Genomic DNA, 50,315 nt, shown 5'->3' with positions numbered 1-50,315 from the left:
TCAGTGCCGGTATATGTGGCAGTTACTGGAACAGGTAAAGCGATTTATGAATGCCGCTTCGCCGTTCCCCGGAAATCAACATGGTTTGGCTAAAGTGGAGCGGTAATATGCAAAGCTATTTAGAAGATAGCTCAATTATCCATTACCAATTAATTCAATAAATCACTAATTGCTAGCAATAGAAGACCCTTCATACTATAGGAGGCGGCCTCAAACCACACCATGCAAGAATGCTCTCGGAGGCCGCAACTAAGAAGAGTGTTATTCGTCGAAGAACCAATATCCTTGATTAACCAACCCGGTTAATTCAGCCACAAATGCCGGATTTTTCAGCGCCGCACCCAGCTCTTTTTTACCAAGAACGGTGTAACGACACAGCGCATCCGCCGCTTTCGGATCGACCGTGTCCAATCGTTCGCTGTTGATGAAGTAGCTACCGCCGACTTCAAGAACGCGCAGGCCGCTCAAACGCGTCAACACACCACCGTCCATCAACGCCCGCACAACCTCATCCGGCTTGTAGGGCGGTTCTGCCGGTGCGATATCCAGCTCGTGGCGCGGCGTCGTCACAAAGCGACCGAACCACTGCTTCAACGCTTCTGGCTGATTGATCACGTCGATCATCATCTCGCGCAGACGGTCAAACTCATAGTCCTCAACCCGCCCCGGATGTTCCCGACAGGTCAAATCAGGGTCGCTGTAGTGCTCACCGCCGAGATCGTTCTCCAGCACATAGTCAGCAAAGCTGCTGATTAAGTCTCTGCCGTTCGGCCCACGGAACCCCACGGAGTAGTTAAGTGCGGTTTCATGCGTGAAGCCATCGTGCGGGAAGCCTGGTGGAATATAGAGAATATCGCCCGGCTCAAGATCCTCATCAATGATCGGCGGGAAAGGATCGACATGCAGCAACGCAGGATGCGAGCAAAACTGACGCATCGGCAGCTTGTCACCCACGCGCCAACGGCGGCTACCCATCCCCTGAATGATGAAGACATCGTACTGATCGATATGCGGACCCACGCCGCCGCCCGGTACGGAAAAGGAGATCATCAGGTCATCTAAACGCCAGTCCGGCAACACGCGGAACGGGCTCACGAGTTCAGCAGACGGCGCATGCCAGTGATTCACCGCCTGAGCCAGCAGCGACCAGCCGGTTTCACCCAGATTATCAAAATGCTCAAACGGCCCGTTGCTGGCCTGCCACTGACCATTGTTATGGCTGACCAAACGGCTATCGACCTCCGGCTCCATCGCCAGACCCGCCAGCTCATCCGGCGTAATCGGATCGACGAAATTCGGGAAAGCATTTTTCAATACAACAGGTTGTTTTTGCCAGTATTTTTCTAAGAATTCGGGCCAGTTAAGGTTAAGTTGGTAAGCCATGCGTCCACACCAGTGAGAAGAGAAACGGGCCTGATTATAAAGAAGGGGCTACCAGCGCTACCTTGTCATTGGTCAATGGGCGGATAACTATCATGCAGACTGCATATTTTGCTTTATTAGATAGTGCCTAAACATGCCTTCTTCAGGAAAATCGGGTAAAGACATTTGCAGTTGATAACCTTGCTTTTCATAGAAAGGAAGTGCCTGAAAACTAAAGGTATCCACAAGAGCATGACGGCACCCAAGACGTATCGCCTCCTGCTCTGCTTCTTTCATCAACGCGCTGCCGAGCTTCAGACCTCTGGATTCCTCGCTCACCCACAAATAATCAATACACAGCCATAATCCTTTACGCATGGCGATCAACCCGCCCGTCATCACTCCGGCGCTATTTCGGTGAAAAATACCGATTTGCCCAAAAGAAGCAGGATTAATAAACCGATGGTTGTAACTCCTCAGGCCAGCAAAAAGTGCTTCCCGATCGTTATCAGCGATTTCGTGCGTCACGATTAACTCCATTCGTCCTCCTCGGTTCCTGTTTATTAAAAATGCATGACTTGTATAAATAACGCTTAGAAGAAATCTGGTTTCAGCGATTCCCGAGCTTCCATACACTCGCCCGTTCAGCATAAGCACAATCCGCCTTTCGGTACACGACTCTCTGCATGGCGATTGTGATTATCTGTGTGGTTACAGCTGTATCGTGGGGATGCCACATCGCCACTGGCAAACCATGGCAGGCAAGCTGGTGACACAGGGTGTGGTGATTTATGTTGTCGGCGAAGGCTGCACCCGTTCATTAGTGCGGGATGATATGCGGGCAATGGGCTTTGATGTGAACAAGAAGTTCACCCGCTGGCTGGACAAACTGGAAAAGGATGGCCTGATCGCCTTTGAGGGGGAACGGATCACGCCACTCTCGCAACGGAATAAGGCGGGGGATTAAATGGGGGAAAGTGGGGGCGAACGGATAAGAAGTCCTTCTATCCGGCATTTTCCCCCACTTTCCACGCATATATAGGTGCGAAGTGGGGGAATGACTTAACTCAATAATAAATAAACATTTTTAACAAAGTGGTGAAAATCAGGTGGGGGAAGCCGTGATCCCTGAGTAAGTGGGGGAAAGGTGGGGGATGCCTGCTAATCGCTTACTCTGCCGACACACGTCAAATATAACATTTGAGTTATTATAACTTATGGGTTATATTCCCCGTTAATAAGGGGACTGACATGTATGAATTGATTTTTCACCCCGAAGCTGCAAGCGAAATTTATGACCTCGAACCTATTATGCAGGCAAAAGCGCTTAAAGGGCTTGAAAAACTTGAAGCTAAAGGGCCCGAGCTAAGATATCCAGACACGGACATCATCGAAGGTGGATTATTTGAGCTACGGGTTGGTAGAAAAGACATAAGCAGAACGTTTTTTGCTTACGCAAAAGGACGTAAGATCTATATTTTAAGGACATTCGTAAAGAAAACCCCTAAGACCCCGAAAGCTGAAATAGCGCTGGCAAAGTCAAGATGGGAGGAATTGAAAGATGGCAGTTAAAGGTATCAACTTCTCTGAAGTTAAAGCGAAAGCGCTTTCTAATCCTGAAGTTAAAAAAGCGTATGAGGACGAAACTCAAGAAGAAGAGCTTCGCGCTGTTCTGATCGAAATGAAGTCCAAGTCAGGTCTGACAAGTACAGAAATTGCCGCTCGCATGGGTGTAAGCCAACCTGCGGTGAGCCGCCTTGAGAGAAATGTTTCCAGTGCGAGTATCTCAACCTTACAACGGTATGCCGCTGCTTGTGGGATGCAGCTTAAACTGTCACTGGGTTAAGATTCGCGCGGTATTCATAAGCCGGATTTTGCACTGGCCTGCCGCTTAGCATCAGTGCTGCACGTCCCGGCTTGCTATTTCTATACGGTGGAAGACGATCTGGCAGAAATGATACTTGGGTATTATGAACAGCAGGAAAAATCATCTACATAAGAAAAATGAGCGCCAGCCCCTCCCAAAAAAGGGGCTGGTGCGGAGCTTAATGCATGGGCTTTAGATACAGGATACGCCCCGTATTTCTATCGATTATGCTTTTTTCAGTCTGGCGATAAACGCCTGCATATCAACGTGATTAACAACACGCCCTGCATCAACATCGGCAAGTCCTTGTAAGACCCTCTGATGACGCTGTTCTGCCTCCTCAATCAGAGAAGTGAGCGCTACCGCTGGTTTTTTCGTTTCTTTCATCGCCAGATCTCTAATGAATCAAATATTTTTAAACTCATACGGCACCACATACTCTTTCCGGTTCGCATCCAGATAATCCGCCCACCATTGCAGCATCAGTCTACGCTCATCCAGATGCTCCGCTTTGTGGATATAGGCAGCACGGACGCCGTTGCGTTCCTGATGACTCATCTGGCGCTCTACCGCATCCCGCGACCACTGGCCGGACTCCACCAGTGCGCTACAGGCCATGGTGCGAAAGCCATGTCCGCAAATCTCTGTAGTGGTGTCATATCCCATGGTTCGTAATGCGTTGTTGACGGTGTTTTCGCTCATCGGTTTGGTTGGTCGATGATCGCCGGGGAAAATCAGTTCATGAGCACCGCTGATGGCCTTAATCTCTTCCAGCAGCGCTAAAGCCTGTCGGGATAACGGCACCAGATGTTCAGAGCGCATCTTTGCGCCGCGCTGCGAATGCTTCACGCCGGGAATGGCTTCACGTTCAGCCGGTATCGTCCACATGGCACGTTTAAAATCGATTTCCGGCCAGCGGGCAAAACGTAGCTCACTGGAGCGGATAAAAACGCACAGCGTGAGTTTTAAGGCCAGTCTGGTTAACGCCCGCCCTTTGTGGCGTTCTATCCGTGCCAGAAAATCCGGCAGTTTATTCAGTTTCAGGGCAGGTCGGTGAGTGGCCTTGGGCGCAGCTATCGCGCCAGAGAGGTCTTGCGCGGGGTTACGCTCTATCAGATCGTTCTGCACCGCATAACGCATAATATCGGTGACGCGCTGGCGCAGCCGTGACGCCAAATCAAGATGGCCGTTCTGTTCGACGACTTTCAGCGGCTCCAGCAGGTCTTTAGTTTTCAGGTCGGCAATATGGCGATGCCCGATAGCAGGCAGTAGATTTCGTTCCATATCGCGCCATACCCGTCCGGCGTGTGTTTCTGACCACCGATTTTGGCTAATGTTTCGGTGCCAGTCCTGCGCGACCTTCGCAAAAGTATTCAACGCCTCTTGCGCCTGCTCTTTTTCTTCTTCGCGCTTTTCCGTTGGGTGAATGCCCTCCAACAGCAGCAATCGTATCTCATCACGCTTCTCTCTGGCCTTTGCCAGCGAGACTAGCGGATAGGCACCGAACGCAATCCGGCTTTCCTTACCTTCAAAGCGATATTTGAGATACCAGCGCTTAGAGCCGTTAGGACTCACCAAAAGATACAGGCCGTGCGCGTCCGCGAGCTTATAGGCTTTCTCGCGGGGCTTGGCGGTACGGGCAACAACGTCGGTCAGTGCCATAATTTGGGGGTCAACTCATAATCGAAGTGAATTGACCCTTATCTTGACCCCCAAATCCTCTGGATGTCAATGGATGAAAAAAGACCATCGTGGATAAAACAGACAAAAACCCATAGATGGAAATGAAATTAAAATTGTTATTTTACAGATAGATATGGACGTTACTGGACGATTTTGGACATAAAAAAAGCCACCCTGAGGTGACTTGATTTTCATACGATGGTGCCGAAGGCCGGACTCGAACCGGCACACCTTGCGGCGGTTGATTTTGAATCAACTGCGTCTACCGATTTCGCCACTTCGGCACAGAAGTAGTATGCGGAAAACGGGTGCATTATACCGTTTGACGGCCCACGCGCAACGTTAATCCACTCTGCATTCGCTTAAGTGCTGAAAAAATCATCTCTAGCAACGTGTTATGCCCGCTTCACCTTAATATAAAGTGGTAATGAACGTTGCCGAGGGCAATTTGTCACGACCAATAAAAAAGCGCCAAGGGGCTATCCGCTCGGCGCTTTTTTGGAATGACTGGGTCCTATCGGCGTTTTAGCAGCAGCGCTACGCTGATGAACAGAAACACCGAGCTCGGCAAGATCGCGCCCAGGATCGGCGGGATGCCATAGACCAGACTGAGTGGGCGGAATATCTCATTCAGCAGGTAGAAGAGGAAGCCGAAGCTGATACCGATCACGATGCGTGAACCCGCCGACACGCTGCGCAGCGGGCCGAAGATGAAAGAGACCGCCATGAGCATCATCACCGCCACTGAGACCGGGGCAAAGATTTTGCTCCACATGTTCAGCTGGTAGCGGTTCGACTCTTGCCCGCTTTGTTTCAGGTATTTGGCATAATTGTGTAGCCCACGGATCGACAGCGCATCCGGCTCCAGCGCCACCACGCCGAGCTTATCCGGCGTCAGGTTGGTTTTCCATTCTCCGCTGAACGTCTGGCTGCCACCAATCTGTTTACCGTCGCTCAAATCAGATTCATCAACCTGCGAGAGCTTCCAGACATTCCTGTCATCTTCAAACTCGGCAGAGGCCGCATAGCGCACAGATAGCAGCTTGTTCTTATCGTCGAAGTGGTAGATGTTGACGCCAGACAGTTCTTTATCGCCCGTCACTCGTTCGATATAGATAAAGTCATTGCCGTCTTTTGCCCACAGTCCGCCCTGCGTAGAGATCATCGACCCACCGGAAATCATCTGAGAGCGGTAGTTGCGTGCCATCTGTTCCCCTTGCGGAGACACCCACTCGCCAATCGCCATCGTCAGCAGCACCAGCGGGATCGCAGTTTTCATCACGGCCGTCGCAATCTGCAAGCGGGTAAAGCCAGAAGCCTGCATCACCACTAGTTCGCTGCGGGTTGCAAGCTGGCCCAGCCCGAGCAACGCGCCCAGCAGCGCCGCCATCGGGAAGAAGATCTCAATATCTTTGGGTACGCTGAGCAGCGTGTACAACCCTGCGCCCAGCGCCGAATACTCGCCCTGCCCGACTTTACGCAACTGGTCGACAAACTTGATGATGCCGGAGAGCGACACCAGCATGAACAACGTCGTCATGATGGTGGTAAAAATCGTTTTGCCGATATAGCGGTCTAATACACCAAACATCAGGCCGCTCCTTGTGTTTTAAGGGTACGAGGCTTAAAGCGGGCGCGCACTTTGCGCATCGGCACGGTATCCCAGAGGTTAAGCATGACCGCGATACCGAAGTACATCAGGTTGGTCAGCCAGACCCATACCATCGGATCGATTTTTCCTTTGCTGGCGTTAGAACGCAGCGAGCTTTGCAGCAAGAAGAAAATCAGGTACAGCAGCATCGCAGGCAGCATGCTCAGTACCCTGCCCTGACGTGGATTCACCACACTCAGCGGCACCACCATCAGCGCCATGATCAGTACCGAAAGAATCAACGTCAGCCGCCAGTGGAACTCCGCACGCGCATCATGTGCATCCGAATGCCACAGGGTCTTCATATCCATTTGTTGCACGTCGCTATTATTTAGCGTCACGCTCTGGTGACCAATCACGGCCTGATAGTTGGTGAAATCGGTGATACGAAAATCACGCAGCAGCGCCGTGCCTTCGTAACGCGAACCGTTATCCAACGTCACAACCTGCGCACCATCTTCGTTTTGCTTGATATGGCCGCGATCGGCGACGACGACAGAAGGCCGTGCGTTACCGCTGGGGCGCAGCTGTGCCAGAAAGACGTGCTCAAACTCTGCCCCTTTGACATTGCCGACAAACAGCACCGCGTTGCCACCCTGTGCGGACTGGAACTGCCCTTCAACCAATGCTGCCATACCAGGGTTCGCCTTCGCTTCCGCCAACACTTCTTCCTGATGCCGTGACGACCATGGGCTGAGCCACATGACGTTAATCGTTGCGACGATGGCAGTGAACACGGCCAGGACCAGTGCAGCTTTCAGCAGCACGCGTTTGCCCAACCCGCAGGCGTGCATGACGGTGATCTCGCTTTCCGCATAGAGGCGGCCAAACGTCATCAATACGCCAAGAAATAGACTTAATGGCAGGATGAGCTGCACCATTTCTGGCACGCCCAATCCCAACAGAGAGATAACCAAATTTGTCGGGATTTCACCATCAACAGCGGCGCCCAGTATCCGCACTAATTTCTGGCAAAAGAAAATCAGTAACAGAATGAAAAGGATGGCCAGTTGACTCTTAAAGGTTTCCCGTACCAGATATCGAATGATGATCACGCTTAATTACGCCTGTGAAAACTTGTCTTTTTGCAGGAAAATCGATAGTTTCTTCGCTAACGCGCCATTTATACTCATTTTTGGCTGCCCTCTTAGCTAAAACTGTATTACAACACACTGCGTTTGAGCTGTTGTATCAGAACCTGCTTATTAGTCACTAAAACAGGTTCGTTACGTCGTTAAGATTAACACAGGTTATGTTAACGCAACGGCGGGAAGTATTACGGAGTGTCACATTCTAGCCGTTGCCCCCGCTGTTGTCTTTAAGATTCAGGAGAGTACATGGAGTTCAGCGTAAAAAGCGGTAGCCCGGAAAAACAACGCAGTGCCTGCATTGTCGTCGGCGTGTTTGAACCGCGTCGTCTGTCCCCTATTGCCGAACAACTCGATAAAATCAGCGACGGCTACATCAGCGCGTTGCTTCGCCGTGGTGAATTAGAAGGCAAAGTGGGGCAATCACTGCTTTTGCACCATGTACCTAACATTCTTTCCGAGCGCATTCTGCTGATTGGTTGCGGTAAAGAGCGCGAACTTGATGAACGCCAGTACAAACAGGTGATTCAGAAAACGATCAACGCCCTGAACGAAACCGGTTCAATGGAAGCGGTCTGCTTCCTGACCGAGCTGCACGTGAAAGGCCGTAACACGTACTGGAAAGTGCGTCAGGCAGTCGAAACCGCAAAAGAGACGCTGTACACCTTCGATCAGCTTAAGAGCAACAAGGTCGAGCTGCGCCGTCCGCTGCGCAAAATGGTCTTCAACGTGCCGACACGCCGTGAGCTGACCAGCGGCGAGCGTGCCATTCAGCACGGTCTGGCGATTGCTGCGGGTATCAAAGCCGCGAAAGATCTCGGCAACATGCCGCCGAATATCTGTAATGCCGCGTATCTGGCTTCGCAAGCGCGTCAACTGGCCGATACCTATAGCCAGAACATCATCACGCGCGTGATTGGCGAGCAGCAGATGAAAGAGCTGGGCATGAATGCCTATCTGGCCGTGGGTCAGGGCTCGCAGAATGAATCGCTGATGTCCGTGATCGAATATAAAGGCGACCCAAACCCGGAAACCCGCCCGATTGTGCTGGTCGGTAAAGGGCTGACGTTCGATTCCGGCGGCATCTCCATCAAACCTGCCGACAGCATGGACGAAATGAAATACGACATGTGCGGCGCGGCCACGGTCTACGGCGTGATGCGCATGGCGGCCGAACTGGCGCTGCCGTTGAATATCATCGGCGTGCTGGCGGGTTGTGAAAACATGGTCGATGGGCGCGCATACCGTCCGGGCGACGTACTGACCACGATGTCCGGCCAAACGGTTGAAGTGCTGAACACCGATGCGGAGGGCCGTCTGGTCTTGTGTGATACGCTGACCTACGTGGAGCGCTATGAGCCGGACGTCGTCATTGACGTCGCAACGCTGACCGGCGCGTGCGTGATTGCGCTGGGGCACCACATCACTGGGCTGATGGCGAACCACAATCCGCTGGCGCACGAGCTGTTGAGCGCGTCCGAGCAGTCTGGCGACCGCGCATGGCGTCTGCCGCTGACCGACGAATTCCAGGAACAGCTGGAATCCAATTTTGCCGATATGGCGAATATTGGCGGTCGTCCAGGCGGTGCGATTACCGCAGGCTGCTTCCTGTCGCGCTTTACGCGTAAGTACAGCTGGGCGCATCTGGATATCGCAGGTACCGCCTGGCGCTCTGGTAAAGCCAAAGGCGCAACGGGTCGCCCGGTCGCGCTGTTATCACAGTTCCTGCTTAACCGCGCCGGACAGAACGACGTAGAATAAGACTTTCACGTCAACGGCGATGACCAAAGCCAGCGATTGCCTTATCCTTATAAGGTAATTGTCTATCGGGCCGGACTTCCGGCCCTTATCACTTTCTGGCTCTTAGCAATCAATAGTGTAAACAATGAAAAACGCAACGTTCTATCTTCTCGAACACGACAGCAAAAGCGGTGAGCTCAGCGCCCATGAGGCACTGGCATGCGATCTGGCGGCAGAACGTTGGCGAGCAGGAAAGCGCGTGCTGATTGCCTGTGAAGACGAGCAGCAGGCCATCAGACTGGACGAAGCATTGTGGCAGCGCGATCCCAACGCATTCGTGCCGCACAATCTGGCAGGCGAAGGGCCGCGTCACGGTGCGCCGGTCGAACTGGCCTGGCCGCAACGGCGTGGCAACGCGCCACGGGATCTGCTGATCAGCCTATTGCCGCAGTTCGCAGATTTTGCCACCGCTTTCCATGAAGTGATAGACTTTGTCCCTTACGAAGAATCCTTGAAACAGTTGGCGCGCGACCGCTATAAAACCTATCGCAGCGTCGGCTTCCAATTGACCACGGCTACGCCGCCAACTCACTGAATTTTGAGCATAATGGAAACGAAATATAACCCGCAAGATATCGAGCAGCCGCTCTACGAACACTGGGAAAAGCAAGGCTACTTCAAGCCGCACGGCGACACGAGTAAAGACAGCTTCAGCATCATGATCCCGCCGCCCAACGTCACCGGCAGCTTGCATATGGGTCACGCTTTCCAGCAAACCATTATGGATACGTTGATTCGCTATCAGCGTATGCAGGGTAAAAATACCCTGTGGCAGGCAGGCACCGACCACGCCGGTATCGCCACGCAGATGGTCGTTGAGCGCAAGATCGCCGCAGAAGAAGGCAAAACTCGCCACGATTACGGCCGCGAAGCGTTCATCGACAAAATCTGGCAGTGGAAAGGCGAATCCGGTGGCAACATCACCAATCAGATGCGCCGTCTGGGCAACTCCGTTGACTGGGAGCGCGAGCGCTTCACCATGGATGAAGGCCTGTCCAACGCGGTGAAAGAAGTTTTCGTCCGTCTGTATAAAGAAGACCTGATTTACCGTGGCAAGCGTCTGGTGAACTGGGATCCAAAACTGCGTACTGCAATTTCCGATCTGGAAGTCGAAAACCGCGAAGTGAAAGGGTCGATGTGGCACCTGCGCTATCCGCTGGCCGATGGCGTGAAAACCGCTGACGGGAAAGACTATCTGGTCGTCGCGACTACCCGCCCGGAAACCGTGCTGGGTGATACTGGCGTCGCCGTTAACCCGGAAGATCCGCGTTATAAAGATCTGATCGGCAAAGAGGTGATCCTGCCACTGATTGGCCGTCGTATTCCGATCGTTGGCGACGAACATGCCGATATGGAAAAAGGCACCGGCTGTGTGAAGATCACGCCAGCGCACGACTTCAACGACTACGAAGTCGGTAAACGCCACCAGTTGCCGATGGTCAATATCCTGACGTTCGACGGCGATATCCGTCAGAGCGCTGAAGTTTTTGATACCAATGGCGAAGCCAGCACCGCTTGCAGCAGCGACATTCCAGAAGCCTTCCAGGGTCTGGAGCGTTTTGCCGCGCGTAAAGCGCTCGTCGCCGCATTCGATGAGCTTGGTCTTCTGGAAGAGATCAAAGCGCACGATCTGACCGTTCCTTACGGCGACCGTGGCGGCGTTGTCATTGAGCCGATGCTGACCGACCAGTGGTATGTACGGGCTGCCGTGTTAGCTAAACCGGCGGTGGAAGCGGTAGAAGATGGCCGCATCCAGTTCGTACCAAAACAGTACGAAAACATGTACTTCAGCTGGATGCGCGACATTCAGGACTGGTGTATCTCCCGTCAGCTGTGGTGGGGTCACCGCATTCCGGCCTGGTACGATGCTAACGGCAACGTCTATGTAGGCCGTACCGAAGCGGAAGTACGCAGTGAAAACAACCTCGCTGACGATGTCGTTCTGAATCAGGACGAAGACGTACTGGATACCTGGTTCTCATCTGGGCTGTGGACGTTCTCTACGCTGGGTTGGCCAGAGCAAACGCCCGATCTGAAAGCATTCCACCCAAGCAGCGTGATGGTCAGCGGCTTCGACATCATCTTCTTCTGGATTGCCCGCATGATCATGCTGACCATGCACTTCATCAAAGATAAAGACGGCAAACCCCAAGTGCCATTCCATACCGTCTACATGACCGGCCTGATCCGTGATGATGAAGGTCAGAAGATGTCCAAATCCAAAGGGAACGTGATCGACCCGCTGGATATGGTCGACGGCATTTCGCTGGAAGCGCTGCTGGAAAAACGTACCGGCAATATGATGCAGCCGCAGCTAGCGGAAAAAATCCGCAAGCGCACCGAGAAACAGTTCCCGAACGGCATCGAGCCGCACGGTACGGATGCTCTGCGCTTCACGCTGGCGGCGCTGGCCTCTACCGGCCGCGACATCAACTGGGACATGAAACGTCTGGAAGGTTACCGCAACTTCTGTAACAAGCTGTGGAACGCCAGCCGTTTTGTGCTGATGAACACTGAAGATCAGGATTGCGGTTTTGGCGCAGGCGAGAAAGTGCTGTCACTGGCTGACCGCTGGGTTCTGGCAGAATTCAACCGCACGGTGAAAGCCTACCGTGAGGCATTGGATGGTTACCGCTTTGATATCGCGGCCAACATTCTGTACGAGTTCACCTGGAACCAGTTCTGCGACTGGTATCTGGAGCTGACGAAGCCTGTGATGAATGGCGGTTCAGAAGCGGAATTGCGCGGTACGCGTCACACGTTAGTTACCGTACTGGAAGCATTGCTGCGTCTGGCACATCCAATTATTCCGTTCATTACCGAAACCATCTGGCTACGCGTTAAAGCGCTGAAAGGCATTAACGCCGACACGATCATGTTGCAGCCGTTCCCTGAATTTGATGCCGCGCAGGAAGATACGCTGGCGCTGAACGATCTGGAATGGATTAAGCAGGCGATTATCGCTGTACGTAACATTCGTGCGGAAATGAACATCGCGCCGGGCAAACCGCTGGAAGTCTTACTGCGTGATGTCACTGGTGAAGCACAGCGTCGCGTGGAAGAGAACCGCAGCTTTATCCAAACGCTGGCGCGTCTGGAAAGCATTACGCTGCTGCCTGCGGGCGATAAAGGTCCGGTTTCCGTCACTAAACTCATTGATGGTGCCGAGCTGTTAATTCCGATGGCAGGCCTGATCGATAAAGCGGCAGAGCTGGATCGTCTGACGAAAGAAGTAGCGAAAATCGAAGCAGAGATTGAGCGCATCGAAAGCAAGCTGTCCAACGAAGGCTTTGTGGCACGCGCACCGGAAGCGGTCGTCACCAAAGAGCGTGAGAAGCTGGACGGTTACGCCGTAGCGAAAGCCAAACTGCTGGAGCAGCACGCAGTCATCGCTGCGCTGTAACGCTCACCGATTTTCTAGCGGTAGTACGGTAAGTACGAAAGCCTCGTTGAAAAACGAGGCTTTTTACTTTATCAGGCGGATAACGGCGTATGGTTAACGTTGACGGTTCCCGTGCCGTTTATCCATACCACACCATTTATGGATTGATGAGTGCGTACATGAATCACCTGTCTTCGCTCTCCACATAACATTAGCGAAAACAGGTGATAAGGTCATTTAACGATTAGCGGGCATCGGCCAGCGCGATGTTCTGACGCAAGCCGGGCAGCACGTTGTCCAACTCCATGTTTTCCCTTGCGATCTGGAAACGGGAAACGGACTGTTGCAGATTAACAACCTGCTCCTGAAGTGAATTCGCAGAGGTCGCCACTTCTGATACCAAGGACGCATTCTGCTGGGTCACACCATCCATCTGATTGATGGCAATATTGATCTGCGAAATGCCGCGGCTCTGCTCGCTGGAAGCCAACGTGATCTCATCCATGATATCGACCACTTTTTTCACATCCATCAGCACTTCGTCCATGGTGTTACCGGCGACTTCAACCAGCCCAGCGCCCTTCTCAATGCGGCTGAGAGAATCATCGATCATGGTGCCAATTTCTTTCGCTGCCGTCGCACTGCGCGCAGCCAGCATCCGCACTTCGGAAGCCACCACCGCAAAGCCTTTACCGTACTGGCCCGCACGCGCAGATTCTACCGCAGCGTTCAGCGCCAGCAGGTTAGTCTGGAAGGCAATGCCATCGATCACGCCAACAATGTCGGAGATCTTGGCAGAACTCTGCTTGATGGAACGCATGGTATCCACCACTTCGGAGACAACATTCCCACCGCGAGACGCGGAATTAGAGGCTTTCAGCGCCAGATCGTTGGCTTTACGCGTGTTGTCTTCGTTGTTTTTCACCGTCGACATGATCTGTTCCATGCTTGAAGCGGTTTCATCCAGCGAGGCCGCCTGCTGTTCAGTACGGCTGGAAAGATCGATGTTGCCGGAGGCAATTTCCTCAACACCGACGCTGATCGCATCGGTTCCGTTACGCACCACGCGCACCATATTTTCCAGCCCGTCGCGCATACGTTGAACCGCAGCAAACAGGTGCGCGATCTCATTTTTTCCGCTGCTATCAATCTGCGCCCGCAGGTCGCCTTCGGCGATGCGGTCAAAGACGGAAATCGCCTGATTCAGCGGTTTCACGATCATGTTGGTCATCACAGACCAGGCCAGTGCCGCCAGCAGCAGCGCACAGGCGATCGCGCCGTACAGGATAGTTTCCATCAGTTGCACACGCCCATTTGAATCCGCGTAGGCCTCATCAATGCTCTTCAGCTTGAAGGCAACCAACGCTTTAGAGGATTTATCAAACGCGGCATACAGCACTGTCGATTTCCCGGCGCGCTGGCGATATTCATCCAGATTCCCTGCGTTAAGCGCCGCAAATGCCGGATCGATAAACTCCTGCATCAACGTATTGCGTTTCTCGGCCATGTCCGAAGAAATGGTTTTTTCCGCTTCGGACTGTGGGTATTTCAGGTATTCCTGCCACTTTTCACTGGCACCGTCGACCTTGCCTCTGGCGCGCCCCAGCGCGACTTTAGCTGCTTCGACATCCCCCTTCCCCATTAATGATTCGTACAGACGCAAATCCAACCGACCACGCAACAGCAATTCTGAGCTGTCATTCAGCGCAACCAGCCCTGGCAGCACTTCCATATCGACGCGAGCAAATGACTTATTCCCTGACTGAACGGCAACCAACCCTAACACGCCGACGAAAAGCAGTAACGCCGCTAACGAAAACACCATCATGCTGAGTGCAGTACGGATCTTTATCTTACGAAACATAAATTATCCCTGTGGCCTAAAATAAGAAAGGATGAGCGCCAGCTCCAGAGCAGAGCCGTTCCGTTATTTACGTAATAGTCGTTATTCATTTTCCAGACGTGTGAATTCCCACGAACTGAAATAAATTCGTTATAAAACCGTAATAAAATAAAGAAAGGTAACAAGCAAGCGATGACCGACAGAAAGAGATTTTCTGCCGGTCATGAGTATTTATTTTTTATTATTTTTCTGAGACGGATTCTTTTCTAAGAAACGTTGTAGCTCATCTTTATAAAACTTCGCCGACATCATAGTGCCATGCCCACTGGTATCTTTGCTGGCGGGAATAAGGAACAACGTCGCCTGCTTAATTTTCTTCAGCTCATTATCCAGGATGCCTGTTTCAATAGGATTACGCTCATCATCCGCAGAGTTAATCACTAGCACAGGTGCCTTAATTTTATTCAGTTCCGGTGCCGCATTATAATTTGCAGACGAGCCCCAGATATAAATAAAGTCATTCGCATCGCTGGTCGACGGAGCCGCAAGGCGATCTTCTACCAGTTTGTCCGCCTGCGCGCGCGTCGGCGCTTTGCTCTGATACGCGAGCGTGCCGCCAGTGGTGGCGATACTGAACATAATGCTGGCCGTTTTCAGCGTTGGCGGCTGCTGTGTGTAATCGCCGTTATTCCACGTTGGATCGTTCTTGATGGATTCAATCAAGATGCGGCGCATCATCCAGTTACGACCAGACAGCTCGTTTGGCAGCGACGCCATTGGCACCAGCGCATCCATCATGTCTGGGTATTTTTCACCCCAGAGCCAGGTTTGCATGCCGCCCATGGAATATCCCATCACCAGACGCAGGTGGTTAATGCCCAGCCCTTCTTTGATTAAGCGATATTGTGCCTGCACCATATCGTTATAATCGTACTGCGGGAATTTCATCCGTAAGCCGTCTGACGGTTTGGACGATTTTCCAGAACCGATGCTCTCCGGCATGATAATAAAGTATTTGCTGCTATCCAGCGCCTGACCCGGCCCGAACAGCTCCCCGCCAAAGCCATTTGCTAGCAGTGATTTAATCGGCTGGTTCGTTCCATGTAGCAGTAAGACAGCGGGCTTGGTTTTATCACCGATCGTGTAGTAGTGAATACGCAGATCTTTTAATTTTTCGCCGCTGTTGAAGGTAAATTCTGGCGCAATCCAGTCGCCTTCTTTAGGCTCTGGGAAATTGGTCTGTGCATGCGTTAATGGTGACAGCATTAACAGAAATGCGCCCACCACCCCTGATAGAATTCGATTAATCATAAATAACTCTTCGGTAATCATGAAGTCGTGAAGCCGCGATTTTAATGTCTATTAGGAAAAATCCCAATAAACATAAGCGAACTAATAATAAAAAGAGATTATTGTCTGGTTTTTTTATTTATCGCGAGAGATTCTACAGATAGTTTTTAATAGGATGATATTTAACGTATTCCTGTTAATCGTCCGGCTACGCAGTTCATGCTTTTCACTCGACATGCGCGTTTATAAAAACAACAAAGCGCGCTTTTTTTGCTCAAATATCTAATCATACTCTAAATAATTCGAGTTTCAGGAAGGCGGCAAGCGAAGGAATCCCGATGAGCTTACTCAGGTAAGTGATTCGGGTGACTGAACGTAGCCAACGCACATGTAACTTGAAGTATGACGAGTATAGAAGGAGATCGTGTGCGGTGACACCGCACACGATTGACATAAGGCAGTGTTAGATCGGAGGTGAGAATCGAGAACTGAGGATTAGTGCTTATTCATCTCGCTTTCAATGGCTTTCAGCCGCTCATCCATATCCGGGTGCGTACTTAGCCAGTCCGGTAAATCCAGCGAATCAATTTCATCCTGACTGCGGTCGTTAGCGATCAAGGCCCGATACATTGCCTGCATCGACTGAAGCGAACGCCCTTGCTGCTGCATTTCGGCTATTGCCCATGCGTCGGCTTCCCGTTCCATATCGCGAGAAAACTGCATCTCGTTGATAAAAGCGGCAGACTGCAACAGGGTATCCCCGACGCCGCTGACATCTCCCGTCATCCACATGAACGTCAGCGATACCAGCGATGAACGCACCACCATGCGCATTGGGTGGCGATAGGCGTGGTGCCCCATTTCATGCAGCATCACCGCGGCCAGCTCGTTGTCATTTTTCGCCAGCTTCACCAGATCGTCACTGATAATCAGCGTGCCATCTGCCAGCATAAAAGCATTCGGCCCGATAGGCGCAGACATAATCTCCAGACGCAGTGGCGTTTTGTCTTCCCGCATGTCAGCGGGCATAACCTGTTGAAACAGTGTTTGCATCGCCTGCTGTCGCTCAACAGGCAGTTCAGAAGGCTTAAAATCACTGTGCCGTAACAGCTTTAGCGTATTTTGCCCCAGTTGCTGTTCGATAACGCTAGGCATCCGTAGCGCCAGCGCGGAGCTTGCCCACGGCAGTACCACGTAAACGTAGTTTATGACGAGCAAGATTGTGGCGAGTAGTGTGAGAATGACGCCACGCTTATGGCGTTCCAGACGATGGACAAGTCCTGGGCGACGTCGTGCAGAATACCACGAGCGAAAAGTGGGATCGTCGGCAGGAACAAAGCGACCACCGTCAGGAAAGGTGAGCGTTAGAGGAATCGAGCCCAGCGCATCGGAAACCGTGACCTGCTCTAATGCAAATGTCGTATTCGATGACCCGGTGTTCAACACCATCATCGAACCGTTGTCCGTTAAATGAAGAGAAGCGGCCACGCGGGCCGCCAATCCGGGGTATTGATAATGCCCCTCAATATTCATATTCCTGCCTTAGAGACCGACACCCAAATCGAGCGCCTGCACGGCTTCTTCGGCCAGTGCGCTGTTTGCTGTGTCCTGATGAGCCTGAACATGCAGCAGTGCCAGATCGCCTTCAACCGCTGTCGCATTCGCAATATAGCGTGCGTGACGAATCTCTGCCACCGGTGCAGCCCAACCCAAAGAGAAAATAGTGATCAGGCTATTGGTTATCAGCAGCCCCATGTAAGACATGGTTTGCATGGAAGAGTGCAATTTCACACCGCCATTCAGCGACGTCTGATTAAACAGATAATTACGCTGTGCGACCACCAGATAACTGCTGGAAACCAGCACACCCAGCAGCGCCACAACGAACATCATGACCATATTGAAGACGTTGCTCAGCAGCATCATGGCAATGGTGTCCGAATCTGCGCCCATCATAATAATCTGATACAGCGTAAAAATGAACGACCCCATGAATGACAGCGCGGCGATTAAGAAAGGAACAAAAATCAGCAGGCTAATCAGGGCGAATTTAATAAATGCCGCTTTCGTCAACTCCGCTTTAAACGCCGTTTTGCCGAAGAACAGGTTATTAACATAGAAATCAAGCTGCATCATTTTCATGATGCCATTGACCGCAGCAAACCCAGGAACCACCAGCGCCAGCACGATGAGTGTAATGATAATCGGGCTATCGCTCTGCATACCAATGAACATCGCAACCGCTAAAACAGCATAAAACGCCAGCAGCAGCAGGATAGGACAAAGCAACAGCACCCAATACGCGCGGCCCGTCTGGCAGTGATAGTTAAAACGGACGCCACGGTAACTGGACATAATAGCGTCATAACGCCAGTTGCGGATCACGATAATCGGAATCAATGCCGCAAATGCCAATGCGAGAATAGTTCCTAACGTCGGTGACATTGCTAATACGATATAAAACAGAACAATACCGGCTATAACCAGCAAACGTCCTTTGAGGATCTGAATGGGCTGTGCGTGGTAATCAAAACGGTCACCGTTAATTTCCGTGTTGCCGTAAAAATAACGGCGGCGGCGCACTGTCGCCCAGGCAGAATAAATACCTAAGGTGATTATTGTTAATAATCCATTCACCAGCCAAATTGCAAAATATTCCCCAGCCTTACCATGAAACTGCACGCGATGCTGCGCGCTATTTTCTGAAGTATTGATAGTCATAGACCTTTCATCCTAAAAGAAATAAGCCTCATAAACGTTTCATTAGACACGTTATTGGCATACAAAAAGCGGCTTATTTAAGCATGTCTTGTTAACGACAACAATAAAAGTTAACAGTAATTAAACAACTGAGTAGTCTTATAAACCGTAAGGAATAGCGCGACCTAAATATTTATATCTTAAGAGATTGCAGGAAATTTTACTTATATCTTAGATAATTCAATCTCCAGAGTGTCATATTATGGCTTTAACAGTAGAAAATGCTGGCGCGTTAGTGTGGATATGGCATAAAAATCACCGCAGATACCACGCGAAGAACAGCAGGAAGAAAGGGCATAGACGTTGCATCAATGTGGTCTGAAATGGTATTACAATCGGCCAGGATCATTCCCCTCGTAAACCGTAAGAGCAAGAGTACGTATTATGACAACCGCGACCTCCGCCAATCTTCAGGTACGCCCAATCACTGCGAGAGACGATGCCGCTATCGCTCAGGTCATCCGCCAGGTTTCTGCTGAATTTGGTTTGACGGCTGATAAAGGCTACACCGTTTCCGATCCTAATTTGGACGCGCTGTTTGCCCTCTACAGTCAGCCGAAAAGCGCCTACTGGGTGGTTGAATATGAAGGCCGCGTGGTTGGCGGTGGCGGCATTGCTCCGCTGGTCGCAGGTGAAGAAGATGTGTGTGAATTACAGAAAATGTATTTCCTCCCCATCGTTCGGGGAAAAGGGCTGGCACGTCAGTTGGCGATACAGGCGCTTGATTTTGCACGTCAGCACGGCTTTCGCCGCTGCTATCTGGAAACAACCGGCCACCTGACCAGCGCGATCCGACTGTATGAGTCACTGGGCTTCGAGCTGATTCCCCACTCAATGGGTAACACGGGCCACACCGACTGTGAAGTGACGATGTTGAAGGTACTGTAATAGGCTGAAAGTACGACAATCACGCGCTGTCATACCGAATAAAAAACGCCGCAGGGATTCCGGCGGCGTTTTCAGTGAGGCGTATTCTTTCGAGTTAATGACTCAATAATTAGTGGCGCTTGCCGTCATCATCTTCATCATAAAAATCTTCATCATCCCCGTCTTCTTCGCCTTCACCATCTGGATCTTCGAAGTAGGTGCCCCAACCGTCGTAATTCACGCCGTGGCGTTCTGCCAGCGCCAGCAGTTGTTCTACCTGCGCGTCGATTATCTCCGCCTTTAGCGCAACTTCACTGATAGCATCGCAGCACATCAGCAACACGCCATCTTCCACTTCCAGTTCTTCCGCATCCGTCACTTCATAACCCAGCTTGAAGGCTTCTACAGCGACTTTTTCCAACACTTCAAACTTCTCAGCAGAGAAATGGTGTTCAATGGTATAGAGCGCGTCAGGATCGCTGCCATCATCCAGCAGTTCTTCAATGATCAGGCGTGTCTCTTCCCGTTGCTCTTCCAGTAATTCGCGGTTTGCCATGCCTCAGTCCTCATTAAACGACGTAATATTACTTATTGTCCCACAGCCCTGCGGCTTGCTCCACCACAAAGTTTGATATCACCACTTGAATTTGAATAATTACACATATAAAGTGAATTTTAATTCAACCAATGGTGTTGAGCCACATGGAGAGGTACATCATGCAACCGTTCTATAAGCGTCACTTTTTAAGGTTAATGGATTTTACACCCGCAGAAATTGCCAATCTTTTAGCCCTGTCAACGAAACTGAAAGCCGACAAAAAAAACGGGACAGAAGCCCGCCGCCTGCAAGGTAAAAACATCGCACTCATCTTCGAAAAAGATTCGACTCGTACTCGCTGCTCTTTCGAAGTTGCTGCATACGATCAGGGCGCGCAAGTGACCTACCTCGGCCCAAGCGGCAGCCAAATCGGCCATAAAGAATCCATCAAGGATACTGCACGCGTACTGGGAAGAATGTACGACGGCATTCAATATCGCGGCTACGGCCAGCAAATTGTCGAAACGCTGGCGCAATACGCGGGCGTTCCGGTCTGGAACGGGCTGACGAATGAATTCCACCCTACGCAGTTGCTGGCGGATCTGCTGACGATGCAGGAACATTTGCCGGGTAAACCGCTGTCAGAGATGACGCTCGTCTATGTTGGCGATGCGCGCAACAATATGGGCAACACCATGCTGGAAGCGGCAGCGCTGACCGGGCTGGATTTACGCCTCGTTGCGCCAAAAGCCTGCTGGCCGGATGACGGTCTGGTGGCTGAGTGTCAGGCGGCGGCAGAACAAACCGGTGGCAGCATTACGCTGACGGAAGATATCGCCGCGGGCGTCGCGGGCGCAGATTTCATTTATACCGACGTCTGGGTTTCTATGGGGGAACCGAAAGAGACCTGGAAAGAGCGCATCGCGCTGCTGAAACCCTATCAGGTGAACATGGCAATGATCGCCGCAACGGGTAATCCGCAGGTGAAGTTCCTGCACTGTCTGCCTGCGTTCCACGACGATCAGACGACGATGGGCCAACAAATGGCGGAGCAATATGGTCTGCACGGTGGAATGGAAGTCACGGATGAGGTCTTTGAATCCGCGCACAGCATCGTGTTCGATCAGGCGGAAAACCGCATGCACACCATCAAAGCGGTGATGGTCGCTACGCTAGTACAGGATTAAAGTTTACTTCCCTCCCCAGTGCGGGGAGGGATAGGCTTTCCAGCGGTTTACACCACCAGTGACGCGTCGATTTTCACCACGGCTTTGCGCACGTGCGCAGGTTCGCCAACGGCACACAGCGGTTTATGCACTTCGCCCGGGAAGAAGACGACAAAATCCCCTTCCTGCATCACAAACTGTTTTTCCTGCTCGCCCGCAGGCAGGAAAGCAATGTCTTTATCCGCAAGCCAGTCGGTATCCGGCTTGCCCGCAGGCAGGTTACTGAACGTCATCCCTTCCACACCAGACAGCACGATCTGAATGTCCAGATATTTGGCGTGATACTCAGCGCGGCGTTTTTCCAGCAGATCGGTGCTGTCGTTGGAGATCAGCACAAACACGCTGTTGCCTTCGATATCATGCTTGCCCAGCGGCGTGTCTGCCGTAATGTTTTGCTTCACGTATTCAATTGCTTCGAGCAGTTTTGCAGGCAGATAAGGAACCAGTTCAAGGTGGTGGACGTTGCCAGTAATCATAAAAACCCTCATTGATATAAAAATGAAACCCTGTTTTATAATCCTTATACTCTCCAAATGTGACGCCCGCCAGCGTGTTAATACGAAAAAGTGAACTGCCCACCACTCTTCCCCATTGGCCTTCTCCCACGCACGCACGTTATGCATACAGCACACGACCCGCAACCGATTGCGATGCGTAAAAAACCACGTTTTCTGCTTGAAATAGCCTAGTCGGCGCGTATAATTCCCGACAGTTTGCTGGGAGGGGTCATGCACCGTTACACCAAAAAATCCGCTGCTTATGTTGGTTCTCAACCACAACTGCCATCCGGCAGCCAGCTAGCGTTTTCCTTTCCGTTGCTCAATTATTCAATGAAGAAAGCCCCTCAATGAGGGGCTTTTTTTTGGCCCACAATCTGGGCAACCCGATACGACATTTCCTGTGTACACGTTAGGAGAAAGACAACATGGTCAATCCGCTCTATCAAAAACATATTATTTCAATTAACGACCTCAGTCGGGAAGATTTGGAACTGGCGTTGCGTGTCGCCGCCAGCCTGAAAGCCAAACCTCAGCCTGAGTTGTTGAAACATAAAGTGATTGCCAGTTGCTTCTTCGAGGCCTCCACCCGGACGCGTTTATCCTTTGAAACCGCGATGCATCGTCTGGGCGCATCCGTCGTCGGTTTCGCTGACAGCAACAACACGTCGTTGGGGAAAAAGGGCGAAACGCTGGCCGACACCATTTCCGTCATCAGCCAATACGTGGATGCCATCGTGATGCGTCACCCGCAGGAAGGCGCTTCCCGCCTTGCGACCGAGTTCTCCGGCGGTATTCCGATTCTGAACGCTGGCGACGGCGCGAACCAACACCCGACGCAGACGCTGCTCGATTTGTTCACCATTCAGGAAACGCAGGGCCGACTGAATAACATTAATATCGCGATGGTCGGTGATTTGAAATATGGCCGCACCGTGCATTCACTCACGCAGGCGCTGGCGAAGTTTGAAGGCAACCGCTTCTACTTCATCGCCCCGGACGCGCTGGCGATGCCGGACTACATTCTGAGCATGCTGAAAGAGAAGAATATTGCTTACAGCCTGCACAACAGCATCGACGACGTCGTCGGCGAGCTGGATATTCTGTACATGACGCGCGTGCAGAAAGAGCGTCTGGATCCGTCCGAATACATCAATATCAAATCCCAGTTTATCCTGCGCGCCGATGACCTGCACAGCGCCCGCCCGAATTTGAAAGTACTGCACCCGCTACCGCGCGTTGATGAGATCACCATTGATGTGGATGCCACGCCTTACGCCTATTATTTCCAGCAGGCAGGCAACGGTATTTACGCCCGTCAGGCGCTGCTGGCGCTGGTCCTGAATCGCGAACTGGTTCTGTAAGAGGAAGAAGCCATCATGACACACGATAATAAATTACAGGTTGAAGCGATCAAACGTGGCACGGTGATCGACCACATTCCCGCACAGGTGGGTTTTAAGCTGCTGACGCTGTTTAAACTGACCGCGACAGACCAGCGCATCACCATCGGCCTGAACTTGCCGTCCAACCACCTTGGGCGCAAAGATCTGATCAAGATCGAGAACGTCTTCCTGACCGAACAGCAGGCGAATCAGCTGGCAATCTACGCACCGCAGGCGACCGTCAATCAGATCGATGATTATGACGTCGTGCGCAAGCTGGTGCCGACGCTGCCAGACCACATTACTGGCGTGCTCACTTGCCCGAACAGCAACTGCATCAGCCGCAGCGAACCGGTTTCATCGTCATTCAGCGTGAAGCAGCGCGACGGCGACGTTCACCTCAAATGTAAGTACTGCGAGAAAGAATTTGAGCGTCAGGCGGTACTGCAAGATCGCTAGTTTTCTGCGTTGCCCCGCGATGGACATTGCCTGTCGCGGGGCTTTTTTGAATAATGGCGGCGTCCGCGTTCCTTTTACGCCCCCATCAAGGAGATACCATGTCACGCATTATCAGCACTGAGCACGCCCCAGCCGCCATCGGCCCTTATGTTCAGGGCGTCGACCTTGGCAGCATGATCTTCACGTCCGGCCAGATCCCCGTGCACCCGAAAAGCGGTCTGGTGGCAGATAACATCACCGCTCAGACGCGTCAGTCACTGGAAAACGTTCAGGCGATCGTAGAAGCCGCTGGCCTGAAAGTTTCCAATATCGTGAAAATGACCGTATTTGTGAAAGACCTGCACGATTTCGCTCTGGTCAACACCGCGTATGAAGCCTTCTTCAACGAACATAGCGCACCGTTCCCGGCTCGCTCTTGCGTTGAAGTCGCACGCCTGCCAAAAGACGTGAAGATCGAGATCGAAGCGATCGCCGTTCGTCGCTAAATATCACCGCAATATCCCCAAAAAGCGCACGGTAACCGGTGCGCTTTTTTTCTGTTCTTTCTTTCACCACAACAACATTATTGATACTCCCGACACACATCGCGGTCAAAAAACAAACAAATTTACGCCAAGCCGCGCGTAGCAAGCCTTCCCATTCTCATCGCCTTTTTTGCCTATTTTTTGTTCAGGCTCAAATTCCCCGCGACATGAGGATTTCTTTGCTCTACATCAATTTTACAGCGATAAAAGCGCAAACACCCCTACGCAATTTCAATATATAGTGCCTATCCTGTAAACATGAACTACATATAGTGTTTATCCACAGTGTCATCCACAGCCCTCTGTAACCCTTGTCAGTTACGGTTTTCGCCTGTGGATAACCTTTCCAGAGGAAGAAAACGTGAAACCAGTAGTGATTAAACGGGACGGTTGCCAGGTGCCTTTTGATGAAGTGCGTATCAAAGAGGCGGTCGAACGCGCGGCACATGCAGCCGGTGTCAATGATGCAGACTACTGTGCAACTGTGGCCTGTGCGGTCGCTCAACAAATGCAGGATAAATCGCGCGTAGATATCCGCGATATTCAGGACGCGGTCGAAAACCTGCTGATGTCCGGCAATTACAAAAAACTGGCGCGTACCTACATCGAATACCGCCATGACCGCGATATTGCGCGTGAACGCCACGGTCGTCTGAATCAGGAAATTCGCGGTCTGGTCGAGCAGAGCAACATGGCGCTGCTAAACGAGAACGCCAACAAAGACAGTAAAGTAATTCCCACCCAGCGCGACCTGCTGGCCGGTATTGTCGCCAAGCATTACGCCAAACAGTACATCCTGCCGCGTGATGTGGTACTGGCACACGAGCGCGGTGAGATTCACTATCACGATCTCGACTACTCGCCCTTCTTCCCGATGTTCAACTGCATGCTGATCGACCTGAACGGCATGCTGACCAACGGCTTCAAAATGGGCAACGCGGAGATTGAGCCACCGAAATCGATCTCCACGGCTACCGCCGTCACCGCGCAGATTATCGCGCAGGTCGCCAGCCACATTTATGGCGGCACCACGATTAACCGCATTGATGAGATTTTGGCGCCGTTCGTCACCGCCAGCCATGAGAAACATAAAGCCGTGGCGGAAGAGTGGAAGATTCCAGATGCGGAAAACTATGCCTTAACCCGCACGGAAAAAGAGTGCTATGACGCCTTCCAGTCACTGGAATATGAAGTCAATACGCTGCACACCGCTAACGGTCAGACGCCGTTCGTGACCTTTGGCTTCGGGCTCGGCATCAGTTGGGAATCGCGTCTGATTCAGGAATCGATCCTGCGCAACCGCATTGCCGGACTGGGTAAAAACCACAAAACAGCGGTTTTCCCGAAACTGGTCTTTGCGATTCGCGACGGTCTGAACCACAAAGCGGGCGATCCGAATTACGATGTCAAACAGCTTGCGCTGGAGTGCGCCAGTAAGCGCATGTACCCGGATATCCTGAACTACGATCAGGTCGTCAACGTCACCGGTTCGTTCAAAACGCCAATGGGCTGCCGCAGCTTCCTCGGCGTTTATGAAGAAGACGGCCAGCAGATTCACGACGGCCGCAATAACTTAGGTGTGATCAGCCTGAACCTGCCGCGCATTGCGCTGGAGGCCGAAGGCAATGAAGACCGCTTCTGGACACTGCTCGATCAGCGTCTGGCGCTGGCGAAGAAAGCGCTGATGACGCGCATTGCGCGGCTGGAAAGCGTGAAAGCTCGCGTCGCGCCAATCCTGTATATGGAAGGCGCGTGCGGCGTGCGCTTAAAAGCGGACGACAGCATTGCGGATATCTTCAAGAACGGACGCGCCTCGATTTCACTGGGTTACATCGGCCTGCATGAAACGATTAATGCCCTCTTCGGTAGCCAAACGCACGTGTTTGATGACGAGGCGCTGCGTGCCAAAGCCGTGGCTGTTATCACTCGCCTGAAAGCCGCCACCGAGCAGTGGAAAGACGAAACGGGTTACGGCTTCAGCCTGTACAGCACGCCGAGCGAAAACCTGTGTGACCGCTTCTGCCGTCTGGATACCGCCGAGTTTGGCGTCGTGCAGGGCGTGACGGACAAAGGGTATTACACCAACAGCTTCCACCTCGATGTGGAGAAGAAGGTGAACCCTTACCAGAAAATCGACTTCGAGCTACCCTATCCGCCGCTGGCTAACGGGGGGTTCATTTGCTACGGCGAATACCCGAACCTGCAACACAACCTCAAAGCGCTGGAAGACGTGTGGGATTACAGCTACAGCCGCGTGCCTTACTACGGCACCAACACGCCGATCGACGAATGCTACGAGTGCGGTTTCACCGGTGAATTTGAGTGCACCAGCAAAGGCTTCACCTGCCCGAAATGCGGCAACCACGATTCGGCCCGCGTTTCCGTCACGCGCCGCGTGTGCGGCTACCTCGGCAGCCCGGATGCACGCCCATTCAACGCCGGTAAGCAGGAAGAAGTGAAGCGTCGAATCAAGCACTTAGGTAACGGTCAACTGGGATAATCCCTTCCGGGCCGCAGCAATGCGGCCCACCTTTTCGCGGCATCGTCAACACGCGCCCGCTTTACAACATGGGCTCTACCGTATGAATTACCACCAGTATTATCCCGTTGATGTCGTCAACGGCCCCAGCACCCGCTGCACGCTGTTTGTCGCTGGCTGCGTGCATGAGTGTGTGGGGTGCTACAACAAGAGCACCTGGCGACTCAACTCCGGCCAGCCGTTTACGCAGGAACAGGAAGATCGGATCATCGCCGATCTTCAGGATACGGCGATCCCACGACAGGGCATTTCGCTGTCTGGCGGCGATCCGCTTCACCCACGGAACGTGCCTGACATCCTGCGGCTGGTCGAACGGATACGCGCGGAATGCCCCGGCAAAGATATCTGGGTCTGGACGGGCTACGTGCTGGCGGAACTGACGCCGGAGCAACAACGGGTGGTCGATCTCATCAACGTGTTAGTCGATGGAAAATTTGTGCAAGACCTGAAAGATCCCGCACTGATCTGGCGCGGCAGCAGCAATCAGGTTGTCCACCGTCTGCGTTGATCGACAAGAGGTTACTGAAGCGCCTGCATCTTACCCAGTGAACGTAATTGATCGGATTCGAGCACGGTGACCCGCGCTTTGGGCTCGGGCGAGAACGCCTGATTCAGCAACGCCTGCGCGACCGTTTTCCCTTCAATGGCTCGCCATTTTGCTGGGAACAGGCGAAACAGCGGCGCGGCCAGACTTTCTAGCGGACGACTATCTTCTCTTTCCCCCAGCAGCATCGACGGCTGTGCCAGTGTCAGATGCTGCCAGCCTTGCTGACGCAGCGATTTTTCCGCTTCTCCCTTCACGCGCGAATAGAAGAAAGGCGACGTCGCACTCGCGCTCAGCGAACTGACGACTAACAGGTGCGTCGCGCCTAGCGCCAGCGCTACCTTTGATCCTTCCACCACCAGCGTGTAATCCACATAGCGGAACGCCTGCTTACTACCTGCCGTCTTGAGCGTCGATCCCAGACAGCAAAACGCGATATCGACAGGATCGGTCAATTGCGCCAGCGCGGCAGAGAGATCGGGATCGTGCGGATTGACCACTTTCTCTGACGGTGCCAGCGGCTTACGGGTTGGCGCATAGATCGTCTCTACCCGATTATTGGCTTTCAACAGCGCTAACAACTCGTGCCCCACTAACCCCGTTGCACCTAATAACAGTACTCGGCTCATCGGTTTTCCCCCCTTGCTCAGCGTCTTTCACTATCCCATCTTTTTACGTTGCTGTTGTTATGTATGGAAAATTGTTATGTATGGAAAATGTTAGTTATGACAAACGTTAGCGCTGCCAGTGGCGCTTCTTACCAAAGCCCAACGTATTGTCCGTCATTTTGATTTCTGTCAGATCGAGCCGCCAAATCGGCGCTTGCGATGCCCGGGCAATAGGGAAACGCGCGTTGTATCGCGCTCTGGCCTGCTGCGCGTCATCCCCTTCCAACTGCACCGCCTGCGCCCGAAACTGCACGCCCTTAATCAGCATGACGCTCTTCGGCTGGCCGCTCACCGTACCGGCCACCTGCGGCAGCCTTGCCATTATTTCTCCGTGGCGCGTCTGCAACTCCGTCATTAGATAGAAGGCTATCTGTTGATCGTCATAAGTATAGAAGCAACTCGCACACCATAATTCCGAATTTTCACCTACACATAACGTCAGTACGTGCAACTTCTTCAAATAGCGGGAGATTGCCTCAAGATCGCTACCTGTTTCTCTCAGTTTTTTCTGCATTGCGCTGCCTCAATCCACTTTCTGAACGAACGTATCCTGCCCGACCACTAACTGCCCTTCCGCAGAATGCGGCAGCATGGTTTGCAGAGGCTGGCCGGTGTGTTTATCCAATAGCAGGGAGTGCGGTTCTCCCTCTGCAAACAGCTGCTGTTCCCCCCACTGACGTAGCGCCACAACGAGCGGGAATAGCTGTTCGCCTTTTGGCGTCAGGATATATTCCTGATAGGCCGAGCTTTCGGAAACGGGCTGAACGGACAAAATGCCTTCCTCAACCAGGGCGCGCAGACGATCGGTAAGAATATTTTTGGCAACGCCCAAACTGCGCTGAAAATCGCCGAAACGGCGGCGATTGTCGAAGGCATCGCGGATAATCAGCAACGCCCAGCGATCGCCAACCACATCCAGCGCACGGGCGACGGGACACGCATCCTCTTTCAAACTTTTGCGCTTCACCATGAATACTTCCTCCCCTTTTTCCTGTTCATCCTGCCTGCCTTACCCACAGGCGGAAAACTGACCGCATGTTTTTTGGTTGCAGAATAAAACCAGAGTATTTATGCTTCAAGTGGTTTTATTTTGAAACCAAGTTGAGCCATGAAAGCCAATACGATGAAAACAAGCCCTATTCATACCACGTCATCCGTCACCGAAGGCGATCTTTACAGCACGCAGACGACATTGCCGCGCGCGTTAGTTTTGCTGTTTGCCTGTGCCAGCGCCCTCAGCGTCGCCAATGTGTATTACGCACAGCCGCTGTTGGATGCGCTATCGGTAGATTTTCACATCAGTATCGCCGCCGTTGGCGGCGTGATGACTGCAACACAGCTTGGCTGTGCGCTGGCGTTAATTCTGCTAGTGCCGCTGGGTGATATCCTCAATCGACGCTATTTGATGCTCGCCCAGTTGGGCACGCTCATCGTGGCGCTGATCGCCGTTGGGCTATCCACCACGCCCCTGGCTCTATTGATCGGCATGCTAGCTGTGGGCATGCTCGGCACGGCAATGACTCAGGGGCTGATTGCTTATGCCGCAACGGCTGCCGCACCGCAGGAACGTGGGCGCGTGGTGGGTGCAGCACAGGGTGGCGTGGTAATTGGGCTGTTGCTGGCGCGCGTGCTGTCCGGCTTTATCGCCGATGTCGCAGGCTGGCGCAGCGTATACTTTTTCTCCGCGCTGCTGATGCTCCTGCTTGCTGTGCTTTTATGGCGCACACTGCCGCATCAGCCGCTTGCCCGGCAGCGCCCACGCTATTCCGCGTTGCTGCTCTCTATGCTGACCCTGCTGCGTCAAGAACGGGTGTTGCAAATACGCGGCACCATCGCTTTACTGATGTTTGCTGCCCTGAGCATTTTCTGGAGCGCACTGGTTCTGCCGCTGAGTCGCGAACCGTATTTCTTTTCTCATACGGTTATCGGTGCGTTTGGTCTGGTGGGAATTCTCGGCGCATTGGCGGCGGTAAAAGCGGGAGCGCTGGCCGATAAAGGCCGCGAACAGTGGGTCAGCGGCATCGCCCTGTTATTGCTGCTGACATCGTGGCTGCCGCTGTGGTTAGCGCCCTATTCTCTCTTCGCGCTGGTGGTCGGCATCATCGTTCTCGATCTGGGTGGACAGGCCATTCACGTCACCAACCAAAGCATGATTTTCAAGACGCATCCCGATGCGCACAGCCGTCTGGTTGGCTGTTATATGCTGTTTTATAGCATCGGCAGTGGGCTTGGCGCGATGGCAACGACAGCGGCGTATGACGCTGCGGGCTGGTCAGGCGTGTGCCTCCTTGGCGCAGCCGTCAGCCTGACGGCGCTACTTTTCTGGAAAGTGACGCTGCACGCCTCAGCGCCGTCACCGGCCGCTTCCACGCCATCGTGATAGCGGAACAACGCTGCTTGATAAACACACCATCCTATTGATAAGGGAAAAAGCATGAGCGAACTGACATTACTGGCTGATGCCGACGAGCGCGGCCGACGTTATCTGGCTGAGACTGCACAGCGTCGGGTTTTTCCCGATGCCGCTGCCCTCGCCGCGCTGGCACGTTTTGATGAAGCGCTGCCGCAACAGGGCTTCTCGCCCGAAAGCACGCTGACGCTGCTGGATGAAGTCGGTTCACCGGCTACTACCGCCTCCAATGGCCCAAACTATTTCGGCTTTGTTATCGGTGCCTCATTGCCGATCGCCGCCGCTTCCGAGCGATTAATGATCGCCTGGGATCAGTGCGCCTCCACCTTTGATAACTCGCCGGTATCCGCCACCTTGGAACGCCTCGCCAGTCGCTGGGTACTCGATGCGCTGAACTTGCCCAAAGAAAGCGCCGTGGGTTTCGGCACCAGCGCCACCGCCTGCACACTTTCCTGCCTGGCCGCCGCACGCCGTGCTCTACTGGCAAAACAAGGCTGGGATTTTGACAACGATGGACTGAACGGCGCGCCTGAAATTAAGGTCGTGATTTCGGAGCTGACGCACATCACCGTGAAGAAAGCGCTACGCGTACTCGGCTTTGGGCTACGCCATTTACGTATCGCGCCCGTGAATGCGTTTGGGCAGATCGACGTGGCACAGCTTCCTTCGCTGGACGACTGCACGATTCTTTGTTTGCAGGCGGGCGAGGTCAACACAGGCGAGTTCGATGACTTTGCGCAGATCATTCCCGTCGCGAAAGCAGCGGGTGCCTGGGTTCACGTTGATGGTGCCTTCGGGCTGTGGGCCAGAGCCTCGTCCCACACGGAGCTCACCGACGGCATCGAGCTGGCCGATAGCTGGACAACCGACGCGCATAAATGGCTGAACACACCCTACGATTGTGCGATGGCGATTTGCCGCGATGCGGACGTGCTGGCGGAAGCGATGAATGCGGATGCCGTCTATTCCAGTGCGGCGCGAGATGCGCAGAAGAACCTGACACTCGAATTCTCCCGTCGGCCGCGCGGCATTCCGGTGTGGGCGGCACTGCGTACGCTGGGGCGCGACGGCGTGGCAGAGATGGTCGAACGACACTGCCGACAGGCAACCTTCATCGCCGACGGCCTGCGCCATGCGGGTTTTGAGATACTGAATCGGGTTGTGCTTAATCAGGTTCTGCTGCGGGGGGAAACCGACGGCCAAACCACGGCGATACGAGAAGCGCTGCAGGCGTCGGGCAAAGCATGGTTTGGCGGCACCGTCTGGCAAGGACGTCCGGCATTGCGCATCAGCGTGTCATCCTGGCGCACGCAGGACGATAACGTGCAGGCGCTAATCACGCTGCTGACGGAAATCAAAGCTCGAACCCCATGCTGAGCGCGGTATAAAACAACTATCCCCGCAAACGCGGGGATAGGGAGACGTCATCAGACTACGGCGCACTGAAATACGCTAGACGTAAACGCTAATGCTGGAGACCTGTCCCTGAAAGCGGTTCAGCGCCTCTGCGGCACGTTGCAAGCTTTCGGTATTTTGCACTTCGCTACGGGATGATGCGCCCGCGACACCTTGCTGAATGGTGTCGAAAACATTAATCGGCTGGAACACATTGGAAGGCGGCACACTGCCGACATTCTCTCGCGGCGACGCGATAAAACCCAGCAGCGCGGAACCTTCTTCCCGCCCCAACCGCCCACTGCTGACAAGGCCTTCTACCGTTTCATACAGTTCGGCAGGGCTAATGCGGGTGAAATCATATCGCGTCGTCTCACCAGCAGGAACGACACTGCTGCCCGCCTGATAAGACTGAAGCTGTTCGGACAGCGCCGCTTTCTCTGCGTGCTCTGTGGAACGCTTCGCCATCACCTGCTGGCTGGCAAAAACGGACGACTCTGCGGATTCAACTTTCATATCACCTCCTTACGGTAACGTATGGAAGACAAAATCATTGGCATCGCGCCTCACCGTGACAGTGAGTGCAAAAATGGCGTGCTTTAATACTGACACGCAATCCCCCATCGCGCCAGCCAGAAGCGGGATTTGAACCCGTGCGGGGAACACGCAGGCAAAGGCGACCAGGTGCTCAGCTCTGTAGGTTTATCTCTGAAGGCCCAGCAGTACCATAAACAAAAAAATAAGAAAAAAGAGAATAATATTTAAATTATCTTATAATTAACTTATATCAGGGAAGACTTTCGTTTGAGGGATTCATGATTAAGGTTAGTTGGTCAAAACGGGCATTAAAACAACTCGGCACCATTGACACCAGATATCGAAAACGAATCAAAGAAAAAGTGGGCGAGCTGAGTACATTTCCAGATGTGAATCTGGATCTGAAAAAACTCGAGTCGTTTGGCAAGCAATATCGGCTACGGGTTGGGGATTACCGCATTATCTTTGAGCTAATCAACGATGTACCACAAGTGTGCGAGATACTTGAAGTCAAGCGAAGGACAACGACGACATACTGAGAAGGAAAGCGCATTCTTCTTTTACACCACAACTGATTTTCACCCATCGAAAGAAAATGTTGGAGCAATACACCATGAGCGTACAAGTGATTCGGGATAAAAGCGGCAAACCTGAATATGCTGTTGTTCCGTATGAGTTATATCAGAAACTTATTGAAAACGCTGACGACCCAGCCCTTTATGAGAGTATTCCCTACACTCATAGCGCAGAGGATGACGTCTCCATTCCTCATGAAGTGGTTAGCATTCATATTGATCAAGACGTCAGCTTACAGGCAGCCTGGAGAATTTTCAGAGGCTTCTCTCAGCAAGAGGTGGCAACCGCACTTGGCATGACCCAAGCAGCCGTCTCTCAGCTTGAGTCCCCAGACTCAAGGCCGCAGAAACGCACCCGAGAAAAGCTGGCTAAGCTTTACAACTGCGAACCAGAACAGCTAATCCTTTAGCTGTATCCATGGAACAGGGAAAATGGGAACGGCATAAAAGCGGAGGTCACGACATCCGGTTTATCCCCACGGGAATGGGGAACGCTTTATAGCGCAGTGCATTATGCTGCTCTTAGCAAGAATCACTGAACCGTCGTGTCAATCAACAAAAGCACTCACGGGAATATCGAATCGTTTAGCAAGCGCTCTCATGTGATCCAGCGTTAGAGTGCGCTCACCGTTTAGAATACGGGATACCAGAGACTTTTTACCGATCTCAGCTTCAAAATCACTCTGCGTTAGCTGGTGCTGATCCATGAGGACGCGCAGTAAAGCGATACCGGCTGGAAGTGCTTTAATACGTTCGTTGAAGGCAGCAAACTCCGGTGCATCATTCTCGTATTTGTCAATTTTGGCAGTCAGCATGTCGATTAGCGGACTATCAGGCTCACTCTCGATCAGATATTCAGTGAGTTTCAGCGCATCCTCATAATCCTTACGAGAGGTGCTGCCTCCGAGGAATGGTACGATACTCGTCAGGTTGTTAGCTGCCTTGATGGCGTCTGCGTACATCATTCTTTATTCCTCCGGTAATACTCTGTCAGTCTGTCGTACTCTGCATGGGATGTGATGTGCTTAATGAAGATTTTCCCCCGCTCAAAATCAGCAAAAAACATCACGCGAAGATGCCCGCCACCAATATCAATAACCCACCATTTTTCCCGATATTTCATCCTATCCAGGCTAGGGAAGCGTTTTTTCATATCGTCCGGCGTTGCATACATTTCGCGTTTGATAACCCGATATAAATCAGCAAGTGCTGCCGCCTGATTCGGAAAATGAGTGGTTGCAGTGTCGAAAGGTGCCCGCGAAATAACATGCATCTGGATTCACTCCCTGACGTTTCCAGATTGGAAACAATATGCCGTAAATGGAACAAGTTGACAATAAGGAAACCGTGATAATCTACATCCCTGCTGTTCGGTTTATCCCCGCTGGCGCGGGGAAGACTAAGCAATCATTCGGAGGTTAAGAACGAGCCTCACGCCGTGGGCGCATTGCTCGCTAGCGCGACGACGTTCTCTTGCTCTGCGGGGACTTTGCTGGTTTTCTCTTTTCTCTTTTCTACGTAGGTCAGTTTTTCCTGGCTCTGTGCTGGCGGGGTCAGCGGGTGGGATTGGCCGGTGAAGACACCGCCTTTTTCGATGGAGAGTTCATCGGTAAAAATGTCGCCGAATACTTTTCCCTGCGCCAGAATGGCTACGACGCTGGCGGCTATGCGTCCTTCTACGCGACCATTGATGACGATCTGCTGCGATTTCATTTCGCCGTTTATCTGACCGGTGTGCTCCACTTTAATCGTGTTATCGCACTGCACATCACCTTCTACCCGGCCTTCCACGGTAATGTTGCCATCCACGGCCAGAGAGCCCGTCATGCGCGCGCCCTGGGAAATGAAGGTGTCTTTTTTCACGCGCACAGGGTTCACTGAATTAATCAACTCGTTCGATGGACTGATAGCGGGAGAGCTGTTTATTTCACTGCGCTCTTGCGGTTCTTTTGCATCTTTTTTGTTTTTATCGAATGAAAACATCGTGTTATTCCTTTTAACAGTATAGAAAAATGCGATCGTGGCACTTGCGGCGAGTACGGCTGCCACTCCCTGACCGTAATATCGAAGGGGAAATTCGCTATAAATATCAATAAGCCAGACGATAACCAATAAAGCCCATATCGCCCATATTCCCCAAAGCAGGTTGTAATTACGCACGATCAGAACGCCGATTAAATTCAATTTCCAGGGTGGAAATATCAGGAATGGTAATCCGGAGCGCTTTACGTCCACCTTCTAGATAGCGTATGTCAATCTGAACATCAGCACTATCACCAACGTGCTGTTTAACCACTGTTTTTAATTCATCCAACATGTTATCCAAGATTTTATGAGCCATGCCATTCTCTCCTTCTTGGTATCTTCCTTGTGACAGTCACGCTGTACCGCCAAACGACATAAAGAATATCGGGCAAGAATGTATTTTATTTAGCCCGCGTGTTCAAAAACTCGATCGTGTTCACTTTCCTTTTTCTACGCCTTTATGTCAAAAAAACATGATTATCCATACACTTAAAATATTCCTGTAACTCACAATCTCTTCCCCAGTTTATTTCCTCCTTGTTATTTTATCCTGTAGACACTCTCATAATGATATTGCTTAGCTAAACCGATTCTTCTATTTTAGCAAACAGTCTAATTATCATTGATAAGAGTAACGTTATGGCAAACAGAATTTGGGTCATGGGCGACGCGGTTGTCGATCTCATCTCGGAAGATACGGAACGCTATCTGAAATGCCCTGGCGGCGCGCCCGCCAATGTGGCGGTCGGCATTGCCAGACTCGGGGGAAACAGTGCCTTTGTTGGTCGCGTTGGCGGCGATGTTTTTGGCCATTTTCTAAGAACAGTGCTGGAACAGGAAAACGTAAATACCCGCTACATGGCACACGACAGGCTACATCGGACCTCAACCGTGGTCGTTAGCCTCGATGAAACAGGGGAACGTACCTTCACATTCATGGTGCGCCCGAGTGCCGATTTGTTTTTACAGCCGGAAGACCTGCCGGTGTTCAGCCAGAGAGAGTGGCTGCACCTCTGCTCTATCGCACTCTCACAGGAGCCCTCGCGCAGTACCGCATTTGCGGCGATGCGGCAGGTGAAAGCTGCGCAGGGGCGAATCAGCTTCGACCCGAATATCCGTGACGACCTCTGGCAAAGCGAGCAGGAACTGCGCGACTGTCTGACACAGGCGCTGATGCTGGCCGACGTGGTGAAGCTATCGCGTGAAGAACTGGCCTTTCTCTGCTCAACACCGGATGTTGAAGCGGGAATTCAGCAGTTTATGCAGCGCTACCCTACCCAACTCTTGCTGGTGACGCTGGGCGGCGAAGGCGTCTGGCTGCACGATCGTCACCGGCTACAACACTTTGCCGCGCCGTCGGTAACGCCCGTCGATACTACCGGCGCGGGGGATGCTTTCGTCGCCGGTTTGCTGCACGGCCTGGCACAGTATGACGACCTGTCACAGCCGCTCAGTTGGGATCCGATTATCGAGCAGGCGCAGCGGTGCGGCGCACTGGCTACCACGGCGAAAGGTGCAATGACCGCACTCCCCTACGCTCAGCAGTTGCACGCACGCCCTTAGCCAAGCCCTAGTCCCCTCGTTTGATACGGTTACCGCCCGGTTTTGTAGTCAGGATCACAGTTACAGAATCGGGTGAATGAAATTTCTTGCTAACCCTTCTTTTGGCTTTTATTTTCCTCATGAAAAACCGGTTTAGCAATTTAGCTAAACACGAAAAATCCAAAAACAATAAATCTCCTTCACGACGAGAAAGAAAAAATGAAGCCAAGCCACCTTGCTGTGACGATAGGATTATTACTTTCCTCCCCGTTTTATGTTTCCGCTGCCAACACCGACAGTATTGAAGCCCGTCTGAACGCTATGGAACAGCGTCTGCAACAGGCTGAAGCCCGCGCTCAGGCCGCTGAAGCCAGAGCTAATGCCGCTGAAAAGCAAACCCAGCAGTTAGCCACCCGTACGACCCAAACCGAACAAAAAACCCAGCAGGTGGAACAGCGTACAACGGCGCTGGCCAAGCAGAAGTCGTTCGCTGATGGATTCGAATTCCACGGCTACGCGCGTTCCGGCCTGTCAATCAATGATTCTGCCACCAGTTCCAAAACCGATATCGGCCCGGGCATGTCCCCTGCGGGTCAAACTGGCGGACATATTGGCCGTTTAGGCAATGAAGACGACACCTACGTCGAGATCAAACTGGAACACAAACAGAAGCTGGATAACGGTGCGACTACTCGCTTCAAGGTAATGATGGCGGACGGTCAGCGCAGCTATAACGACTGGACGGCGGCCACCAGCGACCTGAACATCCGTGAAGCTTTCGTCGAACTGGGGTCACTGCCAACCTTCACCGGTGCCTTTAAGGACACCACGCTGTGGGCGGGTAAACGCTTCGATCGCGATAACTTTGATATTCACTGGCTGGACAGCGACGTGGTCTTCCTCGCGGGCACCGGCGGCGGGATCTATGACGTGAAATGGGCGGATAGCGCCAAGAGTAACTTCTCGCTGTATGGCCGCAGCCTCGGCGAAATTACCTCGCTGGATAACGACATCAAAAACTACGTCTTTACCGCTAATAACTACGTCGGGCCATTCCAGTTCATGCTGAGCGGATTAACCGCGAAGAACAACGATGTAAAAGCAAACACGGGTACCAGCCGCGATAACACCATCGTTACTAACACCAATGCGGGCGACAAAGGCTATCACGCGATGGTGGCTTACCACGGCGACAGCTTCTACGGCTTGCGCGACGGGACATCGAAAACCGCGATCCTCTACGGTCACGGTCTGGGTGGCGAAGTGAAAAACATCGGTGCCGATGGCAACCTGACCAACGATGCCAACACCTGGCGCTTTGCGACTTACGGTACGACAGCGTTGAACAAGACCTGGAGCTTCGCACCGTCCATTCTGGCGCAAACCAGTAAAGACCGTTACGTCAACGGCGATAGCTACGAATGGGTGACGTTTAATGCGCGCCTGATTCAGGAAATCACCGAAAACTTTGCACTGGCCTATGAAGGCAGCTATCAATACATGGACCTCGATCCACGCGGTTATCGCAGCCTGAATCAGGTTAGCGGCGGCTTCTACAAGCTGACCTTCGCACCGACGTTCAAGGTCGGCGATATCGGCAACTTCTTTAGCCGCCCTGAACTGCGCGTGTTTGCCAGCTACATGGACTGGGATAAACGACTGGATAACTACTCCAGGGAAGATACGTTTGGCTCCACCGGCTTTAAAGCAGGCGGCGAATGGAACTTCGGTATCCAGATGGAAACCTGGTTCTAATCATTGCCTGAATCTGGCGTCGATGATGCGCTAATCGACGCCAAAGAAACCGCATATCCTATAGAAAGAAGAGGAATAACATGGATATCAACGCTACTGCCGCCGCGCTCATCCCCCTTCTCGGCGGGAAAGAGAACATCGCCAGTGCTGCTCACTGTGCGACTCGCCTGCGTCTGGTGCTGAATGATGACAGTCTGGCTGACAAGAAAGCGATCGAGAACGTCGACGGCGTGAAAGGCTGCTTCCAGAACGCCGGACAAATGCAGATCATTTTCGGCACAGGGCTGGTCAACAAGGTGTATGCCGAGTTCATCAAAGCGGCAGGTATCAGTGAATCGAGCAAATCCGAAGCCGCCTCGATTGCCGCAAAAAAACTGAACCCGCTGCAACGTCTGGCGCGCCTGCTGTCAAACATCTTCGTCCCTATCATGCCGGCAATTATCGCGTCCGGTCTGTTGATGGGGCTGCTCGGCATGATCAAGACCTACGGTTGGGTCGATTCCAGCAGCGCGATCTTTGTCATGCTGGATATGTTCAGCTCCGCGGCATTTATTATCCTGCCTGTTCTGATCGGCTTTACCGCCGCACGGGAATTCGGCGGCAACCCTTATCTGGGTGCGACGCTGGGCGGTATCCTGACTCATCCAGCGTTGACCAACGCCTGGGGCGTCGCTGGGGGCTTCCAGACCATGCATTTCTTCGGCATGGACATCGCCATGATCGGCTATCAGGGCACCGTGTTTCCGGTCCTGCTGGCCGTCTGGTTCATGAGCATCGTGGAAAAACGCCTGCGTAAGATCGTACCGGATGCGCTGGACATTATCGTCACACCGTTCCTGACCGTCATCATTTCCGGCTTTGTCGCCATGCTGCTCATTGGTCCGGCTGGACGTGCGCTGGGCGATGGCATTTCTTTGGTTCTCAGCACATTGATTGCTCACGCTGGCTGGCTGGCCGGTTTACTGTTCGGCGGCCTCTATTCAGTTATCGTGATCACTGGCGTCCATCACAGCTTCCATGCCATTGAAGCTGGACTGCTTGGCAACCCGAATATCGGCGTCAACTTCCTGCTGCCGATTTGGGCGATGGCGAACGTGGCGCAGGGCGGCGCGTGTCTGGCGGTGTACTTCAAAACGCGCGATGCCAAAACCCGAGCGATTGCCGTTCCCGCGGGGCTTTCTTGTCTGCTAGGCATCACGGAAGCAGCGATATTTGGTATCAACCTGCGCTTCATTAAACCGTTCCTGGCAGCGCTGGCAGGCGGTGCACTCGGTGGCGCATGGGTGGTTTTCAATCACGTCAATATGACGGCCGTCGGGCTGACCGGTTTTCCGGGACTGGCGATTGTGCAAGGGGGCTCAATGCTTAACTACCTGATTGGGATGTTAATTGCGTTCGGTGCCGCCTTTATCCTTTCCTTACTGCTGAAATATAAAACGGATAGCGAATAATGAAGGAAGTCCACTTACTAAAGCGCATGGCGCACGCCCTGATGTCAGGCCATTCACGGAAACAGGAAGATCCGTATCGCCCAGAATGGCACCTGTCTCCGACCGTTGGTCTGCTCAACGATCCGAACGGATTTATTCATCACAACGGGCGTTACCATCTGTTTTATCAGTGGAATCCTTTAGCCTGTGCCCACGGAGCGAAATTCTGGGGGCACTGGAGTTCCGCCGATCTGGTGAACTGGACGCATGAGCCCGTCGCGTTGGTGCCGAGCGAAAGCTATGAAAGCCACGGCTGCTACTCCGGTTCTGCCGTGGTAGATCATGGCGCGATCACGCTGATTTACACCGGTAACGTCAAATACGATGACGGTTCACGTACCGCGTTTCAGTGCCTCGCCCGTGAGAATCCTAACGGTGAATATGACAAGCTGGGAGCGGTTCTGACGCTCCCCGACGGCTACACTGGCCACGTTCGCGACCCCAAAGTGTGGCGTCATGACGACCACTGGTACATGGTGCTCGGTGCACAGGATCGCGATCTACAAGGTAAAGTGTTGTTCTACCGTTCTGCCGATCTGCTGGCGTGGGAAAAGATCGGCGAGATCGCCGGTTCCCGTTTGGGCGGGCTCGGTGATTTTGGCTATATGTGGGAATGCCCGGACATGTTCCCGTTGGATGGCAAAGACGTACTGATTTGCTGCCCGCAGGGCGTTCCCGCCGAAGAGGAACGCTACCTGAATACCTTTCAGGCTGGCTATTTCATCGGCTCACTCAATTACGAAAACGGCGCTTACCCGCATCAGGATTTCCACGAACTGGATCTCGGCTTCGAGTTTTACGCTCCACAAACCACGCTGAGTGAAGACGGGCGACGCCTGCTGTTCGGCTGGATGTCGATTCCTGACGACAATGAATTTTTTGAACCGACGATCGAACATGGCTGGATCCATACCATGACCTGCCCGCGTGAACTCACGCTGCATGACGATCGCGTTTATCAACGTCCTGCGCGCGAGTTGCAGTTGCTGCGCAGACAGCATTACCGCTGGCAGGGTGCCGCAGACTACGCATCTCCGCTGAACGCTAGCAGCGCGGAAATCCTTATCACCGTGCAGGGAGAATTCCAGCTCAGCCTCGCTTCCCAGTTGGTTCTCTGTTGGGACGGTGAACGCGTCACGCTGAGCCGACGTAACCGTCGTACCGGCGAGCCCGAGCATCGTTACTGGCGCGGCGATCTGAACCAATTGCAGATCCTGTGCGATCGCTCCAGCGTTGAAATTTTTATCAACGACGGTGAAGCCGTGATGTCTGCACGCTATTTCCCGGAAAGCGAGGCGCTCATGACGTTCAGCGGTTCTGGGCGATTAACGCTACAGCACTGGCTGTTAGCGTCATGCGTGATAGAATAACTTCCCTTTTTTCTGATAGCAGACCTCGCGGTGAAACCGACTAAACGCATAACAATCAGTGACATCGCCGCGCTGGCTGGTGTATCAAAATCCACCGCCAGTCTGGTGCTTAACGGGCGCAGCAAAGAGTTTCGCGTTTCTGATGAAACCCGCGATCGCATTTTGGCCGTCGCACACGAGCAACGTTATCAGCCCAGCATTCACGCACGTTCGCTGCGTTCCTCACGCAGCAACACGCTGGGGCTAGTCGTGCCGGAAATGACCAACTACGGCTTTGCCGTGATTTCCCGCGAGCTGGAAATGCTGTGCCGTGAAGCAGGGCTACAGCTGTTGATTGCCTGCACCGACGAAAACGCCAGTCAGGAGATGATGGCGGTCAACAGTCTGGTGCAGCGTCAGGTCGATGGCCTGATTGTCGCTTCCAGCCTGTTAAGCGATGTCGAATATCAGAAAATTAATCAGCAGTTGCCCGTCATACAGTTTGACCGGGTGATTGGTGATTCCACGCTGCCGATGGTGATTTCCGAAGCGGTAGAATCCACGGCGGAAATGGTCGAGCGTATCGCCCGCCAGCATCGTGATGAATTCTATTTCCTTGGCGGCCAGCCGCGAATTTCTCCGACTCGTCACCGTCTGGAAGGCTTCCAGCTTGGGCTCACACGCGCAGGTATCGATTGCAAGCCGGAGTGGATTATTCACGGCAGCTATCACCCCAGTGCGGGTTATGAAATGTTTGCTCAGCTGTGTGCAACGCTGGGTCGTCCGCCAAAAGCGCTGTTTGTTGCCGCCTGTGGCCTGATGGAAGGCGTGCTGCGCTATATGAACCAGCATAACCTGATGGAAAGCGGCATTCGACTGTGCTGCTTTGACGATCACTATCTGTTTGACTGCTTACCGTTGAAGATCGATACCGTGGCGCAGGATTGTGAAAATCTGGCACGCAGCAGCTTTGAGATGGTGACCAGCCTGATTGCACAACAGCCGCTTGAAGAAGATCGACGCTATATCCCGACGCGGATTCACTGGCGTCATCCTGACTCGCGGGCGTAGCCTTAACGCCCAACCACTCTGCCCTATCACCCAGATGTAAACCTGCAGACATAAAAAAAGGAACGCGGTTTGAACATCCGCATTCCTTCTTACAACGCAACCCTCAGCCGTTATTTAGCGGCAGCGGTTTCCGCACCGACCAGGCCGACCTTGAGGTAGCCCGCTTTACGCAGTGAATCCATCACGCTCATGATGGTTTCATAATCGACGCTTTTATCAGCCTGAAAAAAGATGGTCGTTTCTTTGTTGGCACTGGTTTTCGCATCCAGCACCTGCGCCAGCGACTGCTCGCTAACCACCTCTTCACCCAGGAACATTTGCTTGTCCGCTTTTACCGTCAGATAAAGCGGTTTTTCCGGCCGCGGCTGTGGTGCTGCCGATGAGGCTGGCAGATCGACACGAATGTCTACCGTTGCCAGCGGGGCCGCTACCATGAAGATAATCAGCAGAACCAGCATGACGTCAATGAACGGCGTGACGTTAATGTCATGCATTTCACCGTCATCACTCACGTCCTCCTTCAAATGCATCGCCATGACTTAACCCACCCGCAGTTTATGCGCTGCTGAAGACGCCCGGTTATCGTTGCTGGCAGCCACGTCGAGATCGCGACTTTGCAGCAGCAGCACTTGGGCAGCCACATCGCCGACCATCGCTTTGTAACCAGCAATCGAACGAGCAAAGACGTTATAGATGACCACCGCAGGAATCGCGGCAACCAGACCAATCGCCGTCGCCAGCAGGGCTTCTGCAATCCCCGGAGCAACGACCGCCAGGTTAGTGGTTTGCGTCTGTGCGATACCGATGAAGCTGTTCATGATGCCCCATACCGTACCGAACAGCCCCACGAACGGGGCAACTGCGCCGACGGTCGCCAGATAGCCGTTACCACGCCCCATGTGACGCCCGGTAGCCGCCACGCGACGTTCCAGACGAAACGCGGTGCGCTCTTTAATTCCGTTGTTGTCATCAGAACGTGCGGAAAGCTCCAGTTCGTTCTGCGCATCCACCAGCAATTGCTGTGCGACGCTGCCGGCTTTGAACGCGTCCGCAGTTTCCAGCGCGTCGTCCAGTGTTTTCGCCTGTTCCAACGCCAGATACTCACGACGCAGGCGGCGTTTCGCGCCAGACATCTCAACGCTTTTACTGAAGAAGATCGCCCAGGTAATCACGGAGGCCAGCAGTAAACCGATCATCACCGTTTTCACCACGGCGTCAGCGTGCTGGTACATACCCCAGACGGACAAATCGGTTTTCATCAGGTTATTGGTGCCCGGTGCCGCACTGGCAGGCAGCGCGAGTGCTGACGCTGGTGCCTGCACATCGGTCGTCACAGGAGCGGAAGGCGACGCAGCAGCAGCAGGCTGAGCGACGGGTGCTGCATTCTCTGTCGATAACGGTGCCGTTGCGGGAGCCGCAAACGCATTTCCACTTAGTCCCGCCGTACACAGCAGGATAACCAGCACGCTACGGGAAAATGCGCTGAACGCGCCACGTTTTTTTTGCCAGGTTGATAACACCTGTTGAGTTGTATTACTGACAGCCGTCTTCACGCTGTGCCTCCACCATTCATTCAGTACGATACCCGCAGGTACTATGACGCAATAACGCAGCCTGAAATGATACCAAACCCTGAACGAATTGATAGTCGTTCTCATTATTATTTACATCAGATAACGCACTTTCCTTGCGTTTTGACAGGGTTTAAGGGGTATTGCCTGCATATCGACAGAAAAAGCATAAAAACGACAAGAAAAAGCCCATTACGGAATATCCCGGGCGGGATAGCCCGAAAACACGGCGTGATATCCCAGATTTTATGATCGAATTTTTATTATCGGCTTTTTGTGATCAACATTAAGTTATCACACCATTTCACAATGGCTGGCGATAAGTTTACTGAAATAAACAGGTGCACAAGAAGAAAATAAGACAAATAAAAACATCATGTTATGTATATCTACATGAAGAAAGCAGGAATAAAATCCATATAAAACAGCATTTCATATTAGCTTTTTCTTTTGTGACACGAGTCATTCTACGAAGTTGTATAATAGGTTAGCTTAACTCGCAGAGAATGCTGACGTGTGCCACAATAATACGTAATAGATTTCCGTGTTCTCATCATTAAACCCGCTGCTCATTACTCTATTTTTCATGGGTTTATATTTTTAAATCACTATTTGATTATCGATAATATCACCCCACCTCTGGAGATAATTCAATGAAGCTGTCGAAAACATTGATCGGCGTTTGTCTGGGTTCTACTGCACTCCTGATGAGCCACGCGATTCAGGCACAACAAATTAAAGCCTCTGATGTTCACCCTGAAGGTTACCCGAATGTCGTCGCCGTTCAGAAAATGGGAGAGAAATTAAAAGCTGCCACAAGTGGCAGGCTGGAAATTAAAACCTTCCCCGGCGGAGTATTGGGTGATGAGAAACAAATGATTGAGCAGGCGCAGCTCGGTGCCATTGATATTATTCGCGTATCAATGACGCCTGTTGCGGCGATTTTACCGGAAATAGAAGTCTTCACACTGCCCTATATTTTCCGTGATGAAGATCATCTGCATAAAGTGCTGGATGGAAAAATCGGTCAGGAAATTGGTGACAAGATTACCCAGAGCAGTAAATCAAAATTGGTTTTCCTGGGCTGGATGGACGCGGGAACGCGTAACTTAATCACCAAGGATCCGGTGGTGAAACCAGAAGACCTCAAAGGCATGAAAATTCGCGTACAGGGTAGCCCAGTTGCGCTGGCCACGCTAAAAGCGATGGGGGCTAACTCGATTGCCATGGGCGTGAGTGAGGTCTTCAGCGGCATGCAAACCGGCGTCATTGACGGCACCGAAAATAACCCGCCAACGTTTGTCGCACACAACTACCTGCCTGTCGTGAAAAACTATACCTGGAGTCGCCACTTCATTATTCCTGAGCTGTTCCTGTATTCCAAAGCCAAATGGGACAAACTATCCAAGGAAGATCAGGATCTTATCCTGAAGCTGGCGAAAGAAGCACAGCAGGAACAGCGCGTACTGTGGAAAGAATATACGCAGCAATCTCTGGATAAAATGAAAGCTGGCGGCGTTCAGTTCCATGAAATTGATACCGAGTACTATTTCAAAGCCACGCAACCCGTACGCGATCAGTTTGGTGCCAAATATCAGGATCTGATTAAAGCCGTCGCTGACGTCCAATAAAAAACTTATATCTAAAATAGTTCCGTTGTCGAGATAGGGCCACACGTCGTCGTTTTTCACCATGCAACGTGTTGGCCCTTTATACGAATAAAGCAGGGTGATGTATTCCACTGTACGACATGCTGCTGCCTTTTTGGGGCAAACACGCCGCACTCCTACAACCGGCTTGGTATAAAACGGGTAGTTAATAGGGATAAAGCACTCGTGGCTTTATCTGCCATTCTTTTCATCGGGTAGAGAATATGGCCAACGCATACATTTCAGCCATGGACCTGTTATACAGAATTGCTATGTGGGTCTCTGGTATTTCATTATTAATTATGACACTCATTATTCCTATGGGAATATTTTCCCGCTATGTAATGAATGAGGGAATTTCATGGCCAGAACCCATCTCTATTCTGTGTATGGTGACGTTTACCTTTGTCGGTGCCGCCGTTAGCTATCGAGCTTGTACGCACATTGCAGTGACCATGTTAACCGATCGCTTACCTGAAAAATTAAAAAGCGCATGTGCTTTTATCGCTGAACTTCTGATGATGATCATAAGCGTCTTTATTCTTTACTACGGCACTATGCTGTGTATTGAACTCTGGGAACAACCCGTCGCCGAATTCCCTTTATTAAGCGCCGGGGAAACTTACCTCCCCTTACCGATTGGTTCGCTCATTACATTATTATTCATCATCGAACGAATTTGCTTTGGCTCACAGGATAAACGTCCCGTGGTCATGCTCGGCAATTCTTAACCCGGAGCCAATACCATGGATGCTTTCGTCTTACTTGCAACACTGGCGGTTTTGCTTGCCGTCGGCGTTCCTGTAGCCTATTCAGTCGGTTTGAGTGCTATCGTCGGTGCATTTTGGATCGAGATTCCTCTGGAAGCTGTCATGATCCAAATTACGAGCGGGGTGAATAAATTCTCACTGCTCGCCATTCCTTTCTTTATTCTGGCTGGTGCCATTATGGCCGAAGGCGGCATCGCCCGCCGTCTGGTTAATTTTGCCTATATCTTTGTTGGCTTTATTCGCGGCGGCTTATCGCTGGTGAATATCGTCGCCTCAACGTTCTTCGGTGCAATATCCGGCTCCTCCGTCGCAGACACCGCGTCAATCGGCTCTGTGATGATCCCAGAAATGGAAAAGAAGGGGTACCCGCGTGACTTCGCCGCTGCTGTTACTGCCAGCGGTTCCGTTCAGGCAATATTGATCCCTCCCAGCCATAACTCCGTTATTTATTCACTGGCTGCCGGTGGTTCCGTTTCCATCGCCGCTCTGTTTATCGCTGGCGTATTGCCAGGGATCTTACTCGGTTTGACTCTCATGGTGATGTGCGTCGGTTTCGCCCATCAGCGCGGCTATCCGAAAGGCGAACGCGTGCCGTTCCGTCAGGCGCTGAAAATCTTTGTCGATACCCTGTGGGGATTGATGACGGTTGTCATTATTATGGGCGGGATTTTATCCGGTATTTTTACCGCAACCGAGTCTGCGGCCATCGCCTGTCTGTGGTCCTTCTTCGTGACCATGTTTATCTATAAAGATTACAAGTGGTCTGAGCTGCCTACGCTGATGTACCGCACGGTGAAAACCGTCACAATCGTGATGATCCTGATCGGCTTCGCTGCCGCCTTCGGTGCCATCATGACTTACATGCAGCTGCCCGCCCGCATTACCGAATTTTTCACCTCTATTTCGGATAACAAGTACGTCATCCTGATGTGTATTAACATCATGCTGCTGCTGCTTGGTACGCTGATGGATATGGCACCGCTGATCCTGATTCTAACCCCAGTACTGCTTCCGGTGGCGCTTTCACTCGGCATCGATCCGGTACATTTCGGCATGATTATGATGGTTAACCTGGGGGTTGGGTTAATCACGCCACCAGTGGGGTCGGTACTTTTCGTCGCCAGCGCGGTCAGTAAGCAGAAGATAGAACAGGTCGTTAAAGCGATGCTGCCCTTCTACTGCGGGCTCTTCGTTGTGCTGATGCTGGTCACCTATATTCCGGCCATCTCGCTCTGGCTGCCTAAGCTCTTTGGCGTCCATACGGGTTAACGCACGCCCCATTGCGCCATGTTGTTCGCCGAAATGCAGAACAACATGGCGCTTTCCCGACATTTTCTGACCTGAAATATTTTCACCTACTTCCAACCGTCTCACCGCAAAACGGGCTGAAAGCCCGTGCTCCACGGGTATTCCTGCGGCGCGGCGCATTTTTCCGCCGTGACAAAACCCGCCCACACGCCGCCCAAGCCGTGATAACGTAGACCTCATCAATCGAACGCTTATACATCCAATCATGCCCGCCCCACGATTCCCTCTGCATTCGCCGTTGGGAATCGTCGGTGTAGTGAGTCATCCGGCAGGACTGAACAGAAAAGGTGATAGTGGTTATGACAAGCAAAAAAACGGCAACAGCGTTAGTCGCCGCAGGACGCAGCAAGAAATTCACCCACGGCTCCGTCAACCCCGTTATTCAGCGCGCGTCCTCTCTGGTATTCGATACCGTACAGGACAAAAAAAACGCCACGATTAACAGAGCAAAGGGAGCGCTGTTCTATGGCCGCCGCGGTACGCTGACCCACTTTTCGTTTCAGGAAGCGATGGTTGAGCTGGAAGGCGGCGCGGGCTGTGTGTTGTACCCATGCGGTGCAGCGGCTATCTCTAACGCTATTCTTTCTTTCGTCTCAGCAGGCGATCATGTGCTGGTAACCGGTTCGGCCTATGAACCCACGCAGGATTTCTGTAATAAAGCCCTCAGCAAAATGAACGTCAGCACCACCTACTTTAACCCGCTGATCGGTGCCGATATTGCCGAGCTGATCCAGCCCAATACCAAAGTGGTCTTTCTCGAATCGCCCGGCTCCATCACGATGGAAGTCCACGATGTACCAGCCATCGTACAAGCCGTGCGCCGCATCAATCCCGATATTATTGTCATGATTGATAATACCTGGGCGGCAGGCATTTTATTCAGAGCATTCGACTTTGATATTGATATCTCCATTCAGTCTGCCACCAAATATATCGTCGGTCATTCCGATGCCATGATTGGCACCGCGGTCGCTAATGAACGCTGCTGGGCACAGCTGCGTGAACATTCTTATCTGATGGGGCAAATGGCAGACGCCGATAGCGCTTATGTCGCCAGCCGTGGCCTGCGTACATTGGGCGTTAGGCTCAAACAGCATCAGGAAAGCAGCATCCGCATTGCGAAATGGCTGGCGGAGCAACCCGAAGTCGCGGTGGTTAACCACCCAGCCTTACCTGAGTGCAAAGGGCATGAATTCTATGTACGCGACTTTAAGGGCTGCAACGGCTTGTTCTCCTTTGTGCTGAAAGAGAAATTAAGCAAAGAAGCGTTGGCGAACTATCTGGACAATTTTGAGCACTTCAGCATGGCGTACTCCTGGGGTGGCTTTGAGTCGCTGATTCTGGCAAATCAGCCGGAAGATCTGGCAGCCATCCGTCCTGCTGGCGGCGTAGATTTTACCGGCACTCTTATTCGGTTACATATTGGACTTGAAGACAGTGACGATCTGATTGACGATCTGGCCGCGGGTTTCAGCAGGCTGAGCGCCTAGTCTGGCAAGGCGTCAGCAAGCTCGCCGCTGGAAACCACATACAGGCAGGAAATAAAATATAGAAAGTGTGACGGCCATAAAACCGCCGTATCTTGATTTCCCCTGCGGCGCGGTGGGTAATGCGTTATGATAATCATGAGTCAACGCTTACCCAAAAACCGCGTTACCTTAACCAAAACTAAGCATTAAGCCCTGCTGCATTCTCATCATGCGGCAAGGCGTTTTGCCCATATCGATCTTAGGGCTTGATAAGCAGTAGATTTCAGGTAGCACAGCGTCCCACGCCGCAGCCTGAGAGATAGTGAATATCGTCACTGGCGGGAAATAATATGAGTGTGGTTCACGACATTATTCAGGCGCTCTGGCAGCAGGATTTTAGTGCACTGGCCGATCCCCACGTTGTTTGGGTCGTTTACGGCATCCTGTTCACGACGCTGTTTCTGGAGAACGGCCTGCTCCCTGCCTCTTTTCTGCCTGGCGATAGCCTGTTGCTGCTCACGGGTGCCATGATTGCCAAAGGCGTGATGAGCTTTTTCCCTACGATGATTCTGCTCACCATCGCCGCCAGCCTCGGCTGCTGGCTCAGCTACCTTCAAGGACGCTGGTTGAGTGATACGCGTTTGGTAAAGGGCTGGCTGTTGCAGTTGCCCGCCCATTACCACCAGCGAGCCCATCACCTGTTTCACCGCCACGGCCTGATGGCGCTGCTGGTTGGCCGCTTTTTAGCGTTTATCCGCACGCTGCTGCCAACGATGGCGGGCATTTCCGGGTTAAACAATACGCGCTTTCAGATTTTCAACTGGCTCAGTGGGTTGCTGTGGGTTGGCGGGATTGTCACGCTCGGCTATGCGCTCAGCCACATTCCGCTGGTCAAACGCTATGAAGATCAGGTGATGACCGCGCTGATCCTGCTCCCGATTATTTTGCTGGTTAGCGGCCTGATCGGCATGGCTGTCATGGTGTGGCGCAAAAAACGTGCGGTCGCCTAATCGGGCAACGGCACGCTTTCTTCACCGTTTTCAGCTTTCCTCAACCGCCATGTTACTGGCCTTTACTCTCGTGACTTCATCGCTCGGCGTCGCACCGAAATAGCGCTTAAATTCCCGGCTAAACTGCGACACGCTCTCATACCCTACGCGTGCCGCCGCAACGCCCGCTCTCAGCCCCTCGTTGATCATCAGCACGCGCGCTTTATGTAAGCGGTAGGATTTCAGGTACTGCAACGGCGATGTGTTGGTGACGGCCTTAAAGTTGTGATGAAACGCCGAGACGCTCATGTTCACTTCAGCCGCCAGTTGTTCCACGCTCAGGCTATCGGCATAGTAGTTTTCGATACGTCGCAGAGATCTGGCTATCTGGCTGAAGTGCGTGTGCCGATTCACCAGCGCCTGTAATGCCGCACCGC

At 52.5% G+C, this 50,315-nt stretch carries 49 protein-coding genes, 1 tRNA gene and 4 pseudogenes (1 of these 54 only partly in view); 30 read left to right on the top strand and 24 right to left on the bottom strand.

The window, feature by feature from the left end:
• Positions 1–106 (top strand): hypothetical protein (locus tag Q3A88_RS12375; RefSeq protein ID WP_317178013.1); only part of this gene is annotated, 106 nt, incomplete at its 5' end.
• A 155-nt stretch (positions 107–261) separates the two neighbouring features.
• Here the strand turns inward: Q3A88_RS12375 and Q3A88_RS12370 are convergent.
• The gene (locus Q3A88_RS12370; RefSeq protein WP_317178011.1) at positions 262–1,383 is read right to left on the bottom strand and encodes a cupin domain-containing protein; all 1,122 of its coding nucleotides are present in this window, start codon (positions 1,381–1,383) and stop codon (positions 262–264) included.
• 90 nt (positions 1,384–1,473) lie between these two features.
• A complete protein-coding gene (locus Q3A88_RS12365; protein ID WP_317178010.1) occupies positions 1,474–1,902 on the bottom strand; it encodes a GNAT family N-acetyltransferase in 429 nt (142 codons plus the stop codon).
• 259 nt (positions 1,903–2,161) lie between these two features.
• Here Q3A88_RS12365 and Q3A88_RS12360 point away from each other — a divergent pair.
• The 4 genes and pseudogenes from Q3A88_RS12360 to Q3A88_RS12345 form a co-directional block, all read left to right on the top strand.
• Positions 2,162–2,329 (top strand): annotated as a pseudogene (locus Q3A88_RS12360) (transcriptional regulator); the annotation flags it as partial.
• Positions 2,330–2,613: 284 nt separating this feature from the next.
• On the top strand, positions 2,614–2,934 hold the full coding sequence (locus tag Q3A88_RS12355) for a type II toxin-antitoxin system RelE/ParE family toxin (RefSeq protein ID WP_317178008.1): 321 nt from the start codon (positions 2,614–2,616) through the stop codon (positions 2,932–2,934).
• On the top strand, positions 2,924–3,208 hold the full coding sequence (locus tag Q3A88_RS12350) for a helix-turn-helix transcriptional regulator (protein WP_315708604.1): 285 nt from the start codon (positions 2,924–2,926) through the stop codon (positions 3,206–3,208). The genes Q3A88_RS12355 and Q3A88_RS12350 overlap by 11 nt, the downstream gene beginning before the upstream one ends.
• Before the next feature lie 6 nt (positions 3,209–3,214).
• Positions 3,215–3,361, top strand: a pseudogene (locus Q3A88_RS12345) (transcriptional regulator); the annotation flags it as partial.
• Positions 3,362–3,454: 93 nt separating this feature from the next.
• Here Q3A88_RS12345 and Q3A88_RS12340 read toward each other — a convergent pair.
• The 5 genes and pseudogenes from Q3A88_RS12340 to lptF all read right to left on the bottom strand — a co-directional run.
• A pseudogene (locus Q3A88_RS12340) lies at positions 3,455–3,589 on the bottom strand (CopG family transcriptional regulator); the annotation flags it as partial.
• 45 nt (positions 3,590–3,634) lie between these two features.
• Positions 3,635–4,891, bottom strand: coding sequence for a tyrosine-type recombinase/integrase (locus tag Q3A88_RS12335; RefSeq protein ID WP_317178007.1), 1,257 nt, complete (start codon positions 4,889–4,891; stop codon positions 3,635–3,637).
• Between the two features lie 220 nt (positions 4,892–5,111).
• Positions 5,112–5,196, bottom strand: a tRNA-Leu gene (locus tag Q3A88_RS12330).
• A gap of 230 nt (positions 5,197–5,426) precedes the next feature.
• On the bottom strand, positions 5,427–6,503 hold the full coding sequence (gene lptG, locus Q3A88_RS12325) for an LPS export ABC transporter permease LptG (protein ID WP_010284634.1): 1,077 nt from the start codon (positions 6,501–6,503) through the stop codon (positions 5,427–5,429).
• Positions 6,503–7,618 carry an LPS export ABC transporter permease LptF gene (lptF, locus tag Q3A88_RS12320; RefSeq protein WP_317178006.1) on the bottom strand — a complete coding sequence of 372 codons (1,116 nt, stop codon included), beginning with the start codon at positions 7,616–7,618 and terminating at the stop codon, positions 6,503–6,505. The genes lptG and lptF overlap by 1 nt, the downstream gene beginning before the upstream one ends.
• A 282-nt stretch (positions 7,619–7,900) precedes the next feature.
• Between lptF and pepA the strand changes: the two genes are divergently transcribed.
• The 3 genes from pepA (at position 7,901) to Q3A88_RS12305 (ending at position 12,854) form a co-directional block, all read left to right on the top strand.
• Positions 7,901–9,412, top strand: a complete 1,512-nt coding sequence (gene pepA, locus Q3A88_RS12315; RefSeq protein ID WP_010284628.1) for a leucyl aminopeptidase — start codon at positions 7,901–7,903, stop codon at positions 9,410–9,412.
• Positions 9,413–9,536: 124 nt separating this feature from the next.
• Positions 9,537–9,986, top strand: a complete 450-nt coding sequence (locus Q3A88_RS12310; RefSeq protein ID WP_005973664.1) for a DNA polymerase III subunit chi — start codon at positions 9,537–9,539, stop codon at positions 9,984–9,986.
• Between the two features lie 12 nt (positions 9,987–9,998).
• A complete protein-coding gene (locus Q3A88_RS12305) occupies positions 9,999–12,854 on the top strand; it encodes a valine--tRNA ligase (protein WP_317178005.1) in 2,856 nt (951 codons plus the stop codon).
• Positions 12,855–13,077: 223 nt separating this feature from the next.
• On the opposite strand, the gene Q3A88_RS12300 is transcribed toward Q3A88_RS12305, so the two are convergent.
• From Q3A88_RS12300 to Q3A88_RS12285, 4 genes are all read right to left on the bottom strand, one after another.
• A complete protein-coding gene (locus Q3A88_RS12300) occupies positions 13,078–14,697 on the bottom strand; it encodes a methyl-accepting chemotaxis protein (protein WP_317178004.1) in 1,620 nt (539 codons plus the stop codon).
• A gap of 210 nt (positions 14,698–14,907) precedes the next feature.
• Positions 14,908–15,987, bottom strand: coding sequence for an alpha/beta fold hydrolase (locus Q3A88_RS12295; protein ID WP_039517524.1), 1,080 nt, complete (start codon positions 15,985–15,987; stop codon positions 14,908–14,910).
• A gap of 474 nt (positions 15,988–16,461) precedes the next feature.
• On the bottom strand, positions 16,462–17,499 hold the full coding sequence (locus tag Q3A88_RS12290; protein ID WP_317178003.1) for a M48 family metallopeptidase: 1,038 nt from the start codon (positions 17,497–17,499) through the stop codon (positions 16,462–16,464).
• Between the two features lie 9 nt (positions 17,500–17,508).
• Positions 17,509–18,687 carry a YjgN family protein gene (locus Q3A88_RS12285; protein WP_317178002.1) on the bottom strand — a complete coding sequence of 393 codons (1,179 nt, stop codon included), beginning with the start codon at positions 18,685–18,687 and terminating at the stop codon, positions 17,509–17,511.
• Between the two features lie 423 nt (positions 18,688–19,110).
• Here Q3A88_RS12285 and Q3A88_RS12280 point away from each other — a divergent pair, with 423 nt between their 5' ends.
• Positions 19,111–19,614 (top strand): GNAT family N-acetyltransferase, encoded by a 504-nt coding sequence (locus Q3A88_RS12280; protein ID WP_014913944.1) that lies wholly within the window; start codon positions 19,111–19,113, stop codon positions 19,612–19,614.
• Between the two features lie 109 nt (positions 19,615–19,723).
• Here the strand turns inward: Q3A88_RS12280 and rraB are convergent, their stop codons facing one another.
• On the bottom strand, positions 19,724–20,149 hold the full coding sequence (gene rraB / locus Q3A88_RS12275; protein ID WP_010284584.1) for a ribonuclease E inhibitor RraB: 426 nt from the start codon (positions 20,147–20,149) through the stop codon (positions 19,724–19,726).
• Positions 20,150–20,240: 91 nt separating this feature from the next.
• Here rraB and argL point away from each other — a divergent pair.
• Positions 20,241–20,288, top strand: a pseudogene (argL, locus tag Q3A88_RS21910) (putative translational regulatory protein ArgL); the annotation flags it as partial.
• 22 nt (positions 20,289–20,310) lie between these two features.
• On the top strand, positions 20,311–21,318 hold the full coding sequence (argF, locus tag Q3A88_RS12270; protein ID WP_039282690.1) for an ornithine carbamoyltransferase: 1,008 nt from the start codon (positions 20,311–20,313) through the stop codon (positions 21,316–21,318).
• Positions 21,319–21,365: 47 nt separating this feature from the next.
• Here the strand turns inward: argF and Q3A88_RS12265 are convergent, their stop codons facing one another.
• The gene (locus Q3A88_RS12265; RefSeq protein ID WP_317178001.1) at positions 21,366–21,833 is read right to left on the bottom strand and encodes a YhcH/YjgK/YiaL family protein; all 468 of its coding nucleotides are present in this window, start codon (positions 21,831–21,833) and stop codon (positions 21,366–21,368) included.
• Between the two features lie 449 nt (positions 21,834–22,282).
• On the opposite strand from Q3A88_RS12265, the gene pyrB reads away from it, so the two are divergent.
• The 5 genes from pyrB (at position 22,283) to nrdG (ending at position 27,269) form a co-directional block, all read left to right on the top strand.
• Entirely contained in the window at positions 22,283–23,218 is a 936-nt protein-coding gene (gene pyrB / locus Q3A88_RS12260; RefSeq protein ID WP_317178000.1) for an aspartate carbamoyltransferase, read from the top strand.
• 15 nt (positions 23,219–23,233) lie between these two features.
• Positions 23,234–23,698, top strand: a complete 465-nt coding sequence (gene pyrI, locus Q3A88_RS12255) for an aspartate carbamoyltransferase regulatory subunit (RefSeq protein WP_010284552.1) — start codon at positions 23,234–23,236, stop codon at positions 23,696–23,698.
• Between the two features lie 98 nt (positions 23,699–23,796).
• Positions 23,797–24,183: a 2-iminobutanoate/2-iminopropanoate deaminase gene (gene ridA / locus Q3A88_RS12250; RefSeq protein ID WP_317177999.1), complete on the top strand. Its 387-nt coding sequence runs from the start codon at positions 23,797–23,799 to the stop codon at positions 24,181–24,183.
• Positions 24,184–24,583: 400 nt separating this feature from the next.
• Positions 24,584–26,722 carry an anaerobic ribonucleoside-triphosphate reductase gene (gene nrdD, locus Q3A88_RS12245; RefSeq protein WP_317177998.1) on the top strand — a complete coding sequence of 713 codons (2,139 nt, stop codon included), beginning with the start codon at positions 24,584–24,586 and terminating at the stop codon, positions 26,720–26,722.
• A gap of 82 nt (positions 26,723–26,804) precedes the next feature.
• Positions 26,805–27,269 (top strand): anaerobic ribonucleoside-triphosphate reductase-activating protein, encoded by a 465-nt coding sequence (nrdG, locus tag Q3A88_RS12240; protein WP_317177997.1) that lies wholly within the window; start codon positions 26,805–26,807, stop codon positions 27,267–27,269.
• Between the two features lie 11 nt (positions 27,270–27,280).
• Here nrdG and Q3A88_RS12235 read toward each other — a convergent pair whose 3' ends face one another.
• The 3 genes from Q3A88_RS12235 to Q3A88_RS12225 all read right to left on the bottom strand — a co-directional run bounded on the left by Q3A88_RS12235 (position 27,281) and on the right by Q3A88_RS12225 (position 28,943).
• Complete coding sequence (locus Q3A88_RS12235) at positions 27,281–27,934, bottom strand: hypothetical protein (RefSeq protein ID WP_317177996.1); 654 nt, start codon at positions 27,932–27,934, stop codon at positions 27,281–27,283.
• A gap of 106 nt (positions 27,935–28,040) precedes the next feature.
• Positions 28,041–28,487 (bottom strand): YhbP family protein, encoded by a 447-nt coding sequence (locus Q3A88_RS12230; protein ID WP_039282711.1) that lies wholly within the window; start codon positions 28,485–28,487, stop codon positions 28,041–28,043.
• A gap of 9 nt (positions 28,488–28,496) precedes the next feature.
• Entirely contained in the window at positions 28,497–28,943 is a 447-nt protein-coding gene (locus Q3A88_RS12225) for a winged helix-turn-helix transcriptional regulator (RefSeq protein WP_014913935.1), read from the bottom strand.
• A 153-nt stretch (positions 28,944–29,096) separates the two neighbouring features.
• On the opposite strand from Q3A88_RS12225, the gene Q3A88_RS12220 reads away from it, so the two are divergent.
• Both Q3A88_RS12220 and Q3A88_RS12215 read left to right on the top strand, forming a co-directional pair.
• Positions 29,097–30,353: an MFS transporter gene (locus tag Q3A88_RS12220; RefSeq protein ID WP_317177995.1), complete on the top strand. Its 1,257-nt coding sequence runs from the start codon at positions 29,097–29,099 to the stop codon at positions 30,351–30,353.
• Positions 30,354–30,407: 54 nt separating this feature from the next.
• Positions 30,408–31,760, top strand: a complete 1,353-nt coding sequence (locus tag Q3A88_RS12215) for a pyridoxal phosphate-dependent decarboxylase family protein (protein ID WP_317177994.1) — start codon at positions 30,408–30,410, stop codon at positions 31,758–31,760.
• Between the two features lie 75 nt (positions 31,761–31,835).
• Here the strand turns inward: Q3A88_RS12215 and Q3A88_RS12210 are convergent, their stop codons facing one another.
• Positions 31,836–32,294 carry a hypothetical protein gene (locus tag Q3A88_RS12210; RefSeq protein ID WP_317177993.1) on the bottom strand — a complete coding sequence of 153 codons (459 nt, stop codon included), beginning with the start codon at positions 32,292–32,294 and terminating at the stop codon, positions 31,836–31,838.
• Positions 32,295–32,593: 299 nt separating this feature from the next.
• On the opposite strand from Q3A88_RS12210, the gene Q3A88_RS12205 reads away from it, so the two are divergent.
• Both Q3A88_RS12205 and Q3A88_RS12200 read left to right on the top strand, forming a co-directional pair.
• Positions 32,594–32,854, top strand: coding sequence for a type II toxin-antitoxin system RelE family toxin (locus tag Q3A88_RS12205; protein WP_110162803.1), 261 nt, complete (start codon positions 32,594–32,596; stop codon positions 32,852–32,854).
• Between the two features lie 74 nt (positions 32,855–32,928).
• On the top strand, positions 32,929–33,300 hold the full coding sequence (locus tag Q3A88_RS12200) for a helix-turn-helix domain-containing protein (protein ID WP_110162859.1): 372 nt from the start codon (positions 32,929–32,931) through the stop codon (positions 33,298–33,300).
• Between the two features lie 138 nt (positions 33,301–33,438).
• Here the strand turns inward: Q3A88_RS12200 and Q3A88_RS12195 are convergent, their stop codons facing one another.
• From Q3A88_RS12195 to Q3A88_RS12180, 4 genes are all read right to left on the bottom strand, one after another.
• Entirely contained in the window at positions 33,439–33,855 is a 417-nt protein-coding gene (locus tag Q3A88_RS12195; RefSeq protein ID WP_039504227.1) for a type II toxin-antitoxin system HigA family antitoxin, read from the bottom strand.
• The gene (locus Q3A88_RS12190; protein WP_317177992.1) at positions 33,852–34,163 is read right to left on the bottom strand and encodes a type II toxin-antitoxin system HigB family toxin; all 312 of its coding nucleotides are present in this window, start codon (positions 34,161–34,163) and stop codon (positions 33,852–33,854) included. Before Q3A88_RS12190 ends, Q3A88_RS12195 begins: the two co-directional genes overlap by 4 nt.
• A gap of 158 nt (positions 34,164–34,321) precedes the next feature.
• On the bottom strand, positions 34,322–34,873 hold the full coding sequence (locus tag Q3A88_RS12185) for a polymer-forming cytoskeletal protein (RefSeq protein WP_110162804.1): 552 nt from the start codon (positions 34,871–34,873) through the stop codon (positions 34,322–34,324).
• A gap of 169 nt (positions 34,874–35,042) precedes the next feature.
• Positions 35,043–35,231, bottom strand: coding sequence for a hypothetical protein (locus Q3A88_RS12180; RefSeq protein ID WP_110162805.1), 189 nt, complete (start codon positions 35,229–35,231; stop codon positions 35,043–35,045).
• A 323-nt stretch (positions 35,232–35,554) separates the two neighbouring features.
• Between Q3A88_RS12180 and Q3A88_RS12175 the strand changes: the two genes are divergently transcribed.
• The 5 genes from Q3A88_RS12175 (at position 35,555) to Q3A88_RS12155 (ending at position 42,122) form a co-directional block, all read left to right on the top strand.
• Positions 35,555–36,478: an aminoimidazole riboside kinase gene (locus Q3A88_RS12175; RefSeq protein WP_317177991.1), complete on the top strand. Its 924-nt coding sequence runs from the start codon at positions 35,555–35,557 to the stop codon at positions 36,476–36,478.
• Between the two features lie 198 nt (positions 36,479–36,676).
• Positions 36,677–38,212, top strand: a complete 1,536-nt coding sequence (locus Q3A88_RS12170) for a carbohydrate porin (RefSeq protein WP_317177990.1) — start codon at positions 36,677–36,679, stop codon at positions 38,210–38,212.
• An 80-nt stretch (positions 38,213–38,292) separates the two neighbouring features.
• Positions 38,293–39,663, top strand: coding sequence for a sucrose-specific PTS transporter subunit IIBC (locus tag Q3A88_RS12165; RefSeq protein WP_039470385.1), 1,371 nt, complete (start codon positions 38,293–38,295; stop codon positions 39,661–39,663).
• Complete coding sequence (locus Q3A88_RS12160) at positions 39,663–41,072, top strand: sucrose-6-phosphate hydrolase (protein ID WP_317177989.1); 1,410 nt, start codon at positions 39,663–39,665, stop codon at positions 41,070–41,072. The genes Q3A88_RS12165 and Q3A88_RS12160 overlap by 1 nt, the downstream gene beginning before the upstream one ends.
• Before the next feature lie 30 nt (positions 41,073–41,102).
• A complete protein-coding gene (locus Q3A88_RS12155; RefSeq protein ID WP_014913917.1) occupies positions 41,103–42,122 on the top strand; it encodes a substrate-binding domain-containing protein in 1,020 nt (339 codons plus the stop codon).
• 110 nt (positions 42,123–42,232) lie between these two features.
• Here the strand turns inward: Q3A88_RS12155 and exbD are convergent, their stop codons facing one another.
• A complete protein-coding gene (exbD, locus tag Q3A88_RS12150; protein WP_010280259.1) occupies positions 42,233–42,658 on the bottom strand; it encodes a TonB system transport protein ExbD in 426 nt (141 codons plus the stop codon).
• Positions 42,659–42,661: 3 nt separating this feature from the next.
• The gene (gene exbB / locus Q3A88_RS12145) at positions 42,662–43,675 is read right to left on the bottom strand and encodes a tol-pal system-associated acyl-CoA thioesterase (protein WP_317177988.1); all 1,014 of its coding nucleotides are present in this window, start codon (positions 43,673–43,675) and stop codon (positions 42,662–42,664) included.
• Positions 43,676–44,346: 671 nt separating this feature from the next.
• On the opposite strand from exbB, the gene Q3A88_RS12140 reads away from it, so the two are divergent.
• The 5 genes from Q3A88_RS12140 (at position 44,347) to Q3A88_RS12120 (ending at position 49,899) form a co-directional block, all read left to right on the top strand.
• The gene (locus Q3A88_RS12140; RefSeq protein WP_317177987.1) at positions 44,347–45,324 is read left to right on the top strand and encodes a TRAP transporter substrate-binding protein; all 978 of its coding nucleotides are present in this window, start codon (positions 44,347–44,349) and stop codon (positions 45,322–45,324) included.
• Positions 45,325–45,566: 242 nt separating this feature from the next.
• Positions 45,567–46,073 (top strand): TRAP transporter small permease, encoded by a 507-nt coding sequence (locus Q3A88_RS12135; RefSeq protein WP_110162810.1) that lies wholly within the window; start codon positions 45,567–45,569, stop codon positions 46,071–46,073.
• Between the two features lie 15 nt (positions 46,074–46,088).
• Positions 46,089–47,381: a TRAP transporter large permease gene (locus Q3A88_RS12130; RefSeq protein WP_110162811.1), complete on the top strand. Its 1,293-nt coding sequence runs from the start codon at positions 46,089–46,091 to the stop codon at positions 47,379–47,381.
• Between the two features lie 338 nt (positions 47,382–47,719).
• Positions 47,720–48,910: a cystathionine beta-lyase gene (metC, locus tag Q3A88_RS12125; protein ID WP_317177986.1), complete on the top strand. Its 1,191-nt coding sequence runs from the start codon at positions 47,720–47,722 to the stop codon at positions 48,908–48,910.
• A 329-nt stretch (positions 48,911–49,239) separates the two neighbouring features.
• A complete protein-coding gene (locus Q3A88_RS12120) occupies positions 49,240–49,899 on the top strand; it encodes a DedA family protein (RefSeq protein WP_014913910.1) in 660 nt (219 codons plus the stop codon).
• Positions 49,900–49,929: 30 nt separating this feature from the next.
• Here the strand turns inward: Q3A88_RS12120 and Q3A88_RS12115 are convergent, their stop codons facing one another.
• Positions 49,930–50,315 carry the end of an AraC family transcriptional regulator gene (locus Q3A88_RS12115; RefSeq protein ID WP_110162813.1) on the bottom strand. 625 nt of this gene lie beyond the right edge of the window, so only the last 386 of its 1,011 coding nucleotides appear in the window; its start codon lies off the right edge, out of view; the stop codon is at positions 49,930–49,932.

The organism is Pectobacterium sp. HCp5_1, from assembly GCF_032905925.1.
Classification (GTDB): domain Bacteria; phylum Pseudomonadota; class Gammaproteobacteria; order Enterobacterales; family Enterobacteriaceae; genus Pectobacterium; species Pectobacterium brasiliense_A.
The sequence above is the reverse complement of the archived record's forward strand: the minus strand, read 5'-3'. Positions and strand labels throughout refer to the sequence as shown.

Bases quoted from the DNA above. Each gene is read 5' to 3' on its own strand.
- exbD (WP_010280259.1), bottom strand. From the start codon at position 42,658: ATGGCGATGCATTTGAAGGAGGACGTGAGTGATGACGGTGAAATGCAT.
- Q3A88_RS12235 (WP_317177996.1), bottom strand. From the start codon at position 27,934: ATGAGCCGAGTACTGTTATTAGGTGCAACGGGGTTAGTGGGGCACGAG.
- Q3A88_RS12210 (WP_317177993.1), bottom strand. From the start codon at position 32,294: ATGAAAGTTGAATCCGCAGAGTCGTCCGTTTTTGCCAGCCAGCAGGTG.
- Q3A88_RS12195 (WP_039504227.1), bottom strand. From the start codon at position 33,855: ATGATGTACGCAGACGCCATCAAGGCAGCTAACAACCTGACGAGTATC.
- argF (WP_039282690.1), top strand. From the start codon at position 20,311: ATGCAACCGTTCTATAAGCGTCACTTTTTAAGGTTAATGGATTTTACA.
- pyrB (WP_317178000.1), top strand. From the start codon at position 22,283: ATGGTCAATCCGCTCTATCAAAAACATATTATTTCAATTAACGACCTC.
- Q3A88_RS12285 (WP_317178002.1), bottom strand. From the start codon at position 18,687: ATGACTATCAATACTTCAGAAAATAGCGCGCAGCATCGCGTGCAGTTT.
- pepA (WP_010284628.1), top strand. From the start codon at position 7,901: ATGGAGTTCAGCGTAAAAAGCGGTAGCCCGGAAAAACAACGCAGTGCC.
- Q3A88_RS12130 (WP_110162811.1), top strand. From the start codon at position 46,089: ATGGATGCTTTCGTCTTACTTGCAACACTGGCGGTTTTGCTTGCCGTC.
- Q3A88_RS12335 (WP_317178007.1), bottom strand. From the start codon at position 4,891: ATGGCACTGACCGACGTTGTTGCCCGTACCGCCAAGCCCCGCGAGAAA.
- Q3A88_RS12180 (WP_110162805.1), bottom strand. From the start codon at position 35,231: ATGGCTCATAAAATCTTGGATAACATGTTGGATGAATTAAAAACAGTG.
- Q3A88_RS12220 (WP_317177995.1), top strand. From the start codon at position 29,097: ATGAAAACAAGCCCTATTCATACCACGTCATCCGTCACCGAAGGCGAT.
- Q3A88_RS12280 (WP_014913944.1), top strand. From the start codon at position 19,111: ATGACAACCGCGACCTCCGCCAATCTTCAGGTACGCCCAATCACTGCG.
- Q3A88_RS12350 (WP_315708604.1), top strand. From the start codon at position 2,924: ATGGCAGTTAAAGGTATCAACTTCTCTGAAGTTAAAGCGAAAGCGCTT.
- Q3A88_RS12290 (WP_317178003.1), bottom strand. From the start codon at position 17,499: ATGAATATTGAGGGGCATTATCAATACCCCGGATTGGCGGCCCGCGTG.
- Q3A88_RS12175 (WP_317177991.1), top strand. From the start codon at position 35,555: ATGGCAAACAGAATTTGGGTCATGGGCGACGCGGTTGTCGATCTCATC.
- Q3A88_RS12230 (WP_039282711.1), bottom strand. From the start codon at position 28,487: ATGCAGAAAAAACTGAGAGAAACAGGTAGCGATCTTGAGGCAATCTCC.
- Q3A88_RS12355 (WP_317178008.1), top strand. From the start codon at position 2,614: ATGTATGAATTGATTTTTCACCCCGAAGCTGCAAGCGAAATTTATGAC.
- Q3A88_RS12200 (WP_110162859.1), top strand. From the start codon at position 32,929: ATGAGCGTACAAGTGATTCGGGATAAAAGCGGCAAACCTGAATATGCT.
- pyrI (WP_010284552.1), top strand. From the start codon at position 23,234: ATGACACACGATAATAAATTACAGGTTGAAGCGATCAAACGTGGCACG.
- Q3A88_RS12300 (WP_317178004.1), bottom strand. From the start codon at position 14,697: ATGTTTCGTAAGATAAAGATCCGTACTGCACTCAGCATGATGGTGTTT.
- Q3A88_RS12205 (WP_110162803.1), top strand. From the start codon at position 32,594: ATGATTAAGGTTAGTTGGTCAAAACGGGCATTAAAACAACTCGGCACC.
- Q3A88_RS12265 (WP_317178001.1), bottom strand. From the start codon at position 21,833: ATGATTACTGGCAACGTCCACCACCTTGAACTGGTTCCTTATCTGCCT.
- Q3A88_RS12365 (WP_317178010.1), bottom strand. From the start codon at position 1,902: ATGGAGTTAATCGTGACGCACGAAATCGCTGATAACGATCGGGAAGCA.
- Q3A88_RS12165 (WP_039470385.1), top strand. From the start codon at position 38,293: ATGGATATCAACGCTACTGCCGCCGCGCTCATCCCCCTTCTCGGCGGG.
- Q3A88_RS12170 (WP_317177990.1), top strand. From the start codon at position 36,677: ATGAAGCCAAGCCACCTTGCTGTGACGATAGGATTATTACTTTCCTCC.
- Q3A88_RS12120 (WP_014913910.1), top strand. From the start codon at position 49,240: ATGAGTGTGGTTCACGACATTATTCAGGCGCTCTGGCAGCAGGATTTT.
- lptG (WP_010284634.1), bottom strand. From the start codon at position 6,503: ATGTTTGGTGTATTAGACCGCTATATCGGCAAAACGATTTTTACCACC.
- Q3A88_RS12295 (WP_039517524.1), bottom strand. From the start codon at position 15,987: ATGATTAATCGAATTCTATCAGGGGTGGTGGGCGCATTTCTGTTAATG.
- Q3A88_RS12310 (WP_005973664.1), top strand. From the start codon at position 9,537: ATGAAAAACGCAACGTTCTATCTTCTCGAACACGACAGCAAAAGCGGT.
- Q3A88_RS12370 (WP_317178011.1), bottom strand. From the start codon at position 1,383: ATGGCTTACCAACTTAACCTTAACTGGCCCGAATTCTTAGAAAAATAC.
- rraB (WP_010284584.1), bottom strand. From the start codon at position 20,149: ATGGCAAACCGCGAATTACTGGAAGAGCAACGGGAAGAGACACGCCTG.
- ridA (WP_317177999.1), top strand. From the start codon at position 23,797: ATGTCACGCATTATCAGCACTGAGCACGCCCCAGCCGCCATCGGCCCT.
- Q3A88_RS12160 (WP_317177989.1), top strand. From the start codon at position 39,663: ATGAAGGAAGTCCACTTACTAAAGCGCATGGCGCACGCCCTGATGTCA.
- Q3A88_RS12215 (WP_317177994.1), top strand. From the start codon at position 30,408: ATGAGCGAACTGACATTACTGGCTGATGCCGACGAGCGCGGCCGACGT.
- Q3A88_RS12305 (WP_317178005.1), top strand. From the start codon at position 9,999: ATGGAAACGAAATATAACCCGCAAGATATCGAGCAGCCGCTCTACGAA.
- Q3A88_RS12140 (WP_317177987.1), top strand. From the start codon at position 44,347: ATGAAGCTGTCGAAAACATTGATCGGCGTTTGTCTGGGTTCTACTGCA.
- Q3A88_RS12135 (WP_110162810.1), top strand. From the start codon at position 45,567: ATGGCCAACGCATACATTTCAGCCATGGACCTGTTATACAGAATTGCT.
- Q3A88_RS12185 (WP_110162804.1), bottom strand. From the start codon at position 34,873: ATGTTTTCATTCGATAAAAACAAAAAAGATGCAAAAGAACCGCAAGAG.
- Q3A88_RS12225 (WP_014913935.1), bottom strand. From the start codon at position 28,943: ATGGTGAAGCGCAAAAGTTTGAAAGAGGATGCGTGTCCCGTCGCCCGT.
- nrdG (WP_317177997.1), top strand. From the start codon at position 26,805: ATGAATTACCACCAGTATTATCCCGTTGATGTCGTCAACGGCCCCAGC.
- Q3A88_RS12190 (WP_317177992.1), bottom strand. From the start codon at position 34,163: ATGCATGTTATTTCGCGGGCACCTTTCGACACTGCAACCACTCATTTT.
- metC (WP_317177986.1), top strand. From the start codon at position 47,720: ATGACAAGCAAAAAAACGGCAACAGCGTTAGTCGCCGCAGGACGCAGC.